This is a genomic window from Pseudomonas sp. KSR10 (assembly GCF_022355455.1).
Lineage (GTDB): Bacteria > Pseudomonadota > Gammaproteobacteria > Pseudomonadales > Pseudomonadaceae > Stutzerimonas > Stutzerimonas stutzeri_E.
Window position 1 is genome coordinate 121,281 of record NZ_JAKOEN010000023.1, and the last position, 57,315, is coordinate 178,595.

General features: G+C 61.1%; 49 protein-coding genes (2 of these 49 running past the window's edge). 32 read left to right on the forward strand and 17 right to left on the reverse strand.

The window, feature by feature from the left end; translation table 11 throughout:
* From MCB86_RS20215 to MCB86_RS20230, 4 genes are all read left to right on the forward strand, one after another.
* Nucleotides 1–557, forward strand: the 3' portion of a protein-coding gene (locus MCB86_RS20215) for a DsbA family protein (RefSeq protein ID WP_239611993.1). The gene continues 76 nt to the left of window position 1, outside the view; only the last 557 of its 633 coding nucleotides appear in the window; its start codon lies off the left edge, out of view; the stop codon is at nt 555–557.
* Nucleotides 541–2,331 carry an ABC transporter ATP-binding protein gene (locus MCB86_RS20220; RefSeq protein ID WP_196298647.1) on the forward strand — a complete coding sequence of 597 codons (1,791 nt, stop codon included), beginning with the start codon at nt 541–543 and terminating at the stop codon, nt 2,329–2,331. Before MCB86_RS20215 ends, MCB86_RS20220 begins: the two co-directional genes overlap by 17 nt.
* 160 nt (nt 2,332–2,491) lie before the next feature.
* Nucleotides 2,492–4,441, forward strand: a complete 1,950-nt coding sequence (locus MCB86_RS20225) for a methyl-accepting chemotaxis protein (protein WP_045161392.1) — start codon at nt 2,492–2,494, stop codon at nt 4,439–4,441.
* A gap of 182 nt (nt 4,442–4,623) precedes the next feature.
* On the forward strand, nt 4,624–5,940 hold the full coding sequence (locus MCB86_RS20230; RefSeq protein ID WP_239611994.1) for an APC family permease: 1,317 nt from the start codon (nt 4,624–4,626) through the stop codon (nt 5,938–5,940).
* Here MCB86_RS20230 and MCB86_RS20235 read toward each other — a convergent pair whose 3' ends face one another.
* Complete coding sequence (locus MCB86_RS20235) at nt 5,941–6,981, reverse strand: metal-dependent hydrolase (protein ID WP_239611995.1); 1,041 nt, start codon at nt 6,979–6,981, stop codon at nt 5,941–5,943.
* A gap of 135 nt (nt 6,982–7,116) precedes the next feature.
* On the opposite strand from MCB86_RS20235, the gene arfB reads away from it, so the two are divergent.
* Nucleotides 7,117–7,530 (forward strand): alternative ribosome rescue aminoacyl-tRNA hydrolase ArfB, encoded by a 414-nt coding sequence (arfB, locus tag MCB86_RS20240; RefSeq protein ID WP_045161394.1) that lies wholly within the window; start codon nt 7,117–7,119, stop codon nt 7,528–7,530.
* A 109-nt stretch (nt 7,531–7,639) separates the two neighbouring features.
* Here arfB and MCB86_RS20245 read toward each other — a convergent pair whose 3' ends face one another.
* Both MCB86_RS20245 and MCB86_RS20250 read right to left on the reverse strand, forming a co-directional pair.
* Nucleotides 7,640–8,950, reverse strand: a complete 1,311-nt coding sequence (locus MCB86_RS20245) for an MFS transporter (protein WP_239611996.1) — start codon at nt 8,948–8,950, stop codon at nt 7,640–7,642.
* 281 nt (nt 8,951–9,231) lie between these two features.
* A complete protein-coding gene (locus MCB86_RS20250; protein WP_239611997.1) occupies nt 9,232–10,122 on the reverse strand; it encodes a LysR family transcriptional regulator in 891 nt (296 codons plus the stop codon).
* Nucleotides 10,123–10,244: 122 nt separating this feature from the next.
* Between MCB86_RS20250 and MCB86_RS20255 the strand changes: the two genes are divergently transcribed.
* The 7 genes from MCB86_RS20255 (at nt 10,245) to MCB86_RS20285 (ending at nt 17,498) form a co-directional block, all read left to right on the forward strand.
* Nucleotides 10,245–11,066, forward strand: a complete 822-nt coding sequence (locus tag MCB86_RS20255; RefSeq protein WP_045161397.1) for a MaoC family dehydratase N-terminal domain-containing protein — start codon at nt 10,245–10,247, stop codon at nt 11,064–11,066.
* A gap of 132 nt (nt 11,067–11,198) precedes the next feature.
* On the forward strand, nt 11,199–12,362 hold the full coding sequence (locus MCB86_RS20260) for an acyl-CoA dehydrogenase family protein (RefSeq protein WP_239611998.1): 1,164 nt from the start codon (nt 11,199–11,201) through the stop codon (nt 12,360–12,362).
* Nucleotides 12,363–12,482: 120 nt separating this feature from the next.
* Nucleotides 12,483–12,899: a VOC family protein gene (locus MCB86_RS20265; protein ID WP_239611999.1), complete on the forward strand. Its 417-nt coding sequence runs from the start codon at nt 12,483–12,485 to the stop codon at nt 12,897–12,899.
* On the forward strand, nt 12,896–14,248 hold the full coding sequence (locus MCB86_RS20270; protein WP_239612000.1) for an MmgE/PrpD family protein: 1,353 nt from the start codon (nt 12,896–12,898) through the stop codon (nt 14,246–14,248). Before MCB86_RS20265 ends, MCB86_RS20270 begins: the two co-directional genes overlap by 4 nt.
* Nucleotides 14,249–14,373: 125 nt before the next feature.
* The gene (locus tag MCB86_RS20275) at nt 14,374–15,579 is read left to right on the forward strand and encodes a CaiB/BaiF CoA-transferase family protein (RefSeq protein ID WP_045161402.1); all 1,206 of its coding nucleotides are present in this window, start codon (nt 14,374–14,376) and stop codon (nt 15,577–15,579) included.
* Nucleotides 15,580–15,623: 44 nt separating this feature from the next.
* Nucleotides 15,624–16,451 carry a CoA ester lyase gene (locus tag MCB86_RS20280; protein WP_239612001.1) on the forward strand — a complete coding sequence of 276 codons (828 nt, stop codon included), beginning with the start codon at nt 15,624–15,626 and terminating at the stop codon, nt 16,449–16,451.
* Nucleotides 16,452–16,508: 57 nt separating this feature from the next.
* A complete protein-coding gene (locus MCB86_RS20285) occupies nt 16,509–17,498 on the forward strand; it encodes a TRAP transporter substrate-binding protein (RefSeq protein ID WP_045161404.1) in 990 nt (329 codons plus the stop codon).
* 119 nt (nt 17,499–17,617) lie between these two features.
* On the opposite strand, the gene MCB86_RS20290 is transcribed toward MCB86_RS20285, so the two are convergent.
* On the reverse strand, nt 17,618–18,025 hold the full coding sequence (locus MCB86_RS20290; protein WP_045161405.1) for a PA2817 family protein: 408 nt from the start codon (nt 18,023–18,025) through the stop codon (nt 17,618–17,620).
* A gap of 186 nt (nt 18,026–18,211) precedes the next feature.
* Nucleotides 18,212–20,659, reverse strand: a complete 2,448-nt coding sequence (locus MCB86_RS20295; RefSeq protein WP_239612002.1) for an acyl-CoA dehydrogenase — start codon at nt 20,657–20,659, stop codon at nt 18,212–18,214.
* Between the two features lie 273 nt (nt 20,660–20,932).
* Here MCB86_RS20295 and MCB86_RS20300 point away from each other — a divergent pair, with 273 nt between their 5' ends.
* The 3 genes from MCB86_RS20300 to queF all read left to right on the forward strand — a co-directional run bounded on the left by MCB86_RS20300 (nt 20,933) and on the right by queF (nt 23,585).
* Nucleotides 20,933–21,865: an ABC transporter ATP-binding protein gene (locus MCB86_RS20300; RefSeq protein WP_045161407.1), complete on the forward strand. Its 933-nt coding sequence runs from the start codon at nt 20,933–20,935 to the stop codon at nt 21,863–21,865.
* A complete protein-coding gene (locus MCB86_RS20305) occupies nt 21,862–22,641 on the forward strand; it encodes an ABC transporter permease (RefSeq protein WP_045161408.1) in 780 nt (259 codons plus the stop codon). The genes MCB86_RS20300 and MCB86_RS20305 overlap by 4 nt, the downstream gene beginning before the upstream one ends.
* A 113-nt stretch (nt 22,642–22,754) precedes the next feature.
* Nucleotides 22,755–23,585 carry an NADPH-dependent 7-cyano-7-deazaguanine reductase QueF gene (gene queF / locus MCB86_RS20310; RefSeq protein ID WP_239612003.1) on the forward strand — a complete coding sequence of 277 codons (831 nt, stop codon included), beginning with the start codon at nt 22,755–22,757 and terminating at the stop codon, nt 23,583–23,585.
* Nucleotides 23,586–23,653: 68 nt separating this feature from the next.
* Here queF and MCB86_RS20315 read toward each other — a convergent pair whose 3' ends face one another.
* A complete protein-coding gene (locus MCB86_RS20315; protein WP_045161410.1) occupies nt 23,654–23,920 on the reverse strand; it encodes a DUF4404 family protein in 267 nt (88 codons plus the stop codon).
* Between the two features lie 257 nt (nt 23,921–24,177).
* Between MCB86_RS20315 and MCB86_RS20320 the strand changes: the two genes are divergently transcribed.
* Nucleotides 24,178–24,840, forward strand: a complete 663-nt coding sequence (locus MCB86_RS20320) for a VacJ family lipoprotein (protein WP_239612130.1) — start codon at nt 24,178–24,180, stop codon at nt 24,838–24,840.
* A 79-nt stretch (nt 24,841–24,919) separates the two neighbouring features.
* On the opposite strand, the gene MCB86_RS20325 is transcribed toward MCB86_RS20320, so the two are convergent.
* Entirely contained in the window at nt 24,920–25,219 is a 300-nt protein-coding gene (locus MCB86_RS20325) for a PilZ domain-containing protein (protein ID WP_239612004.1), read from the reverse strand.
* A gap of 204 nt (nt 25,220–25,423) precedes the next feature.
* On the opposite strand from MCB86_RS20325, the gene rssB reads away from it, so the two are divergent.
* Together rssB and rssC are read left to right on the forward strand one after the other, a co-directional pair.
* Nucleotides 25,424–26,608 (forward strand): two-component system response regulator RssB, encoded by a 1,185-nt coding sequence (gene rssB / locus MCB86_RS20330; RefSeq protein ID WP_045161414.1) that lies wholly within the window; start codon nt 25,424–25,426, stop codon nt 26,606–26,608.
* On the forward strand, nt 26,605–27,087 hold the full coding sequence (gene rssC, locus MCB86_RS20335) for an anti-sigma factor antagonist RssC (RefSeq protein ID WP_025241276.1): 483 nt from the start codon (nt 26,605–26,607) through the stop codon (nt 27,085–27,087). Before rssB ends, rssC begins: the two co-directional genes overlap by 4 nt.
* Here rssC and tal read toward each other — a convergent pair whose 3' ends face one another.
* A complete protein-coding gene (tal, locus tag MCB86_RS20340; protein WP_239612005.1) occupies nt 27,088–28,014 on the reverse strand; it encodes a transaldolase in 927 nt (308 codons plus the stop codon).
* Nucleotides 28,015–28,138: 124 nt separating this feature from the next.
* Nucleotides 28,139–29,116, reverse strand: a complete 978-nt coding sequence (gene dusA / locus MCB86_RS20345; RefSeq protein WP_196298648.1) for a tRNA dihydrouridine(20/20a) synthase DusA — start codon at nt 29,114–29,116, stop codon at nt 28,139–28,141.
* A gap of 523 nt (nt 29,117–29,639) precedes the next feature.
* Between dusA and MCB86_RS20350 the strand changes: the two genes are divergently transcribed.
* Nucleotides 29,640–31,790: a bifunctional TVP38/TMEM64 family protein/FAD-dependent oxidoreductase gene (locus tag MCB86_RS20350; RefSeq protein WP_239612006.1), complete on the forward strand. Its 2,151-nt coding sequence runs from the start codon at nt 29,640–29,642 to the stop codon at nt 31,788–31,790.
* A gap of 216 nt (nt 31,791–32,006) precedes the next feature.
* On the opposite strand, the gene MCB86_RS20355 is transcribed toward MCB86_RS20350, so the two are convergent.
* The 3 genes from MCB86_RS20355 to imuA are packed head-to-tail and all read right to left on the reverse strand — an operon-like array spanning nt 32,007 to nt 37,124.
* Nucleotides 32,007–35,090, reverse strand: a complete 3,084-nt coding sequence (locus MCB86_RS20355) for an error-prone DNA polymerase (RefSeq protein WP_239612007.1) — start codon at nt 35,088–35,090, stop codon at nt 32,007–32,009.
* A complete protein-coding gene (locus tag MCB86_RS20360) occupies nt 35,087–36,499 on the reverse strand; it encodes a DNA polymerase Y family protein (protein WP_239612008.1) in 1,413 nt (470 codons plus the stop codon). Before MCB86_RS20360 ends, MCB86_RS20355 begins: the two co-directional genes overlap by 4 nt.
* A 7-nt stretch (nt 36,500–36,506) precedes the next feature.
* On the reverse strand, nt 36,507–37,124 hold the full coding sequence (imuA, locus tag MCB86_RS20365) for a translesion DNA synthesis-associated protein ImuA (protein ID WP_239612009.1): 618 nt from the start codon (nt 37,122–37,124) through the stop codon (nt 36,507–36,509).
* Between the two features lie 343 nt (nt 37,125–37,467).
* Here imuA and ccoN point away from each other — a divergent pair, with 343 nt between their 5' ends.
* The 11 genes from ccoN to rpsA all read left to right on the forward strand — a co-directional run bounded on the left by ccoN (nt 37,468) and on the right by rpsA (nt 52,910).
* The gene (ccoN, locus tag MCB86_RS20370; RefSeq protein ID WP_239612010.1) at nt 37,468–38,904 is read left to right on the forward strand and encodes a cytochrome-c oxidase, cbb3-type subunit I; all 1,437 of its coding nucleotides are present in this window, start codon (nt 37,468–37,470) and stop codon (nt 38,902–38,904) included.
* Nucleotides 38,905–39,045: 141 nt separating this feature from the next.
* Nucleotides 39,046–39,627: an alpha/beta hydrolase gene (locus MCB86_RS20375; protein ID WP_045161423.1), complete on the forward strand. Its 582-nt coding sequence runs from the start codon at nt 39,046–39,048 to the stop codon at nt 39,625–39,627.
* Nucleotides 39,628–39,695: 68 nt separating this feature from the next.
* Nucleotides 39,696–40,337: a peroxiredoxin gene (locus MCB86_RS20380; protein WP_045161424.1), complete on the forward strand. Its 642-nt coding sequence runs from the start codon at nt 39,696–39,698 to the stop codon at nt 40,335–40,337.
* Nucleotides 40,338–40,574: 237 nt separating this feature from the next.
* Nucleotides 40,575–41,651 (forward strand): S-methyl-5-thioribose-1-phosphate isomerase, encoded by a 1,077-nt coding sequence (gene mtnA, locus MCB86_RS20385; RefSeq protein WP_045161425.1) that lies wholly within the window; start codon nt 40,575–40,577, stop codon nt 41,649–41,651.
* A 123-nt stretch (nt 41,652–41,774) separates the two neighbouring features.
* Nucleotides 41,775–44,582, forward strand: a complete 2,808-nt coding sequence (gene gyrA, locus MCB86_RS20390; RefSeq protein WP_239612011.1) for a DNA gyrase subunit A — start codon at nt 41,775–41,777, stop codon at nt 44,580–44,582.
* A gap of 146 nt (nt 44,583–44,728) precedes the next feature.
* The gene (gene serC, locus MCB86_RS20395; RefSeq protein WP_239612012.1) at nt 44,729–45,814 is read left to right on the forward strand and encodes a 3-phosphoserine/phosphohydroxythreonine transaminase; all 1,086 of its coding nucleotides are present in this window, start codon (nt 44,729–44,731) and stop codon (nt 45,812–45,814) included.
* Nucleotides 45,814–46,911, forward strand: a complete 1,098-nt coding sequence (pheA, locus tag MCB86_RS20400; RefSeq protein ID WP_045161427.1) for a prephenate dehydratase — start codon at nt 45,814–45,816, stop codon at nt 46,909–46,911. The genes serC and pheA overlap by 1 nt, the downstream gene beginning before the upstream one ends.
* Before the next feature lie 104 nt (nt 46,912–47,015).
* Nucleotides 47,016–48,125 carry a histidinol-phosphate transaminase gene (gene hisC / locus MCB86_RS20405; protein WP_239612013.1) on the forward strand — a complete coding sequence of 370 codons (1,110 nt, stop codon included), beginning with the start codon at nt 47,016–47,018 and terminating at the stop codon, nt 48,123–48,125.
* A complete protein-coding gene (locus tag MCB86_RS20410) occupies nt 48,122–50,368 on the forward strand; it encodes a bifunctional prephenate dehydrogenase/3-phosphoshikimate 1-carboxyvinyltransferase (RefSeq protein WP_239612014.1) in 2,247 nt (748 codons plus the stop codon). The genes hisC and MCB86_RS20410 overlap by 4 nt, the downstream gene beginning before the upstream one ends.
* A complete protein-coding gene (gene cmk / locus MCB86_RS20415) occupies nt 50,365–51,051 on the forward strand; it encodes a (d)CMP kinase (protein ID WP_045161430.1) in 687 nt (228 codons plus the stop codon). Before MCB86_RS20410 ends, cmk begins: the two co-directional genes overlap by 4 nt.
* 173 nt (nt 51,052–51,224) lie before the next feature.
* On the forward strand, nt 51,225–52,910 hold the full coding sequence (gene rpsA / locus MCB86_RS20420) for a 30S ribosomal protein S1 (RefSeq protein ID WP_019339331.1): 1,686 nt from the start codon (nt 51,225–51,227) through the stop codon (nt 52,908–52,910).
* Nucleotides 52,911–53,061: 151 nt separating this feature from the next.
* On the opposite strand, the gene MCB86_RS20425 is transcribed toward rpsA, so the two are convergent.
* Nucleotides 53,062–53,505 (reverse strand): MarR family transcriptional regulator, encoded by a 444-nt coding sequence (locus tag MCB86_RS20425; RefSeq protein ID WP_239612015.1) that lies wholly within the window; start codon nt 53,503–53,505, stop codon nt 53,062–53,064.
* Nucleotides 53,506–53,584: 79 nt separating this feature from the next.
* Here MCB86_RS20425 and MCB86_RS20430 point away from each other — a divergent pair, with 79 nt between their 5' ends.
* Complete coding sequence (locus MCB86_RS20430) at nt 53,585–54,751, forward strand: PLP-dependent aminotransferase family protein (RefSeq protein ID WP_045161432.1); 1,167 nt, start codon at nt 53,585–53,587, stop codon at nt 54,749–54,751.
* Nucleotides 54,752–54,789: 38 nt separating this feature from the next.
* Nucleotides 54,790–55,392 carry a glutathione S-transferase family protein gene (locus tag MCB86_RS20435; RefSeq protein ID WP_045161434.1) on the forward strand — a complete coding sequence of 201 codons (603 nt, stop codon included), beginning with the start codon at nt 54,790–54,792 and terminating at the stop codon, nt 55,390–55,392.
* 45 nt (nt 55,393–55,437) lie between these two features.
* Here MCB86_RS20435 and folE read toward each other — a convergent pair whose 3' ends face one another.
* From folE to MCB86_RS20455, 4 genes are all read right to left on the reverse strand, one after another.
* Nucleotides 55,438–55,983: a GTP cyclohydrolase I FolE gene (gene folE / locus MCB86_RS20440; RefSeq protein ID WP_025241301.1), complete on the reverse strand. Its 546-nt coding sequence runs from the start codon at nt 55,981–55,983 to the stop codon at nt 55,438–55,440.
* 114 nt (nt 55,984–56,097) lie between these two features.
* Nucleotides 56,098–56,655, reverse strand: coding sequence for a Smr/MutS family protein (locus tag MCB86_RS20445; RefSeq protein WP_239612016.1), 558 nt, complete (start codon nt 56,653–56,655; stop codon nt 56,098–56,100).
* Nucleotides 56,656–56,747: 92 nt separating this feature from the next.
* Complete coding sequence (locus MCB86_RS20450; RefSeq protein ID WP_045161437.1) at nt 56,748–57,065, reverse strand: hypothetical protein; 318 nt, start codon at nt 57,063–57,065, stop codon at nt 56,748–56,750.
* Nucleotides 57,066–57,149: 84 nt separating this feature from the next.
* Nucleotides 57,150–57,315, reverse strand: partial view of a cysteine hydrolase family protein gene (locus tag MCB86_RS20455; protein WP_045161438.1) — the final stretch only. It continues 428 nt past the right edge of the window; only the last 166 of its 594 coding nucleotides appear in the window; its start codon lies beyond the right edge, outside the window — the gene reads right to left on this strand; the stop codon is at nt 57,150–57,152.

Consider the following 57,315-nt stretch of genomic DNA (forward strand, 5'->3'; position numbering starts at 1 on the left):
TGATTGCCCAGGCGCAGGCTCAGGGGGTCGGTGCCGATCTGGTGGTCGGCGGCCTGCGCCAGGAGCGCATCGCCATGGATCAGGCCGGCCGTGAACGCACCCTGTCCTATTGGCAGGCGGTGCACGAAGCGAGCGGGCAGCCGTTCAACTTCGATGCGGGGCTGCCGGACGGTCTGGTCTACGACACCGAGCCCGCCTGCCGAGCGCTTGTGGCGGCGCGCAGTCTCGATCCGCAGCTGGTCTGGCCACTCGTTGGGCTGATTCAACGGGCGTTTTATGTCGACGGGCGCAACGTCACGATGCCGCCGGAATTGGTTGATCTGGCTGAGGCGGCAGGCATACCCCGTATCGAGTTCGCCGACCGTTTCGACTCTCAGGCGGTGCGCGATGCCACGGCGGCTGACTTCGACTGGGCGCGGAACCTCGGCATCGCCGGCTTCCCGACCTTGCTTGCCGAGCACAACGGTCAGCTGGCGCTGTTGACCAATGGCTTCCAGCCGCTCGACGTGCTGTCACCTCTGCTGGCGCGTTGGCTGGACCATAACGCCCATGCCTGATCAGCTCAGTTGGGCGGAGATCCGCCGTCTCGCGCTGCATCATCGCAAGGCGCTGATCCTCGCCAATCTAGTTGCTGTGTTGGCAACGCTGTGCAGTGTGCCGATTCCCTTGCTGTTGCCGCTGCTGGTCGACGAGGTGCTGCTGGGGCAGGGCGATACGGCGCTGCAGATAATGGACAGGTTTCTGCCGACGGGCTGGCAGACGGCGATTGGCTATATCGGCCTGATGCTCTGCGCGACGCTGCTGCTGCGGGCCTCGGCGTTGATTTTCAACGTGCTGCAGGCGCGATTATTCGCGCGGCTGTCGAAGGACCTGGTCTACCGCATTCGGGTGCGGTTGATCGAACGGCTCAAACGTATCGCGCTGAGCGAGTATGAAAGCCTTGGCGGCGGGACGGTCGCCGCGCATCTGGTCACTGATCTGGAGACCATCGACAAATTCATCGGCGAGACCCTCAGCCGGCTGCTGGTAGCGCTGCTTTCAATTGCCGGTACGGCGGCGATCCTGCTCTGGATGCACTGGCAACTGGCGCTGCTGATCCTGCTGTTCAATCCGCTGGTGATCTACGCCACGGTGCAACTGGGTAAACGCGTCAAACACCTGAAGAAGCTGGAGAACGACAGCACCTCACTGTTTACCCAAGCGCTCACCGAAACCCTGGATGCAATCCAGGAAGTGCGGGCCGGTAATCGCCAGGGTTTCTTTCTTGGCCGGCTTGGGCTGCGCGCGCGTGAAGTGCGCGACTACGCCGTGGCCTCGCAATGGAAGACCGACGCCTCCAACCGCGCCAGTGGCCTGCTGTTCCAGTTCGGCATCGACATTTTCCGTGCCGCGGCGATGCTCACCGTGTTGTTTTCCGACCTGTCGATCGGCCAGATGCTGGCGGTGTTCAGCTACCTCTGGTTCATGATCGGGCCGGTGGAACAGTTGCTCAATCTGCAATACGCCTTCTATGCCGCCGGCGGCGCGCTCAGCCGCATCAATCAGCTGCTGGCACGTGCCGATGAACCCCAATATGTCGGCGGACAGGACCCGTTCGTGGGGCGGGACACCGTTGACATCGACGTTCGTGGGCTGCGCTTCTCCTATCAGGACGAACCGGTACTCGAAGGTCTGGACCTTTCGATCGCCGCGGGTGAAAAGGTCGCCATCGTCGGCGCCAGCGGTGGCGGAAAAAGCACCTTGGTGCAGCTGCTGCTGGGCCTGTATCAGCCGCAAGCGGGACAGATCTGTTTTGCTGGAATCGATATCAAGCACATCGGCCTGGGTACGGTACGCGACAATGTTGCGGTGGTGCTGCAGCACCCTGCGCTGTTCAACGACACGGTGCGCGCCAATCTGCTGATGGGGCGCGAACGCGACGATCAGGCTTGCTGGCAGGCGCTGGAGATCGCGCAACTGGCCGAAACCATCCGTCAGTTGCCGGCGGGGCTCGACAGCATTGTCGGTCGTTCCGGCGTGCGCCTGTCAGGTGGCCAGCGGCAACGGCTGGCGGTGGCACGGATGGTGTTGGCTGAGCCCAAAGTGGTGATTCTCGACGAGGCGACCTCCGCCCTGGATGCCGCCACCGAATATGCGCTGCATCAGGAGCTGAACCGTTTTCTGCAAGGGCGCACCACTTTGATCATCGCCCATCGCCTATCTGCGGTGAAGCAGGCCGACCGCGTCTTGGTGTTCGATGGTGGCCGCATCGCCGAGCAGGGCGACCATCTGCAGCTGATCGCCGACGGCGGGCTTTACGCCAAGCTTTATGGGCATCTGCAACAGCACTGAATGGGTGTTCCTGAAAACCACTGCACGTTCTGGCGATTAGATGGACTGATAGCTGGCTATTGGCTATCGACGCCTGGTTAAATCGCGCTGTTTTCGCGCTCAACTTTGGTCGATCACGGCCGACTTCATGACGTGCGCGTATTTTCAAGGGAATTCTCTGATGCAGTCTGTCGATATATTCACCAACCTTTCCGTGGGCAAAAAGTTGCTGTTCGGCTTTGCCATGGTGCTGCTGCTGACCCTGGGCGTCGCCGGTACCGGTTTCTTCGCCGTGGATTCGATTCTGATCCGCTCTTCTCAGACGAATCAGCTCGCCGCCATCAACGCCGCGATCCTCGCTGCGCGCGGTCAGGAGCGTGATTACGCCCTGACCCGCAGTGACGCATCCGCTGCGGCGCTGCGCGCCACGCTGGACCAGCTCAATCAACGGTTGGATGGGCTTTCCGCGATTTCTGATACTGACGAGCAGGCGTTGCTGCAGCGGATTCGAAGCGATGCAGCAGACTACGCTCAGCAATTCGACAACTATCGCGCGCTGATCGGCAAGGGCGTCGAGTTGCGCGGGAGCATGGGCGATGCCGCGCAGAAGAGTCGCGAGGAGTTCGAATACATCGAGCTGGACATGTACGACGCGGTCCGGGTGCTGCGCCTTGAAGGCGATCATCTGAAGGGCAGCGACCCGTTGACCCTTGCTGAAGCCGCTTCCGGCTTGACCAAGCGCATCCTCGATCTGCGCACATTCGAGAACGTTTTCCTCAGCAATAACGCCCAGGAGGCCGTCGATAGCTGGAACGAGACCTACGGCGATGTGACCAGGACCGGCGAAGGGCTGAAGACGTGGCTCAACGACGATCAGAAAGCCACCATGGATGGCGCACTCGCAGCGCTCGCCGCCTACGAACGGGCCTTTGCCGAGTTCCGTCGCAACCGCTCCGAGAGGATCGCCCTGGAAGGCACCATGGTCGCTCAGGCGCAGCGTGTGCTGGATACCGCCGACCAGGCTTTGGCGGGTGCCAACGAAGCGATGCAGGCTCAGCGCACCAGCGCTTACTTGCTGCTTGCAGTGATCACTGCCTTGGCCGTGATTCTCGGGCTGGGAGCGGCTATCGCCATCTCCCGCATGATCGTCCTGCCGCTACGCTACACCGTGCAGCTGGCGCAACGGGTCGCCGACGGCGATCTCACGCAGTCGGCTAAGGTCACGCGCCGCGATGAGCTTGGGCAGCTGCAGCAAACCATGTACGCCATGACGGAAAGTCTGCGTACCTTGATCGGCCGCATCGGCGGCAGCGTAGGGCAGATCGCCTCCGCCGCCGAGCAGCTGTCGGCGGTCACGGCGCAAACCAGTGTCGGTGTACAGAAGCAGCGTGAAGAGACGGATCAGGTCGCGACGGCGATGCATCAAATGGCCGCGACCGTGCAGGAAGTGGCACAAAATGCCGAGCAGGCGTCGTTGGCGGCACGTCAGGCTGATCAACAGGCTCGCCAGGGAGATCTGGTCGTCAAGGAAGCCATCGGCCAGATCGACAGCCTGTCCGGCGAAGTGGAGCATTCCGCGCATGCCATCGAAGAGTTGAACACCGAGAGTGGGCGCATCGGCAGTGTGCTCGAGGTGATTCGCGCGGTTGCCGAACAGACCAACTTGCTGGCGTTGAACGCGGCGATCGAAGCCGCCCGCGCAGGTGAGCAAGGCCGCGGCTTCGCCGTGGTGGCCGACGAGGTGCGCGCCTTGGCCCGTCGTACGCATGACTCCACCGAAGAGATCGAAGGCCTGATCGGCAATCTGCAGCGGGTCGCGCAGAAGGCCGTGGAGCAGATGCAGACCAGCCGTGAGCTGACCCAGCGTACTGTTGAATTGGCCAGCGAAGCCGGTATCGCACTCGGTCGTATCACCGACTCGGTGTCCACCATCGAGCAGATGAACCAGCAGATCGCCGCGGCGTCCGAGGAGCAGAGTGCGGTGGCCGAAAACATCACCGAGAGCGTAACCCGTGTGCGCGATATTGGTGAGCAGAGTGCCAGCGGTAGCGAGCAGACCGCTGGCGCCAGCGCCGAGCTGGCGCGTCTCGGTGTCGAACTGCAGGGAATGGTGGCGCGTTTCCGTACCTGATATCCGCGTCTTGTTGCAGCGAGGCCCCGATCATGTCGGGGCTTCGTCGTTTATGGCGCTGAACTCCTTCGAGGCTCCACCTATCTAGAACAGGAACGCGGCCCTGGTCGCACGCTGTGGAGATGCTCGATGAAGGTCGCGTCATTCCTCGCTGTCCGTTCCGGCGCCGGAGCGATCAGCCCATGAAAATCACTGCACGGGCCGCTGGCGAGTCTCGTCTGAAACAGGCGATCACCGGGCCGGCGCTGTTTCTGTTCATTCTCGGGGATGTCTTGGGCGCTGGCGTCTACGCGCTGGTGGGCAAGATTGCCGGCGAAGCGGGGGGCGCGGTCTGGGTGCCATTGCTGGTCGCCTTGGGGTTCGCGATGCTGACCGCGGCGTCTTACGCAGAACTGGTCAGCAAATACCCGAAAGCCGGTGGCGCAGCGGTGTTCGTGGAGCGCGCATTCGCCAAGCCGCTGCTGTCCTTTCTCGTGGGTTTCTGCATGCTCGCGGCTGGGGTGACCAGCGCCGCCGGGTTGTCTCTGGCGTTTGCTGGCGATTATCTGGGTGCCTTCGTCGATACACCGGCGGTGCCCACCGCACTGGCGTTCCTGGCCATCGTCGCGTTGCTCAATGCGCGTGGCATCAAGGAGTCGTTGGGGGCCAACGCGGTGATGACCGTCATCGAGGTGTCGGGCCTGTTGTTCGTCGTGGTACTGGCCGGCCGTTTCCTTTTGGGCGGGCAAGGTGAGCCGTCGCGCGTAGTGGAATTTACGCCCGGTGTTTCGCCTGCCATTGCCGTACTGGGGGCGGCGCTGATCGCGTTCTATTCGTTCGTCGGTTTCGAGGTGTCCGCCAATGTCGCCGAAGAGGTCAAAGACGTTCGGCGCAACTATCCTCGTGCCTTGTTCGGCGCGCTCCTGGCGGCCGGGCTGGTCTACATGGGCGTCGGCATGGCCGCGACGGCAGTGCTTTCCCCGGCAACGCTGGCCGATTCATCCGCGCCTTTGCTGGACGTGGTACGAGCCACCGGTTATGCCGTGCCGGATTGGCTCTTCGCGGCCGTGGCGCTGGTGGCCGTTGCCAACGGCGCGCTGCTGACCATGATCATGTCCAGCCGTTTGGCCTATGGTATGGCCGACGAAGGGCTGCTGCCTGCGCCGCTGACCCGCGTTCTGCCAAAGCGGCGCACGCCCTGGCTGGCGATAATGGGAACGACCTTGCTGGCCATGCTTCTCACCGTGACCGGTACGCTGACGGCACTCGCCGAGACCGTGGTGCTGTTGCTGCTGTTCGTCTTCATGAGCACCAATGTGGCGGTGCTGGTGCTGCGCAAGGACAAGATCGCCGAGCCGCATTTTCGCACCCCGACCGTCCTGCCCCTGTTGGCGATCCTTTCCTGTGTGCTGCTGTTGTCCCAGCAAAGCGCGGGTACCTGGCTGCGTGCTGGGCTGTTGATGGCGCTTGGCGCCTCGCTCTACGGGATCGGCCACTGGCAGAAGAGGCGTCGACGCTAGTCAATGCCGATTCAGTTCCGCGGCCCACTCGGCCAACGGCAGCGCGGGTTGCTGCTGCCATATACGTTGCCAGATCAGCTCGAGCCGGCTCATATCGCCGCGCTCGGCGGGCAGCCGCTCGACGAAGGGGATCAACTGCCAGTCTTCGCCGCTGCGCTCGGCGAGGGCGAAGCGAAAGGGGTGAAAGCCGGTCATGCCGAGCCGTAGATCGGTCACCAGCAACTGACCGTCGATCTCGTCGTAACGCAGTACGCCGCCAGTGAACCACTGCAGCCGGGCATGTTGCGGCGAATCGCGCAGGACGTCGGCGAGCCGCGCGTCACGGTCGATGCGCACCAGCTCTGGCGGCTGGTCGTCGAACCAGCTCACCAGCGCTTCGTAGTAGTCGTCATCCTGGATGATGATCACGCGCCAGAGCAGGCTGTTGAACGGCGTGGGCGCGCTGTACAGCTGGTTCGCCTGGAGACCGTGACTGGCCATCGTCTTTTCCAAGCGCTGCTCGGCCATCTGTTTGCCGGCTAGCGTGAAGGCCAGATACAGCGACGTCACGACCAAGGCCAGGACAGGCACGCGAGGGCTGTGGCCCTTCAAACCGACGATCGCCCCGGCCAGCACCGCCAGCAGCAGGGGCACGCTGTACATCGGATCGATGATGAACACGCTGGACCAGGCCACCGGCGGCGTGGTCAACGGCCAGAACAGCTGGGTGCCGTAGCTGGTGAAGGCATCGAGCAGGACATGGGTCACCAGCACCAGCCAGACCGTTAGAAACAGGCGCATGCCGCTGTAGCCCGGGTCGGGTCGTATTCGCCGGGCCAGCCAGGTTAATGCGACGGCGAGCAGGCTGAGAACGAACAGCGAGTGGCTGAAGCCCCGGTGATAGGTCATGTCGGCGACGGCATCACCGTAGTCGATCACCACGTCCAGGTCGGGCAGCGTGCCCAGTACTGCGCCATACAGCAGTGCCTTGCGGCCCTGCCAACGGCCAAGCAACGACGCTTGAACGGTGGCACCGAGAAGGGCCTGGGTAATCGAGTCCATGCGGGTTTCCATCGGCTGTGAGCACGCTACAGTAGCCGAACCGGCCCACTTGCAGCGGCTCAAAATCTTATAAAAACATGTCCGTGCGGCTTGGCTGATGGACAATACCCGCTCACCTCAACCAGCGATGGGCCGATGCTCGAGATATCCAACAGCGTGCAGCTAGCCGACAGCGAGATCGAACTGACCGCCATTCGCGCCCAAGGCGCGGGTGGGCAAAACGTCAACAAAGTCTCCAGCGCATTGCACCTGCGCTTCGATATCAACGCGTCCTCGTTGCCCGATTTCTATAAGGAACGCCTGCTGGCGTTGCGTGACAGCCGGATAACCGGGGACGGCGTCATCGTCATCAAGGCGCAGCAGTACCGCACCCAGGAGCAGAACCGCGCCGATGCCTTGGAGCGCCTCGCGGAACTGATCCGCAGCGTGGCGAAAGTCGAAAAGGCGCGGCGCCCGACGCGGCCGACGCTGGGCTCGAAAAAGCGCCGTCTCGAAGGCAAGAGCAAGCGCGGCGCGATCAAGGCCGGGCGCGGCAAGGTGGATTTCTAAAAGGAGCCGGCATTGTGGGCAGGCGCGGCGTGTGGGTACCTGCGGTTTGCCAGGATGGTGGCCTGGCGCTAACCGTCCGGGTACCGGCTGGCGCTGGCCTCGCCGTCATTCAATGGGTGCCGGTGCGTGGCTCGACGATGGTTTCCTCGGGCAGGTCGTCGTCGATGTCCGACTCGGTGGCTGCGGTCTCGGTGGTATCGCCGTCCGGAGTGTCCGGCATCAGCTCCAGCACCGTGTGGCTGGTACGCAGCATCGGTGTGAAGTGACCGTGCGGCTCGGTCACCAGATCGAACACCCGGCGTGAGCGGAAGTAGGAATAGATAGCCAGGAACGCCAGGGTCACGGCGAAGAATACCGGCAGCGCCTTGGGCCCGAAAACGCTCATCAAGCCACCAGCGACCACCGGACCGAAGGCGGCACCGAAGCCGTTGGCCAGCAGCAAGCCACTGGAGCCGGAGAGAATTTCGTCCGGGTGCAACTGGTCGACCATCTGCGCCACGGCAATGGAATAGATCGAAAAAGCCAGGCCGCCCCAGAGAAACATCATCCCCAACAGCAACGGGCCGGACGTCAGGGGTGTGATCAGGCCGCCGAGGATCGCGGCGATGGCCACGACCCAGAGCAGCACCAGGCGACGGTCATGTTTGTCGGAAAACAGCCCGATCGGCCATTGCAGCACGGCGCCCCCGAGGATGGTCACGCTCATCAGCAGGCCCACTCCGGATGCATCGAAACCGCTTTGCGATGCATAGACCGGTGCCAGTCCCCAGAAGCCGCCCAGGGTCAGTCCCGAGACCCCGGCAGCCATTAGGGGGAGTGGGGCGATTCGTGCCAGTTGCAGCAGGTCGGTAGCCGGCATGTCCGGTTGCGCGGGTTGCGCCTGGCGGGTCAGGGTGATCGGCATCAACGCAGCGCAAATGAGGATGGCCGCCAGCGCGAACAGGGTGAAATTCATCGGGCTGTCGAGGCTCAACAGCTGCTGGGCGGCAGCCAGCGCACCGAGGTTGACGGCCATGTACAAGGCGAATACCTGGCCGCGTTTTTCGCCACTGACCTGGGCGTTGAGCCAGCTCTCGATGACCATGTACAGCGTGACCAGGGCTACGCCATAGAGCAGGCGCAACACCAGCCACACCCAAGGATTGACGATCAGCACGTGCATCAGCACGGCGACCGATGCCAGGGCCGCGTAGAAGGCGAAGGTACGAATGTGGCCGACGCGGCGGATCAACGACGGTGCGAGCCAGGTGCCGACGAGGAAGCCGGCGAAGTACCCCGACATCAGCAGACCAATCATTCCGGTGGAATAACCCTCGGCGATGCCGCGCAGCGTTAGCAGCGTGTTCAGCAGTCCGTGGCCGAGCAGTAGTAATGCAACGCCGCCCAGCAGCGAGCTGATGGGGGCAAACAAGGACGTCATGGCAAACAACCCTAAGCAAAAAATCCGTGAGGGCAGGCGGCCCGGCCAGGGCAGCTTGCCGTTATAAGCTTCTGAAAAACCTCGGCTAATCCATCATTGATGGTTTCAACGCATGCAGCTTGGGCAGCGCTTTTGTCCGAGGATTCAACACGAGGCGCATTTTCCAGCGAAGCGCCTCAAACCGTTACGTCGATCGCGTCCAGCTTGCTGTCCCACGGTCGCAATTGCGGCTGGGTGCAGGTCCAGACTCGCCGTTGATGCGTAAAGCTTGGCTCAAACTTTCAGCTTTGTCCTGGTAGAAGCGTTGCGATTAGCGCACGAACGCTTCCCGGCAGGGCGTCTAGATCGCGAACCAGGATGCTGCGCTCGCGGATGGCCCAGGGTTCGTCGAGCTCGATCAGCGCCAGTTGCATGGTGCGGCTGTGACGGCGCGCGGACGATTCCGGAATGATACCGACACCGACTCCCGCCTCGATCATCCGGCACACAGCCTCGAAACTGGAGAGCTGGATGCGCAGTGAAAGGGTGCCGCCGAGCTTCTCTACCTGATCCCGAAGAAAGGCCAGTAATGTGCTGCCTTCATGAAGCCCAATGTGCTGATAGCTCAGCGTCTGTCGCAGCGTGACCCGTTTTTCCACCGCCAGCGGATGTCCGAGTGGCACCGCCAGCAGCAGACGGTCAGTGCTGAAATGCAGAATCTGTAAGCCTTCAGCCTGTACCGGCCCGGCAATGATGCCCATGTCCGTGCTGCCATCGAGCACGCCACGCACGATGTCACGGCTCAGCCGTTCCTGCAGGTCGACGGTTACACCGGGGCGCTGCGAGAGAAAACCGGCCAGTATCTCGGGTAGAAACTCGGTGACCGCCGTGGTATTGGCGAAGATACGGATATGCCCAGTCGAATCGGTGCTGTACTCGGTGAATTCGCTCTTGAGATACTCCACCTGGCGCATGATCAGCCGGGCGTGTTGCAGCAGCTTGTGTCCGGCTGGCGTCAGTTCGACGCCCCGGCTGTCGCGATAGAGCAGACGGCTTTCCAGCTGACCTTCCAACGCTTTGATACGCGCGCTGGCGGCCGCCGGTGACAGGTGTGCGCGCCGCGCGCCCTGAGTCAGGCTAGGCGACTCGGCGATATGGATAAACAGGCGAAGATCGGCCAGATCGAAGTGCATTTTGAGGGACTCGGCGAAAGTTCGGCGTTCAGCATAGCCGAACGGTGGTTTTGTTAAATGCAGATTCTCGGAACGCCAGCTGAGTTGCATGCTACGGCGAAACAAGACAGCCGGAGCCGGTAATGACCGATGTAAATGCCTGGGTAGGCCGTACCGAAGAAGTGCACGACCAACTCAGCCGCAATCTGCTGATGCGCATTGCCGCGACTCTGGGAGAGCCGACTCCGGCCCATGGCGAGCCGCTGCCGGCGCTGTGGCAATGGTGTTTTTTTCAGGAACCGGTTGTTGAAAGCGGCCTTGGCGAGGACGGTCATCCGGCAAGAGGGGGCTTCCTGCCGCCGGCTGACAACCGCAATCGCATGTGGGCCGGTGGCCGTGTCGAGTTCATCGAACCACTCGCGGCGGGTGCCGAAGCCACGCGTGTATCCACCATCAAACAGGTCGAGGAGAAGCAGGGTCGCACCGGCGCGCTGCTGTTCGTCACTGTGCAGCACGACTATCTACAGGACGGGCGGCTGGCAATCCGGGAAGAGCAGGACATCGTCTACCGCGAACCCAGTCCGCCGAAGACCCGCAGCGGCGAGCCGATGGTAGCCGGCGATTGGCGTGAGGCGGTGACGCCGACGCCGACGCTGCTGTTCCGCTATTCGGCCGTTACCTTCAACGGCCACCGCATTCATTACGACTGGCCTTATGTCACCGAAGCCGAAGGTTATTCGGGGCTGGTCGTGCATGGCCCGCTGATCGCCACACTGAGTTTGCGTGCGTTCTGTCGCGCTCATCCAGAGGCACGTCTCAAGCGCTTTTCCTATCGCGGTCTGCGTCCGTTGATCGCACCACATCCTTTCGAAGTGGGCGGGCGCATCGTCGCGCCGGGCAAGGCCGAACTCTGGGCCGGCGATCACAAGGGCCTGGCGCAAAAAGCCGACGTGGAATTCGACTGAGTAACGAATCGTAGGGTGGATCGGGACGCGCAGTCGTCGCTTTTTACATCCACCGAAGGCCCTGGGCAGTGGATCGGTAAAGCGTGATCCACCCTCCGTCTGCCGCGACAACCAGAAGTAGTGAGAACCGAGATGACGCCGAACAAGAGCGAAGAACTGAATTTCATCCGTGAAGGCGTACGCGCACTCTGCGCCGAGTTCACGGCTGAATACTGGCGCAAGATCGACGAGCAGAAGGGCTTCCCGGAAGCCTTCGTCAGCGCCCTGACCGAAGCAGGCTGGCTGTCGGCGATGATCCCGGAAGAATATGGTGGCTCGGGGCTTGGCCTGGCCGAAGCCTCGGTCATCCTTGAAGAAGTGAACCGTTGCGGCGGCAACTCCGGCACCGTGCATGGGCAGATGTACAACATGTTCACTCTGCTACGAAACGGCAGCGATGAGCAGAGGCGTTACTACCTGCCCAAGCTGGCCAGCGGCGAGCTGCGCCTGCAGTCGATGGGCGTCACCGAACCCACCACCGGTACCGACACCACCAAGATCAAGACCACCGCGGTGCGCCAAGGCGACAAGTACGTGATCAACGGCCAGAAGGTCTGGATCTCACGCGTACAGCATTCGGATCTGATGATCCTGCTGGCGCGCACTACGCCGCTGGCCGAGGTGAAGAAGAAATCCGAGGGCATGTCGATCTTCCTGGTCGATCTGCGCGAGGCCATCGGCAACGGCCTGACCGTCCAGCCGATCGCCAACATGGTCAACCATGAGACCAACGAGCTGTTCTTCGACAATCTGGAGATTCCCGCCAGCAGCCTGATTGGCGAAGAGGGCAAGGGCTTTCGCTATATCCTCGACGGGCTCAACGCCGAGCGCACCCTGATCGCCGCTGAGTGCATCGGTGACGGTCGTTGGTTCATCGAGAAATCCGCCGCTTACGCTCGCGATCGGGTGGTCTTCGGCCGGCCAATCGGGCAAAACCAGGGCGTGCAGTTCCCCATCGCCGAGGCGCATATCGAGATCGAGGCCGCTGACCTGATGCGCTGGCGCGCCTGCGAGGAATATGACGCCGGGCTCAACGCCGGAGCGGCGGCGAACATGGCCAAGTACCTGGCGGCGAAAGCCAGCTGGGAGGCGGCCAACGCCTGCCTGCAGACCCACGGTGGATTCGGCTTTGCCAATGAATACGACGTCGAGCGCAAGTTTCGCGAGACCCGGCTGTACCAGGTGGCGCCGATTTCCACCAATCTGATCCTGTCTTACGTGGCCGAGCATCTGCTCGAACTGCCACGCTCGTTTTAACCGAGCCGAACGTAGGGTGGAAAACGGCGAAGCCTTTTCCACGCGTTTCGAACAGGCGACACGGTGGCGGAAAAGGCCTTACGACCATTTCCGCCAGAGGGCACGCGAAGGAGTCATGCCATGCAAATCGACCACCTCGACCATCTGGTCCTCACCGTCGCCGATATCGATGCGATTGTGGACTTCTACAGCCGCGTGCTCGGTATGCAGGCGCTGACCTTCGGCGAAGGCCGCAAGGCGCTCGCTTTCGGCCAGCAGAAGATCAACCTTCACCAGGCCGGGCGCGAGTTCGAACCCAAGGCGGAACGGCCCACCCCTGGATCAGCGGATCTCTGTTTCATCGTCGCCACGCCGGTGGATGCAGTTGTTGCTCACCTCGAACGCCAGGGCGTAACGATCGTCGAGGGTCCGGTGCAGCGCACCGGCGCAACCGGGCCTATCCGCTCGGTATATGTGCGCGATCCCGATCTCAATCTCATCGAGCTATCCAACCGACTGGCCAATTCCTCGACCAACCCACTGGAGGCTGCGTCATGAGTCAGCATACCCAGGCGCTCACCGAATTCCTTGCCGGGCTGCGCTACGAGCAAATTCCCGATGCGGTGCTGGCGCGCACCGAAGACCTATTCCTCGACTGGTTCGGTTCAGCACTGGCCAGCGCGGGCTCGCATCCGATTCCGTTGTTCGAGCGTTATGCTGCCTGCATGGGCCCGGCTGATGGCCCGGCACGGATCTTCGTCAATCGCCGCGGCAGTTCTGCCTATTTCGCCGCACTGGTGAACGGGGCCAGCTCGCACCTCGTCGAGCAGGACGACCTGCACAACAGCTCGGTGCTGCACCCGGCAACGGTGGTGTTTCCCGCTGCACTGGCCGCCGCCCAGGATCTCGGCAAGTCCGGCCGCGAGCTGCTGCTGGCGTCGATCGCAGGCTACGAAGCCGGTATTCGCATCGGTGAGTTCCTCGGTCGCTCGCACTACCGGATCTTCCACACCACCGCGACCGTCGGCACCCTTGCGGCGGCCGTGGCAGTGGGCAAGCTGCTGAATTTCGATCAGCGACAGTTCAACCACCTGCTAGGAAGCGCCGGCACCCAGGCCGCCGGGCTCTGGGAGTTCCTCCGTGATGCTGCCGACTCCAAACAGCTGCATACGGCCAAGGCGGCCGCTGACGGTCTGCTGGCCGCCTACCTGACCGCCGACGGCCTGACGGGGGCGCAGGACATCCTCGAAGGCGAGCAGGGAATGGGGGCCGGAATGTCCAGCGATGCCGACCCGAGCAAGCTGTCGGACCGCCTCGGCACGCGCTGGGCGCTGGCGGAAACCTCCTTCAAATATCACGCCTCGTGCCGTCATACCCATCCGGCCGCCGATGCTTTGCTAGAGCTGATGCAGCGAGAAGGGCTCAAGGCAGAGGACATCGCCAGCGTCACCACCCGCGTGCATCAGGGTGCTATCGACGTGCTCGGCCGAGTGGTGGTGCCGCAGACGGTGCACCAGGCCAAGTTCAGCATGGGCACCGTGCTCGGATTGATTGCCCTGTACGGCAAGGCCGGGCTGACCGAATTCCATACTCACGCGCTCAGCGACACGCGTGTCGGCGAGTTTCGCGAGAAGGTTTCGATGCTGCTCGATCCCGAAGTCGATGGTGCCTATCCGTCGCGCTGGCTAGGCCGCGTGACGGTGCAGACCACGGACGGCCGCACCCTGAACGGGGCGATCGACGAACCCAAGGGCGATCCGGGAAACACCCTCAGCCGCGACGAGCTGGAAGACAAGTTTCGCCACCTGGTGCAGTTCTCCGGTGCGCGAAGCGATGACGAGGCGGGCGTGCTGATCGACAAGGTCTGGCGGCTGCGCGAGCTGCAGCGGCTGGACGCGCTGGCCTGAATCGTAGGGTGGGTGATGGCGAGGCCTCACCCACCAGTGCAGCGCCAGCTTCGCAGAGAATTGAACCGACGCGTGGAAAAGGCTTCGCCGTTTTCCACCCTACGCCGAATTTGCAGGAACCGAACATGAACGACACCCAAGCCAAACCCCGCCCACTCGATGGCATCACCGTGGTTAGCCTCGAGCACGCCATTGCCGCGCCGTTCTGTACGCGTCAATTGGCGGACCTGGGTGCTCGGGTGATCAAGATCGAGCGTCCAGGGGCTGGAGATTTCGCCCGTGGTTACGACGAACGCGTCGATGGCCTGGCCTCACATTTCGTCTGGACCAACCGCTCCAAGGAAAGCCTAACGCTCGATGTGAAACAGGATGCTGCCGGCGAGGTTCTCGAACAACTGTTGAACAATGCTGATGTGTTGGTGCAAAACCTCGCACCTGGCGCTGCGGCGCGCATGGGACTGTCGTTCGAATCCTTGCACGAGCGCTTTCCACGGCTGATCGTCTGCGACATCTCCGGCTACGGCGAAGGCGGCCCTTACGAACAGAAGAAGGCCTACGACCTGCTGATCCAGAGTGAGGGGGGATTTCTCTCGGTCACGGGTGGCCCAGGCGAGACCGAGATGGCCAAGGCCGGTTGTTCAATCGCCGACATCGCCGCCGGCATGTATGCCTACACCGGGGTGCTGTCGGCATTGATGCTGCGTGACAAGACGGGCGAGGGCAGCCGGGTGGATGTGAGCATGCTGGAAAGCCTGGTGGAATGGATGGGCTACCCCTTGTACTACGCCTACGACGGCGCACCGCCGCCACCGCGTGCCGGTGCCGCCCACGCCACCATCTATCCCTACGGACCGTTCCCCGCCGGGGATGGCGGTACCGTGATGCTTGGCCTGCAGAACGAGCGCGAATGGCAGATGTTCTGCGACAAGGTACTGCTGCGCCCTGAACTGGCCGTCGACGAGCGCTTTTCCGCCAATTTCAAGCGTTCGGAAAACCGCTCGGCGCTGCGCACGATCATTGTCGAGACGTTCTCGTCCTTGAGTGCCGAACAGGTGATCGAGCGCCTCGAGGCGGCTTCCATCGCCAACGCCCACGTCAATGACATGGCGAGCGTCTGGGCGCATCCGCAGCTCAAGGCCCGTCAGCGTTGGAGCGAGGTGGAAAGCCCGTCCGGGCGGTTGCCGGCGCTCCTGCCGCCGGGTCGCAATACCGCATTCACGCCGCGCATGGATCCGATTCCCGCGCTCGGCCAGCACACCGATGCACTGCTCGCCGAACTCGGCTATGCGCCAGCCGATATCCAGCGACTCCATGAGCAGGGTGCGGTGTAGCGCTGCGTATAGCCGTCAGAACTTTCAGACTACGAGACCTTTCCATGAACCCAGGCATCATCCGTTCCGCATTGTTCGTCCCGGCCACGCGCCCGGATCGAATCCCCAAGGCGCTGGCGACGGGGGCCGATGCGGTGATCGTCGATCTTGAGGACGCCGTCGCTGAAGGTCTGAAGGCTCAGGCGCGGGCCGATCTGGAGGCTTTTCTCGCGACCGATCCGTCTGCGCGGGTGCTGGTCCGCATCAACGCGCCGGGACATGCGCAGCAAGCCGAGGATCTGAAGCTGTGCGCCGCGCACCCAGGTGTTATCGGCATGCTCCTGCCCAAGGTAGAGAGCGCTGATCAGGTCGCGGCGGTTGCGGCCGCTGGTAAGCCGGTCTGGCCGATCGTCGAAAGTGCCCGTGGGCTGGCTGGGCTGGCTGAAATAGCGGCGGCCGCCGGTGTCGAGCGTTTGTCTTTCGGGGCGCTGGATCTGGCGCTGGACCTTGGTCTTGCCAGCGGCACGCCGGCCGCTGAGCGCATCCTCGATCAGGCGCGCTATGCGCTGCTGCTGCATTCACGTCTGGCGAATCTGGCGCCACCGCTGGACAGCGTATTTCCGGATATCAAGAACCTGCACGGCCTCGCCCAGGCTGTCGCCGACGCCCGCGACATGGGCTTCGGCGGGCTGCTGTGCATCCACCCCAGCCAGGTGGCTGTGGTGCACGACACGCTGATGCCCGGCGCCGACGAACTGGCCTGGGCTCAACGCGTCCTCGCGGCCGGTGCGTCCGACGGCGGGGTCTTCGTGGTGGACGGGCAGATGGTCGATGCTCCGGTGGTCGGCCGTGCCCGCTGCCTGCTGCAACGTGCCGGGCGGGCGGTTCCCTGACCGTCGCCATCGCCTGCAAACGTACCAACCGACAAAAACAAAAGGGGTACTCGCAAAATGTTGAAAATCAGTCTCAAGGCGCTCGTATGCGCGCTTTCCGTCTCTTTCGTCGGCCTTGTTCAGGCGGAGCCGATCACCATCAAGTTTTCTCATGTCGTAGCGGACAATACGCCCAAGGGGCAGGGCGCCCTGCTGTTCAAGAAGCTCGCCGAAGAACGCCTGCCGGGCCAGGTCAAGGTCGAGGTCTACCCCAACTCGTCGCTGTTCGGCGACGGCAAGGAGATGGAGGCGTTGCTGCTCGGCGACGTGCACATGCTGGCGCCGTCGCTGGCCAAGTTCGAGCATTACGCCAAGGCAATCCAGATCTTCGATCTGCCGTTCCTGTTCGATGACCTGGCCGCTGCCGACCGCTTCCAGAGCAGTCCGCAGGGCCGGGCGCTGCTGACCGCGATGGAGGACAAGAACATCACGGGCCTGGCCTATTGGCATAACGGAACCAAACAGATGTCGGCGAACAAACCGCTGCGCGAACCGAGCGATGCACGCGGACTCAAATTCCGCGTGCAGGCGTCGCAGGTGCTGGAGGAGCAGTTCAAGGCGGTTCGCGCCAACCCGCGCAAGATGAGCTTCGCTGAGGTGTATCAAGGCTTGCAGACAGGGGTCGTGAATGGCACTGAGAACACCTGGTCGAACTACGAGAGCCAGAAGGTGCATGAAGTACAGAAGTACATCACCGAGTCCGATCACGGCCTGATCGATTACATGGTCATTACCAATACGCAGTTCTGGAAAGGTCTACCGGATGACGTGCGCAGCGAACTGGAGCAGGTCATGGTCGAGGTTACCGCCGAGGTGAATCGTCAGGCGGATGAACTCAACCAGAAGGCCAAACGCACCATTGCCGCATCAGGCAAGAGCGAAATCATCCAACTGACCCCTGAAGAGCGCGGCCAGTGGCGCGAGGCGATGCGACCGGTGTGGAAGAAGTTCGAAAACGAAATCGGTGCCGATTTGATCAAGGCAGCCGAGGCGGCCAACCAGCCGTAAATCGAATCGGAGCCGCATGCTGAGACATGCGGCTCCGATTCGGGTCGACAGATGGCTTGACGTTCGTGCGGTCCGCCCAATGTGCGTCGAGGTCGCGCCGAGCGGCGATGGCGGATAACTCAGTGCCGTGGACTCTCTTCCGGCATGCTCAGCAGCTGTTTTTCCATGTTCCAGTCGAACGGCTCGTCGTTCTGCTCGGCGTCGTAACGGCGCTCTTCCAGCTTCTGGAAGATTTCGATCTCCTCGTCCGGCATGAAGTGCAGGCAATCGCCGCCGAAGTACCACAGCAGATCGCGTGGGACCAGATGGGCGATCTGTGGGTAACGGTGGAACACCTGGCAGATCATGTCCTGGCCCATGTGCCGTTCTTCCGGCACGTTCTGTAGGTTCATGATCAGCTCGTCGAAGCGCTCGAGGAACAGCGCATGGCTTTCTTCCGATACCTGCTCGGTTTCACCCATGGCAAGCAAAATGCCACGCAGATGGGCCAGCAGTGCCAGGTTGTGATCGTGATAGGGGTTGGCCATGGTTCACCTGTGTCGGGTTGGGCGCGGGATTATAAGGCGCCGCGCGAGTTATTGGGGGCCTGTCCAATTGACTCGACAGCATCGGCTGGGTTCGGTGCAGGCGATGGAATGGCTGCCTTGCAAGGTGTCTACGGTGGGGTCCGCTGCGGTGTTACGGGGAGATTAGGCTCCCCGTGCGGTGACGGCTCAGCGGATTTTTCCGGGGCTCGGCTCCAGCTCCTCCTTGGCGAAGTCGTCGACGCTGATGACCTTGCGCCGCGCCGCTTCGGCGCGGGTCAGTAGCTTTGTTTCCTGCTCGTCGAGCACTCCGGCTGCCAGGGCCGCGCTGATCGGGTCTTGTCCGGCGGTGGGCTTGAATTCGCCTTTCTTGAGCGCCGCATGCAGCTTCTTCTGCAGCGGTTGCGCGCTAGCCAGTGTGTCAAAGGCGTCCCGCAGCGCGCCGAGGGCCTGATCGGTGCCTTGCGGGCGGTAGACCCCTTCGAGGATCTGCTCGAGAGCCGGGTCGCCTTCGGGACGTCCGAGGATAGCCGCCACCTCGGCTGCCAGCGCATCGGAAGGGCCTTTGTGCCGCGCGCCGAACGGGAAGATCAGGACCTGCAGCACACCGCCGAGCAAACGGTTGGGGAAGTTGGCCAATGTGCCGGCCAACGCCTGCTCCGCTTTGCACAAGCAATCCTCCAATGCCCAACGCAGCAGCGGTGCTTGCTCGGATGGATGGCCTAGGTCGTGATAGCGCTTGAGCGCGGCGGAGGCCAGATACAGATGGCTGAGCACGTCGCCGAGTCGTGCCGACAGGCGTTCGCGGCGCTTGAGTTCACCGCCCAGGAGCATCATGGAAAGGTCGGCGAGCATGGCGAAAGCGGCTGCAATACGGTCCAGCGCGCGGAAATACGGCCGGGTCAGGTCGGTGCCCGGTGCTTTGCCGAACAGGCCGAAGGTCAGCCCGAGCACCAACGTGCTGGCCGTGTTACTGACAGCGAAGCCGATGTGTTGCATCAGCAGGCTGTCGAATTTCTTCACCGCGGCGTCACGATCGGGTTCGTGAACCAGCTCCATCTCGCGCAGCACGAAGGGATGGCAGCGGATCGCGCCCTGGCCGAAGATCATCAGGTTGCGCGATAGGATGTTCGCGCCTTCGACGGTGATGGAGATCGGTGCCGAAAGCCACAGGCGGCCGAGGTAGTTGCTCGGTCCCATGATGATGCCCTTGCCGCCGTGAATATCCATGGCGTCGGTGACGCACTCGCGGCCACGTTCGGTCAGGTGGTATTTGAGGATGGCCGAGAGCACTGACGGCTTTTCGCCCAGGTCGACCGCATTGGCCGTCAGGATCCGGGCGCTGTCCATCAGCCAGGCGTTGCCGCCAATGCGGGCGAGGGGTTCCTGAATACCTTCGAATGCCGCCAGGGGCACGTTGAACTGCTCGCGAATCTGCGCATAGCGGCCACAGACGTAACTGCACGTCTTGGCGGCACTGGCACCGGTCGCCGGCAGCGAGATGGAACGACCGACGGACAGGCAGTTCATCAGCATCATCCAGCCTTTGCCGATCATGTCGCGTCCACCGATGATGGCTTCCAGCGGTACGAATACGTCCTTGCCCCAGTTCGGCCCGTTCATGAAGGCCGCGCCCAGCGGGAGATGACGGCGGCCGATCTCGACGCCGCCGGTGTCGGTTGGGATCAACGCCAGGCTGATGCCGAGTTCTTCCTCATCGCCGAGTAGATGCTCGGGATCGTAGGTCTTGAAGGCGACGCCCAGCAGCGTCGCGACCGGGCCGAGGGTGATGTAGCGTTTTTCCCAATTCAGGCGCAGGCCGATGACTTCTTCACCTTGCCATAGGCCTTTGCAGATCACGCCGCTGTCGTTCATCGCTCCGGCATCTGAACCGGCATAGGGGCCAGTCAGCGCGAAACAGGGGATGTCCGTGCCGTTGGCCAGGCGCGGCAGGTAATGGTTGCGCTGCTCCTCGGTACCGTAGTGCAGCAGCAGCTCGGCCGGGCCGAGCGAATTGGGCACCATCACGGTACTGGCGAGATCGCCGCTGCGGGTGGCCAGCTTCATCACGACCTGTGAGTGGGCAAAGGCTGAAAAGCCCTTGCCACCGTATTCCTTGGGAATGATCAGGGCGAAGAAGCCTTCGGCCTTGATGTAGTCCCAGGCTTCTTGCGGAAGGTCCAGACGCTGGCCGATGTCCCAGTCATTGACCATGGCGCACAGCGTTTCCGTGGGCCCGTCGATGAAGGCCTGTTCTTCCTCGGTGAGCGTCGCCTTGGGATAGCCGAGCAGGGTGTCCCAGTTGGGCCGACCGCTGAATAGCTCACCGTCCCACCAAACGCTACCGGCGTCGATGGCATCGCGTTCGGTGTCGGAAATCGGCGGTAGGACCTTCTTGAACCAGTCGAACATCGGACCGCTGAAATATTTGATGCGCAGGTCGGTGACCAGCAGCGGCACCGCGACGGCGATCAGCATGAGCCAGAGGATCAACATCAGCCAGGCCGGGGTTTCGTCGGCTGCGCCCATGAGCACCAAATACGCCGCAACGATGGCCAACGCGGGGACGGGTGAGACACGCAGATGGGCGATCACGGCGATGCCGAGCAGTAACACGAGCAACCAGAGCAGGGTCATGTGGTTTCCTTGTTCAGCGAATGGCGTCTTACTTGAGCATAGGCTCTGGATGTAACCCGGAAAAGAGACCGGTTGACGCGATGGGTTTCAGATAATGACCGGAGCGGACAAGGCGAGTTCGGAATGACTGGAGTGGGGCACGGCGATCAGGTTATCAGCCTCTGTGCTGGCGGTGGGTGCTCTCGTTCGTTCTGGTTGGAGTGATCCATCGGTTGCAATTGCGCCGCGGTGCCCTTATCTAATCTGAATCTCTCCGCGTTGTGTGCATTTTTTATGAGTACTGCTCTGTCCATTCGGCAGTTGACCAAGATTTACGGAAATGGCTTCGAGGCCCTCAAGGGTATCGACCTGGATGTGGCTGAAGGCGATTTCTTTGCATTGTTGGGCCCCAATGGCGCCGGAAAGTCCACCACCATCGGCATCCTTTCCACGCTGGTGAACAAGACGGGCGGAACGGTCAACGTGTTTGGCCATGATCTGGATCGCGATCCCTCCGGGCTCAAGCGTTGCCTGGGCGTGGTGCCGCAGGAATTCAATTTCAACCAGTTCGAAAAGGCGTTCGACATCCTCGTCACGCAGGCCGGCTACTACGGCATTCCATCCAAGGTGGCCAAGGAGCGTGCCGAGCAATACCTCAACCAGCTGGGCCTGTGGGACAAGCGCGATGTGTCTTCGCGCATGCTATCCGGTGGTATGAAGCGGCGTTTGATGATCGCCCGTGCGCTGATTCACCGGCCGCGTCTGCTGATCCTCGACGAGCCCACCGCTGGCGTGGATATTGAGTTGCGCCGTTCGATGTGGTCGTTCCTCACCGAGCTCAACCGCGAAGGCATCACCATCATTCTCACCACGCATTATCTGGAAGAGGCCGAGCAGCTGTGCCGCAATATCGGCATCATCGACCACGGCCAGATCGTCAAGAACACCAGCATGCGCGAGCTGCTCAAGCAGCTGCACGTCGAGACCTTCCTGCTGGACCTCAAGGAGTCGCAGCTCGTGCCGCCGGAGCTGGGCCATTACCCGGCGAGGTTGGTCGATCACCATACGCTTGAGGTACAGGTGGATAAAAGCCAAGGCGTCACCGACCTGTTTCGAATGCTCTCGGCCCAGGGCATCGAGGTGCTGAGCTTGCGCAACAAGACCAATCGGCTGGAGGAGTTGTTCGTTTCGATGGTGGAAAACAACCTGCCCAAGGTGGCCAAATGAACGCGGAATTTCGGCCCAATCTGGTTGCTCTGCAAACCATCGTCCATCGCGAGATTCGTCGTTACACGCGCATCTGGCCGCAGACCTTGCTGCCTCCCGCGATCACCATGGTGTTGTACTTCGTCATCTTCGGAAATCTGATCGGCGAACGGATCGGTGAGATGGGCGGTTTCACCTACATGGAATATATCGTGCCGGGGCTGATCATGATGTCGGTGATCACCAATTCCTACAGCAACGTGGTGTCGAGCTTTTTCAGCAGTAAATTCCAACGCTCTATCGAAGAACTGCTGGTTTCGCCGGTGTCGCCGCATGTGATTCTCATCGGTTTTGCGCTGGGCGGGATCACCCGCGGGCTAGCGGTTGCGTTGATCGTCACGTTGCTATCGATGTTCTTCACTGACCTGCAGGTCCATCATCTGGGCGTGACGCTGCTGGTGATCACGCTGACCTCGACGATCTTCGCTCTGGGCGGTTTCATCAACGCGGTGTTTGCTCGCAATTTCGATGACATCTCGATCATTCCGACCTTTGTGCTGACGCCCTTGACCTACCTGGGTGGTGTCTTCTATTCGATCACGCTGCTGTCGCCGTTCTGGCAGACCTTGTCGCTGGCCAACCCCATCCTGCATATGGTCAATGCGTTCCGCTACGGCATTCTCGGGGTATCGGACATCCGCATTGGGATCGCGATCAGCTTTATGGCGGTGGCTGCGGTAGTGATGTACCTGTGGTGCATCCGCTTGCTCAACAGCGGCCGTGGAATGCGTCAATAACTTATGAGGCTGGGCTCCCGCCTGGCCCGTGACGATGCCAGCGGGGGATTGCGCGGTGATAAACGTGGCGGGAACCGATACACTTGCGGTCATTTTTCGTACAGGTTCCTTTCATGCAGCACCCCGCCGAACTCTCGCCGCTGGGCAAGTCCAGCGCTTATGTCGCGACCTACAGCCCGGAGCAGCTATTTCCGATTCCCCGCGCGCCCAAGTGGGCTGAATTGGGGCTGACAGCCGACACCTTGCCCTATCGCGGCGTGGACATCTGGAATTGCTACGAGCTGTCCTGGCTGCTGCCGTCCGGCAAGCCCGTGGTCGCCATCGGTGAGTTCAGCATTCCATCGGACTCGCCGAATATCATCGAATCCAAGTCGTTCAAGCTCTATCTGAATTCACTGAACCAGTCGGTGTTCGACAGCCGAGAGGCCCTTGTGGAGGTCATGACGAGGGATCTGTCGGCCGCGGCCGGCAAGCCGGTCGGCGTGCGCTTGCGGACGTTGGAGGAGGTTGCCCGGGAGGGGATTGCATCGCCGGCGGGGCGCTGCATCGATGAGTTGGATATCGCCATCGAACATTACGACTCGCCACGAGCCGATCTGTTGAGCTGTGACCCGGGCCGCCGGGTCGAGGAGTGCGTCTTCAGCCATTTGTTGAAATCCAACTGCCCTGTTACCGGTCAGCCAGATTGGGGGACGGTGGTCATCCAGTACCGTGGCGCGGCGCTGGATCACGGCAGTTTGCTTGCGTATCTGGTGAGCTTCCGCCAACACGCGGACTTTCATGAACAATGCGTGGAGCGCATCTTCCTCGACTTGCAGCGGTTGCTGACGCCGGAACAGCTGAGCGTCCATGCCCGCTATGTCCGCCGCGGTGGGCTGGATATCAACCCCTACCGCAGCACCGATTTCGACGCGCCGAGCAATGGACGGCTGGTCCGGCAATAACAGGCGAACGCTTGAGCGTGGTTCTCCACGCTCCTCGATGGCTTCGGGGTGGTTGGCTGCGTTTCCGCTCAGATTCCCATATTGGCCAACGTCTGCATGATGTTGCGCAATGTCATGGCGGTATTGGGATGGCTGACCTCGAAACGCTCCACCGCCAGGTTGACGCCATCGACCAGCGAGTCGTTCTGGTCCACCACGCCCTGGTTCGCCAGGCGAAGCTCGATGTCGTGGGCGATCGCCTGTAGCGATGCGCGCTCGTCTTCGGTCAGCGGTGTGTCCTGGGCCAGCTGACTACGCAACTCGGCAAGCTGCGACTGCAGATCATGTTCCGGCATATTGCATCCCTCTGTGGTTTCGGGGCGACGAGTCGCCAGCAATCGATAAATGAAGGGTAAACCAGCGGTTTGGCATTGTCTTTTCTTTGATGACACACAAAGCCGTGAAGTTCGTTGCCGTTCCGCATGTCCGGGCGCTGCCGGAAACGGATGGAAAGGATTTATACTGCTGCGCTTTGACGGGCAGACGCCACCATTCGAATAAGGGGAAGGCCGTGATGCGACTGATCGATAAGGACTGGATCGGATATTTCAGAATGACCCTCGTTGCGGCGCTGACGCTGGTTGGCGCTTCGTCTCTCCAGGCCGCTGAGGAAGATCCCTGGGAGGGCGTCAACCGTGTGGTGTTCAGGTTCAACGACACGCTCGACACCTATACCCTCAAGCCGCTTGCGCAGGGCTACCAGAAGGTCACGCCGAACTTTCTCGAAGACGGTATCGGCAACGTGTTCAGCAACCTTGGCGACGTGGTGGTGCTGACCAACGGTTTGCTGCAAGGCAAAGTCCGTGATGCCGGCATCGACACGAGCCGCATCCTGTTCAATAGCACCTTCGGCGTGCTGGGCTTCTTTGACGTCGCGACCCGCATGGGCCTGCAGAAGAACGACGAGGACTTCGGCCAGACCCTGGGCGCCTGGGGGCTGGGCAGCGGCCCCTACGTCGTGCTGCCACTGCTTGGGCCGAGCACTGTGCGCGACGCGGCGGGGCGTGTACCCGATTCTTTCCTGCAGCCCTATCCCTACATGGATCACATCCCGACCCGCAACGTGACGCGCGCGGTGAACGTGGTTGACCTGCGCGCCGGTCTGCTCTCGGCCGAGAAGATGATTACTGGCGACAAATACGTCTTCGTCCGCAATGCTTATTTGCAGAACCGTGAATTCCGCACAATGGACGGCCAGGTCGAAGACGACTTCTGATCGAGGCGGGCATCCTGGCCCGCTCTGTCAGCCCACGCATTGGGCCGTGGGGCCTGGAAATCATACATTCGTGACCCGCTTAGCTCATCGAAAGGATGGCCAGCCCCAGGCTCTGCCGCCCGTCTTCGTGGGTGTCGACCCGTACCACCTCGGTTTCCGCCTCCAGACCCTTCAGCTCCTTGTGTTCGGAAGGGATATGCACCTGAACCTTATCGCCGATTTGCAGGTGTGTCGCTGCAAGCACCTGCATGCCGGTGCTTGAAAGATCCTGGCCGATCGCGTCGTAGTGCTGCCCGTTATGGGTGAGGGTGATCGCGGTCTCGATCTGCATGCGGATGAAATCGCGTTTTTCGCTGTAGTCCCGATCACTCTGGGTCATTGTTTCGTCCTCTGAGTTCTGCTTGCGCTCGTTCTTATAACGCCCGCCAATTCGGCCTGTAAAGCACAGACGGAGCGGCGGTGCTCGGCTTGAAACGCAGTTCGTATGGGAGTACCGTCTGCGCCTTGAAAAGATCCCTTGCCCAGCGCCCGCGCGGGGCCGATGCTTTCGCCAATCATCCTGGCGATACCGCCTGGTAGGAACATGCACAACCCAAGCGCGACCCTGCTGATCATAGATGACGACGATGTGGTACGAGCCAGTTTGGCCGCCTATCTGGATGACAGTGGTTTCAAGGTCCTGCAGGCGCCCAATGGGCGGCGGGGCATGGAGCTGTTTGACGCCGAGCGTCCTGACTTGGTGATCTGCGATCTGCGTATGCCGCAGATGGATGGCCTGGAGCTGATCCGGCTGATCAGCGAGCGTCAGGTCGACCTTCCGGTTATCGTCGTGTCCGGCGCCGGTGTGATGAGCGATGCGGTGGAAGCCCTGCGTCTGGGTGCGGCCGATTACCTGATCAAGCCTCTCGAAGACCTGGCGATGCTGGAACATTCGGTTCGCCGGGCGCTCGATCGCTCACGCTTGCGCCTGGAGAACCGACGCTATCGTGAGCAGCTGGAAACGGCCAATCGCGATCTGCAGGCCAGCTTGCACCTGTTACAGGAAGATCAGGATGCTGGTCGCCAGGTACAGATGAACATGCTGCCGGTGACGCCGTGCAGCCTCGACGATTTCAACTTCGCCCATCAGATCATTCCGTCGCTTTACCTTTCCGGTGATTTCGTCGACTACTTTCGCGTCGACGAGCACCGCATCGGCTTCTATCTGGCCGACGTTTCTGGCCATGGAGCCTCTTCGGCATTCGTCACGGTCCTGCTGAAGTTCATGACCACGCGCTTGCTGTACGAGTCTCGGCGGGGCGGAACTCTGCGTGCGTTCAAGCCGTCCGAGGTGCTCGATCACATCAACCGTGGGCTGATCAACTGCAAGCTTGGCAAGCACGTGACGATGCTGGGTGGAGTGATCGACCAAGAGCGCAACGTGTTGCATTACAGCATCGGTGGGCACCTTCCGATGCCGGTGCTCTACACCGGCGAAAAGGCTAAATATCTCGAAGGGCGGGGCTTGCCGGTTGGCCTGTTCGTCGAGGCGACCTACGATAATTATGAAATCGAACTCCCGGAGTCGTTCAGCCTGACGCTGCTTTCCGATGGCATCCTGGACCTTTTGCCGGGCGACGCCCTCAAAGATAAGGAAGCAGGATTGCCCGGCCTGATTTGCGAAGCAGGCGGTACGCTGGAAGGACTTCAGCGAGTATTTGGCTTGGCCGATCTAGAGGATATGCCTGATGACATCGCGTTGCTGGTATTGAGCAGGAACCTTGCATGAGCACTGGTAAAATCCAGTTCGCTGAGCAGGACGGTACGTTCGTTCTCAAGTTCGTCGGCGAAATCCGCCTGACACTCTGCTCGGCGTTGGATGCAACGATCGAGAAGATTTTTTCGTCGCTGGATTTCTCATCGATTGTTATCGATCTCACCGAGAGCCGTAGCATCGACAGCACGACGCTTGGACTGCTGGCCAAACTCTCGATTCTCTCGCGACAGAAGGTCGGCATGTTGCCGACGCTGGTAACCACGCACGCCGACATCACCCGTCTGTTGCAGTCGATGGGCTTCGATCAGGTATTCAATATCGTCGACCAGCCGCTGCCATCGCCTGAACAGCTCGCTGATCTGCCGAGCCAGGACCAGTCGGAAGAAGTGGTGAAGAACAAGGTACTTGAGGCTCACCGCATCCTGATGAGCCTCAATGAATCCAATCGCGAGGCGTTTCGCGACCTCGTGACGGCGCTGGAACGCTCCTGATCAGCGCTTTGCCTTCAGCAGCGCCTCGAGCTTCTCCTGATCGCGCGCGAACTGGCGAATACCCTCGGCCAGTTTCTCTGTCGCCATCGGATCCTCATTCAATCCCCAGCGGAAGCCGTTTTCATCCAATGCGATGCGCGGCTCCGATGCGCGACCCGGCGAGAGCTTGCGCTCCAGCGGCCCTTCGTCCTGAGCCAGCTGGCTGAGCAGTTCGGGGCTGATCGTCAGGCGGTCGCAGCCCGCCAAGGCTTCGATTTGACCGGTATTACGGAAGCTCGCCCCCATCACCACGGTCTTGTAGCCGTGCGCCTTGTAATAGTCGTAGATACGGCTGACTGACTGCACGCCTGGGTCTTCATTGCCTGTGTAGTCTCGACCTTCGTTCTTCTTGTACCAGTCGTAGATGCGACCCACGAACGGCGAGATGAGAAACACACCAGCTTCGGCGCAGGCCACGGCCTGGGTAAAGCAGAACAGCAGGGTCAGATTGGTCTGGATGCCGGACTTTTCCAGGTGCTCGGCGGCACGGATACCTTCCCAGGTAGAGGCCAGCTTGATCAGTACGCGATCACGGGATACGCCGGCCTGCTCATACAGACCGATCAGGCGCTCGCCGCGCTGGACCATCGCTTCGGTATCGAAGGAAAGCCGTGCATCGACCTCGGTGGAAATGCGCCCGGGAATCAGCTTGAGCACTTCCTGGCCGACCGCAACGGCAAACAGGTCGCAGCCCAGACCGATATCGCCAGCGCAGCGCGACATTGCTGAGTGCAGATGTTCGGCGTAGCGGGGCAGGGCAGCGGCCTTGAGCAGCAGCGATGGGTTGGTGGTGGCGTCTACCGGTTGCAGACGGGCAATGGCATCGAGATCGCCAGTGTCGGCGACAACGGTGGTGAACTGCTTGAGGTGTTCCAGCTTGGATGTCATGGGGGCGCTCTATCCTCTGAGTTGGCATGACCTTAACCCGAGGCCACCGAGCCGCTCAATAAGCGGATGGTTCGGGCGGACTGCACTTGGATTGAAAATGTACCCGGGTGTTCCTTGAATATTATCAGTGGCCTTCGAGCAGGCTGGTCGCCTGATCCAGCAGGGCCAAAGGCTCTTTGGCTTTGTGGATATCGACTGAGAGCAGTTGGCGAAAACGCCGTGCGCCGGGGAAGCCTTGGCCGAGGCCCAATACATGACGAGTGATGTGATGCATCGAACCGCCAGCATCTAGATGCCGCTGAATATAGGGTCGCATCCGCCGCAGCGCATCGGCGCGGCTGATGACAGGTTCCTGGCTGTTGAATAACCGGGCGTCCACCTGCGCCAGCAGATAGGGGTTGTGATATGCCTCGCGGCCGAGCATCACGCCATCGAAGCGTTGCAGATGCGCTTCGCATTCATCCAGTGTTTTGATCCCGCCGTTGAGGATGATTTCCAGATCCGGGAAATCCTCTTTGAGCTGGCCCGCGACGTCATAACGCAGGGGCGGGACTTCGCGATTTTCCTTTGGCGACAGCCCTTCGAGAATGGCAATTCGCGCATGCACGGTAAAGCTGCGGCAGCCAGCCTCGCGTACCTGACCAACGAAATCGCAGAGCTCGGCATAGCTGTCGCGTCCGTTGATGCCGATTCGGTGCTTGACCGTTACCTCGATCCCGACGGCATCTCGCATCGCCTTTACGCAGTCGGCGACCAATGCCGGATGCCCCATGAGGCAGGCACCGATCAGATTGTTTTGCACGCGGTCACTGGGGCAGCCGACGTTGAGGTTCACTTCGTCGTAATTCGCCGCTTCGGCCATTTTCGCGCAGGCCGCCAGTTCCGCCGGTACACTCCCGCCGAGCTGTAGCGCGAGGGGGTACTCCACCTCGTCGTGACGCAGAAAGCGCTCGGCATCGCCATTGATCAGCGCGCCGGTGGTAACCATTTCGGTGTAGAGCAGGGCATTGCGGGAAAGCTGCCTCAGAAAATACCGGCAATGTCTGTCTGTCCAATCCATCATCGGTGCCACGGAGAAGCGACGGGACGGTGAGGGGCGCATGATTGCCAGGTTTGGTGCAGATGTCAGCAGCATAGTCGATGTCTTTAGTCGGCCTGTCGGCCTGTTTCGCCCGTTGTTGCCTCTCGTGCACTGTGGTGCGGCTGTGTCGCAACGGAGCTGTGATGGGGACCCATGACGGCACGGCCGCTTAAAGGCGGCGGTATCGGATACATCGCGCCGATCAGGTCAAGCGCGAGGGTCGGCTAGTTTATCAAGAAAGTCTCATTGCATTGGCAGACGTCGCTCTGGCCGCCAACGACCAGACGGCCGGCAATGCGGCATCGGGATCTCGCAGCGCATTTGATCAAGGCATGCAACTCCGGCTGGCACTGTCTCGCCAGGACCGCATCGTCTGTTAGGCCGTTGTGCTCGCATGCTGACCCCTATCGGAACGTCTAGGCGCGTCAAAGCTCCAATGCGTGAGCCATGAGAGCGCTTCATCGATGCATTTCTTCAGCAGTACCGCCAGTCTCCATTACGCCCTGTCTCAATTCGCGTCTGCTCCGTCGAGGGCCGGGCGCGGATGAAAGTCAGTCGACTCATAATCCTGGCCATGCTCATCGCGGCGGTGGCGTGCTTTTTCATCTTCGATCTCGGCGAATACCTCACCCTCGAATCGATCAAATCGCACAGCGGTGCATTGCATGGGCAGGTGCAGGCCCATCCGTGGTGGGCCCGTGGGACGTTCTTCGCTGTCTACGTCGCGCTGACTGCACTGTCGTTTCCAGGCACGGTAGTGCTGACGTTGCTCGCCGGTGCCCTGTTCGGGCTGTTGGAAGGCACGCTGCTGGTGTCCTTCGCGTCGAATGTCGGTGCGGTAATGGCGATGCTGATCAGCCGCTTCATGCTGCGCGACTGGATACAGAAACGCTTCGGCTCGCAGATCACTGGAATCAACAAGGGGCTGGCGCGTGAGGGCACCTTCTATCTGGTCTCGCTGCGGCTGATTCCCCTGGTGCCTTTTGTGCTGTTGAACCCGGCGCTAGGCCTGACCCGGGTAAGCATCTGGACGTTCTGGTGGACCACCCAGCTGGGTATGTTGCCGGGCAATGCCATCTACGTGAACGCCGGGCAGCAGTTGGTCCGGCTGCAATCGCTGTCCGGCATTCTGTCGCCGAGCATGATCGGTACGCTCGTGCTGCTGGCTGTGTTTCCGTTGCTGGCCACTCGGCTGCTGACGCTGTACAAGGCGCGCCAGGCGTACCGCGGCTGGCACAAGCCGAAATGCTTCGAGCGCAATCTGGTCGTGATCGGTGGCGGTACCGGCGGGCTGGCGACGGCGCGGATCGCCGCTTCCATGAAAGCGCGAGTGAGTCTGTTCGAGCGGCAGCGTCTGGGTGGCGTGGCGGTGCACGAAGGCAGCGTGCCGGCCAGGGCGTTGAGTCGCTCGGCAAATCTCACCCACGCGCTACGCCAAGGTCAGCGGCAGGAGAGCGGACAACGAGTCGAGGCGGCGGATTTCGCTGAGGTAATGGGTCGGGTGAGGCGGCTCGCCGATAAGGCGATGGGATGCCCTTCGGCCGAACATTACACTCGCCTGGGAGTGGAAGTTGTCATGGCCGAGGCCAGGTTGAGCTCGCCATGGGCGGTCGACGTGGAAGGCCGCACCCTGACCAGCCGCGCCATTGTCATCGCCACCGGCAGCCGGCCGTGGATCCCGCCGATTCCCGGCCTTGACGCGGTGGAGCCGCTGACCTGCGATACTCTCTGGAGTCTGCACGAGCGCCCCGAGAGGCTGCTGATACTGGGCAACGGGGCTGGCGCCTGCGAGTTCGCCCAGGCTTTCCAGCGGCTAGGTTGCCAGGTCACTTTGGCCAGCGAGCGCGAGGCTTTGCTCGAGCAGGAAGATGCGGAAGCGGCACAGGCCGTGACCGCCGCATTGAATGCCGATGGTGTCGAATTGCGGCTCGGCTTGTCGCCGCTGCGCGTCGAGGTGGTCGAGGGCGAGCGCCGCCTGATCTGCGGTGCGAGAGACGAGGGCGAGCTGGCGCTGCCGTTCGATCGCGTGTTGCTGGCGCTGGGGCAAAGCGCCGATGTCGAGGGGCTAGGGCTGGACGCGTTGGGTCTGCGCTGCGGAGATGATGGCAGTCTCGAGGTCGATGAATACCTGGCGACCCGCTATCCGAACATCTATGCGGTAGGCAGCGTTGCTGGGCCGTATGGCGCGCCTCATGTGGCTGAGCATCAGGCCTGGTACGCCGCGGTCAATGCTTTGTTCGGCGGACTCAGGCGGTTCGCGGTTAGCGAGCGGGTCATACCGCATGCTGTCTTCACCGCCCCTGAGATTGCGTCGGTGGGGCTGACCGAGGCCGAGGCCCGAACGCTTGGGATAGAGTTCGACGTGATCCGGCTGAACCTGGGATCGCTGGCTGGTGCAGTCGCCGAAGGCACCGGTGAAGGCTTCGTCAAGGTGCTCACCGAACCGGGCGAGGATCGCATCCTTGGGGTCACCATCGTTGGCGAGCAGGCCAGCGAGACTCTGGCCGGATTCGTCGTGGCGATGAAGCACAAGCTCGGGCTGAACAAGCTTGCCGAGACCGTACAGCTCGGGGCCACGTTGGGTGAGGCCAGCCGGGTAGTGGCCGAAGCCTGGCGGCAGCAGCGCCGGCCAGCACGTACACTCGGCTGGGCCGAGCGTTTTAATCGATGGCGACTCGGAGGCAGTCGGCGTTGAACGGCGCCAGCTTAATGAGAACACCAGATCTGTCGTTTGCTCAGGGGCTCATGGGCTGAGCCGTGAATCACTTCGCCGTCGAGTTGGAAATCGAGCCATGGCAGGGGGACAGTCCCAGGTGCGGTCGGCATTGTTCCAGGTCACGGTACAGCCCATGTGCGTGCAGGCCGCGGATACGCCGTGCAGCCTTATCGGCGGGTGTCGAGAAACGTCGGATTATTGGAAATCCCGACTGCGTACATCCAGGCCGGTCAGCAGTGGCGTGAGGTCGCTCAGGCGCCCAGCGATGACGTGGCGTACGCCGCTCGCCGACTCCAGATGACCGTCGATTCGCAGCAGCTGCGAATGGATCAGGGCTCGCCGTTGGCGCTCGGCCAGATCGTGCCAAACCACCACGTTGATCATGCCGAACTCGTCTTCCAGGGTGACGAAGATCACGCCGCTGGCGGTTTGCGGACGTTGACGGCCTATCACCAGACCGGCCACGCTGACCAAACGGCCATGCTCAATGTCTGCCAGCTCGCGTGAACTGCGACAGCGCCGGCTTCGGAGCTGTTCGCGTAGCAAGGCCAGCGGGTGCGGGCCGAGCGTGGTGCCGAGGGTGGCGTAGTCGGTCAGCAGGTCCTCGCCGACCGTAGGCAATGGGAGGGGGATCGGCGCTTCCTGTTGCGCGCACTGGCCAGCGAACAGTGGCAGCTGTGTCTCGACCCCGGCTACTGCCCAGCGTGCCCGGTGGCGATGTCCAGCGAGGCCGCGCAGGGCGCCGGCATCGGCCAGTCGTTCGCGGGCGCGGGCATCCAGCTCGGCGCGCAGACACAGGTCATCGACATCGGCGAATGGTTCAACCTGTCGTGCTGCCTCGATACGCCGCGCATCCGCTTCACGAAAGCCGCGCACCAGTCGCAGGCCCAGGCGGATCGCCGGTTGCTCGTTGGCAGTCGGTTCGAGGCTGCAATCCCAGCCACTGTGCTGGACGTCAACCGGGAAAATTTCCAGGCCGTGACGGCGGGCGTCCTGCAGTATCTGGTCGGGATTGTAGAAGCCCATCGGCCAACTATTGATCAAGGCGCAGGCGTAGGCGGCCGGTTCGTGGCATTTGAGCCAACAGCTAGCGTAGGTGAGCAGGGCGAAGCTAGCGGCATGGGATTCGGGAAAGCCATAGCTGCCGAACCCTTTGATCTGTTCGAAGATGCGTGCGATGAAGTCCGCCTCGTAGCCCTTGGCGAGCATGCGTTCGGTCAGTCGCTGGCGATGGGGCTCCAGGCCGCCATGACGCTTCCAGGCGGCCATGGATCGGCGCAACTCGTCGGCTTCGCCGGGCGTATATTCGGCGGCAACGATTGCCAGCTCCATCACCTGTTCCTGGAACAGCGGCACACCGAGTGTGCGCTCGAAGACCGGTTTCAATTCATCGGAAGGGTATTTCACCTCTTCTTCATCATTACGTCGACGCAGGTAGGGATGAACCATATCGCCCTGAATCGGCCCTGGGCGCACAATGGCGACCTGGATTACCAGATCGTAGAACTCCCTGGGGCGCAGGCGCGGAAGCATGGCCATCTGGGCCCGTGATTCGATCTGGAACACGCCGACAGTATCGGCACGGCTAATCATGTCGTAGGTCGCACGGTCTTCCTGCGGCAGGCTGGCAATCGTCCAGCACGTGCCGCGATAGCGTTCGATCAGATTGAAACAGCGGCGCAGCGCACTGAGCATGCCGAGGGCGAGGACATCGACCTTGAGCAGACCTACGGCATCCAGATCGTCTTTGTCCCACTGAATCACGGTGCGCTCGGCCATGCTGGCATTTTCCACCGGCACCAAGGTTTCCAGCGCGTGCTCGGAAATGACGAACCCTCCCGGGTGCTGTGAAAGGTGGCGGGGGAAACCGATCAATTCGCCAGTCAGCACCAATACCCGGTGCAGCACCGGACTGCGCGGGTCGAAGCCTGCTTCACGCAAACGCGCGTCGTCAGGAATCCGGTCGCTCCAGCGTCCGCAGCAATCGGCCAGCGCGTTGATCTGATCCGGCGGCAGGCAGAGCGCCTTGGCAACGTCGCGCAAGGCGCCGGTGGCGTGGTAGGTGCTGACGACGGCGGTGAGCGCGGCCCGCTCACGGCCATAGCGGCGAAATACATACTGAATGACTTCCTCGCGGCGTTCGTGCTCGAAATCGACGTCGATGTCCGGTGGCTCCTTGCGCTCACGAGATAGGAAGCGTTCAAACAGTAGCCGGCTGCCTGCGCGTGCGGGGTCGAGTTCGGTGATGCCCAACGCGAAGCACACAGTGGAATTGGCTGCCGAGCCACGGCCTTGGCAGAGGATTCCTTGTTTACGGGCCCACCGGACGAGGTCATGCACGGTTAAGAAGTAATTTTCGTACTTCAGTTCGGCGATCAGTTTCAGCTCATGCTCGATTTGCGCACGGTTCTTCGGCGTTACGCCATCTGGCCAGCGCCAGCGCGCGCCATCTTCGACCAGTTTGCGCAGCCAGGAAGTAGCGTTATGGCTCGCAGGCACCAGCTCATGTGGGTATCGGTATTCCAATTGGCTGAGATCGAACTGACAGCGCTCAGCGATGCGCAACGTTTCTGTGAGCAGCTCTGGCGGATACAGCTCAAGCAGTTCCTCGTATCGGCGTAGATGGCGTTCGCCGTTAGGGAACAAGTAGCGGCCGGCCTCAACTACCGGCAAGTGATGACGGATCGCGGTCATGCAGTCCTGCAGCGCACGGCGTCCTCGGGCATGCATATGCACGTCGCCGCAGGCTACCGCAGGCAGGTTCAGGCGGGTGGCCAGTGCCTTCCATTGGCGCAGGCGTAGCATGTCGTCTGGCCCACGGTGCAGTCCGATGCCCAGCCAGAGGCGCTCCGGAAATCGTTCGCGTAGCCAGCGGCCCTCGAGATCAGCCTCGGGTTGACCGGCAATCCAGATGGCCAGTAGTCCATCCAGTGGCTCGCTCAGGTCTTCGGCTAGAAGCCGGTAGCGACCTTTTTCGGCGCGACGGCGGGCGCGGGTGATCAAGCGGCACAAGGCCTGATAACCGGTGATGTTTTCTACCAGCAAAACCAGCTTGGGCCCGTCTTCGATCTGAATCTCACTGCCTATGATCAATGGCAGGCCGATATCCTTCGAAGCCTGCCAGGCCCGTACGATGCCGGCCAGGGTGCATTCGTCGGTGATGGCCAACGCTCGATAGCCGAGGCGGGCGGCGCGCTCGAAGAGTTCGCGGGCACTGGAGGCACCTCGCTGGAAGCTGAAGTTGGATAGGCAATGCAGCTCGGCGTAAGCGGTCATCATGCGAACCAGCCGTGCAACAGCAACGGCCCTCCATCCGTTGAGCGGAAGGCCCAGCCGCGCTGGCCGGTGCGGGTTTCCACCAGGTAATAGTCGCGGCGCACATCGCCACCATCCCACCAGCCCGACTCGATGCGTTCGGGGCCGGCGAGAAGACGCAGGGATGCCTCATACAATGGCTTCGGTTCGGCCAATAGCCAGCTGGGGCGCGGGCCGATGTCTGATGGCAACTCATTCCGAGTGGTGTGTTGCGGTTGCCAGGCGCATTCGGGGCGATGGTCGGCACGCGTGCAGAGCCCTTGCACGGCGTCGTCTCCCAGGCGGGCCCGCAGGCGCTCGCGTAGCTGCTCCCAAGGCAGCGACTGCTGCGGTCGTTCTTCGAATAACTGGCGGTGCTCAGGGACGAACGCTGGCAATTCATGTGCGACCAGGCGTATCGCCAACGTCGGCGCCGGCAGTTGCATATGTTCCAGCCGACCACGCGTCAACTCGAAAAGCATGGCCGGATCGCGCTCGGCACTGAGCAGGCCAACCGGTATCTGGCTATCGGTCAGACTGCGGTGCTCCAGATGCAGGGTGAAGCGTTGCACTCCACTGTCGCGACCGGCTAGGTAGGCGGCAAGATCGGCGGTCAGGCGACGCAGCGGGAATAGCAATGCCTGGTGGGACTCGACTTCGAAGTTCAACTCGATCCGGACATCGAAGCGGTCTGGCGGCCGGTAGAAGTCCAGCGCCAAGGGACGATGATCGAGCAGGGTATCGAGGTGCTTCAGTACTTCTGCCGGAAAGCGTCGCGCCAGACCCGCTCGTGGTAGCGCGAGCACCTGCCTCAGAGTCCGCAGGCCCATGCGCGCAAAGGCGGTCGTCACTTCGCGCGGCAGACCGATACGCTCGACCGGCAATGGGGCCAGCACGCTCTGCAGCGTCTCGGTATCCGTCACGGCCAGGCCATCATGTGCGTTGGCCAGTACCCGCGCAGCGGCGGGGTTCGGTGCCAGCGTAATACGGTGCTGAAAGCCCAAGGCATGCAGTTCCTCGCGCAGGCGCGCTTCCAGACGCGGCCAGGGACCGAACAAAGCAAGGCTGGAATGCACTTCCAGGAGCAGACAGCGCGGATAATGCAGGCTCACCTGGGAGCTGAAGCCGTAGGCCCAGGCAGCGAGGAATTGCTGCCAGCGCTCGATCGAAGCCAGGTCATATTCAGCCGTGGTGAAGTCGCGGGTCAGCGCCTGGGCGGCAATCAGCGATTGACCCGGTTTGAGGCCGAGCGACCGCGCCATCGGATTGACTGCCTGCAGCACTCGACGCTGCGGCGTTCCGCTCAACAGGGCCAGCGGTGCGTCGGCATCGCTACGGTTGCGTAGCACGCCATCCATGGCCAGTTGCGGCAACAATATGCAGGCCCAGAGCATGACCATTTCAATGCCACGCTGTGGCAGGAATCGGGCGTGCCGGAGCCAGACCGCCACGGCACTTGAGTATCCGTAACTGCGCTGGCTGAGCCTCGACCGCCAAGCGCAGTGCCGCTGGCGAGGGGTTGATCGCCTCGCGCAGTGGACGGTAGGCGAAAGCCAGTGTCTGACCGGTCTCGGCGGCCACCTGCAGGCGACGCAGGGCGCGGTCTTCGGCCTGTTGCGGCCAACACAATACTGCGCCGCAGCTACCCGAACGCAGGCATTGCTCGGTAGCCCATAAGGCGTCACGGCCTTGAGTATTGACGATCGTCAGCTGGCGCAGGTCGACACCGGCTGCCATCCAGGCCTGGGGATAGGGCACATATGGGGGCGCCACCAGCACCACGCGTTCACCGGCCATGGTCAATCGCGCCAGGGTCGGCCAGAGCAGGCGCAATTCGCCGATACCGCTCGTGGCAATCAACAGCTCGCTCAGTGCCGATTCCGGCCAGCCGCCGCCGGGCAGGGCGGCATCCAGCGCGGCATGTCCGGTCGGCTGACTGCTGGTCGAGACGAAGCTGGACTGGCCGCGCCATAGGCGGCGCGCATCGAGCAGATGATTGAGGGCAACCACAGATGCCATGACGATGGGATCTTCCAAATACTGTATATGGATACAGTATTTGGGTTCGCCAAATGCCGGTCAAGTTGCGGGCGATGAAAAGCGCAGCGCCAGGCATCGGCGTCTGTTGTCAGTGTCGAGGTTGCATCAATGGCCAGAGAAACGACGTGGATCGCGCAAGACGAATGCGCGGCTTGGTGTGCGCGACACGTGCTTCTATTTGTATAAATATAAATGCACTTAACGATGATGAATATTCGTTATAAGTATTTAAATCGATGCGACACACTGTTTGTCGCTCGCTCTGGCCGGCGACGCCCGCCGCTGATGGACGAGCTTTATTCATCTGTCTCCAGGAAATGTCATGGCTGATGCTGCAGTGCTCGATACACCCGATTACAACTACGAAGTCGTCCGTCGCTTCACCTTGATGACCCTGTTCTGGGGTGTGGTTGGAATGGGGATGGGTGCGTTCATCGCCGCCCAATTGGTCTGGCCAGAACTCAATTTCGGGTTGCCTTGGACCACTTTCGGGCGCCTGCGCCCGGTGCACACCAATCTAGTGATCTTCGCGTTCGGCGGCGGCGCGCTGTTCGCGACCTCCTTCTATGTGGTGCAGCGGACCTGCAAGGTGCGACTGATCTCCGACGGGCTGGCCAACTTCGTGTTCTGGGGGTGGCAGGCGGCGATCATGGCAATGCTGGTCAGCTATCCGTTGGGTATTACCTCTTCGAAGGAATACGCTGAGATGGAATGGCCGATTGCGATCTGGGTGACGCTGGTCTGGGTGGCCTATGCCTATCTGTTCATCGGCACGATCGCGCGGCGGCGAACCCAGCACATCTATGTTGCCAATTGGTTCTATGGCGCCTTCATCGTCGTGACGGCGATGGTCCATGTGATCAACCACATTGCCATCCCGGTGACCCTGTTCAAATCCTACTCGGCCTACTCCGGTGCCACGGATGCCATGATCCAGTGGTGGTACGGGCATAGCGTGGTGGGCTTCATCCTCTCGGTGGGCTTTCTCGGGATGATGTACTACTTCGTGCCGAAGCAGGCCGAGCGGCCGGTGTATTCCTATCGGCTGTCCATCGTGCATTTCTGGGCGATCATCAGCCTGTACATCTGGGCCGGCCCGCACCATCTGCACTACACTGCATTGCCGGATTGGGCGCAGAGCCTCGGTATGGCGATGTCGGTGGTGCTGCTGGCGCCCAGCTGGGGCGGCATGATCAACGGCATGATGACGCTCTCCGGTGCCTGGCATAAATTGCGCACTGATCCGATCCTGCGCTTTCTGGTGGTTTCCCTGGCGTTCTACGGCATGTCGACCTTCGAGGGGCCGATGATGGCCATCAAGACGGTCAACGCATTGTCGCACTATACGGACTGGACCATCGGCCACGTGCATGCCGGTGCGCTGGGCTGGGTCGCGATGATCTCCATCGGCACGCTCTACCACATGATTCCAAAACTCTGGGGCCGCGAGCAGATGCACAGCGTCGGGCTGATCAATGCGCACTTCTGGCTGGCCACCATCGGCACCGTGCTCTACATCGCCTCGATGTGGGTCAATGGCATCACTCAGGGTCTGATGTGGCGTGCGATCAATGAAGACGGCACGCTGACGTATTCCTTCGTCGAGGCGCTGGAGGCCAGCCATCCCGGCTATGTGGTGCGACTGATTGGCGGCGGCACCTTCGTTCTGGGCATGCTGCTGATGGCCTATAACGCCTGGCGCACCGTGCGCGTAGCGGACCGGCGTGCAGTCGAGGTAACTGTCATGCAGGTCGTCTAATGGGCAGCTTCTTCTGTTGATCGATCATTGATGTTGCTTGAGAAGAAATTTAATTAGGTTATAAATAAATAATTTCTTATTCTTTTATGTGAGCTGCGCGAGTGGCTAGACTGGCTTCCATCATTTCGGAGGCACACCTCGATGCGCAGCGAATCGATCCGTTATCTGATAGTGCCGGGCTGGAAAGGCTCGCCTGCCGCTCACTGGCAAAGCCATTGGCAACGCAGCCTTCCAAACAGCGCCAGGGTGGAGCAGTCCGATTGGCTACACCCTCGCCGCGAAGACTGGATCGCCGAGCTGGATCGCAGCGTGGCAATGAGCACGCAGCCGATCATCCTCATCGCGCATAGTCTGGGTTGCGTTACCGTCGCCCACTGGGCCGCACAAGCTTCGATGGATACATTGCAGCGGGTTCGTGGCGCGTTGCTGGTCGCGCCAGCGGATGTGCAGCGTGAGGGATGCCCCGACGCCCTGCGCGATTTCGCGCCGATTTCCCGTCAAGCATTGCCATTTCCCAGCCTGCTGGTCGGCTCCGACAGCGATGCCGCAGCGACAGCCGACCGAGCCATCGAGCTGGGCCAGAATTGGGCAAGTGATACCGTCATTCTCCGTGGCGTCGGGCACATCAATACGCAATCGGGCCATACCCATTGGACGTCGGGTTTCGCCTACCTGTACCGCCTGCAAAATCGAATCGCTCAGCAGGCCCGCAAAACGGCCTGACGCTGGTAGCAGGAACCCGGTCGCCCATTGCGACCGCCATCAGTAGCATGCATACGAGGAAAAAAGACATGAGCATCCGTCTCGGCGACATCGCCCCCGACTTCGAACAGGATTCCAGCGAAGGCCGCATTCGCTTTCATGAATGGCTTGGCAGCAGCTGGGGCGTGCTGTTTTCTCATCCGGCCGACTTTACGCCAGTCTGCACCACCGAGCTGGGTTTCACCGCCAAGCTTAAAGACGAGTTCGCCAAGCGCAACGTCAAAGCCATTGCGCTTTCAGTGGATCCGGTCGATTCGCATGTGAAGTGGATCGATGACATCAACGAAACCCAGAACACGCGAGTCAACTTTCCGATCCTGGCTGATGCCGACCGCAAGGTGTCCGAGCTGTACGACCTGATTCACCCCAATGCCAACGACACGTTGACGGTTCGTTCGCTGTTCGTCATCGATCCGAATAAAAAGGTGCGATTGACCATTACCTACCCGGCTAGCACTGGGCGCAACTTCAACGAAATTCTTCGTGTGATTGATTCCCTACAGCTGACTGATAACCACAAGGTCGCGACGCCGGCCAACTGGCAGGACGGCGACGAGGTGGTCATCGTGCCTTCGCTGCAGGACGAGGAAGAGCTCAAGCAGCGCTTCCCGAAGGGCTACCGCGCGGTGAAGCCTTATCTACGTCTCACCCCACAACCGAATCGCGAATAGGTACGCCACATCACAGCAATCGGCTGCCTCGGTCGGCCTTTGCTTGTGCTGGAAAAATCAGTCGATTAGGATTCGCGCCCGGGTATGGGGCGTGAGTGTCATATCACTCCGCATGACCCTTTCGAATGTTGAAGCCCGGTTCGGAGACGACCGGGCTTTTTTGTGCCGGCCCGCAATCTGTACGGACCGGTTCCGCCTCTGAATGTCAGGGGATCAGTGAACAATGAGGGGATTGCCATGCGCGAACGCTTGCTGGCCGCGGAAAAAGTGAAGGCTATCGAGTGGCAGAACGGGCAGTTACGTTTGCTCGACCAGCGCAAGTTGCCGCTGGAAGAGATATGGCATTCCTACGATTGCGCTGCTGCTGTAGCCACGGCCATCCGCGAGATGGTCGTGCGGGGCGCTCCGGCGATCGGCATCAGCGCGGCGTATGGCTTGGTAATGGGGCTCAAGGCTCGGCTCACCGAAGGCGGCGACTGGCGTACGGCGTTGGAAGCGGACTTTGAAGTGCTTGCCGATTCGCGTCCGACTGCTGTCAATCTATTCTGGGCGCTGAATCAGATGCGCGAGCGACTCGACCGTTTGAAGCCGGGCGAGGATCCGCTGACAGCTGCCGAGGCACAAGCCGTCTCCATTCACGACAGCGATCGCGAAGCCAATCTGACCATGGCGCAATTCGGTGTCGATCTGATCCGCAAGCATCAGGGCAATCCGCAAAACCTACTCACTCACTGCAATACCGGTGCACTGGCTACTGGTGGCTTCGGAACCGCGCTCGGTGTGATCCGTGCGGCGCATCTGGAGGGGCTTGTCGAGTGCGTTTATGCCGATGAAACCCGTCCCTGGTTGCAAGGCTCGCGTCTGACCGCCTGGGAGCTTGCTGGAGAGGGCGTGCCGGTCACATTGAATGCCGACTCGGCCGCTGCGCATCTTATGAAGACGCGTGGCATTACCTGGGTAATCGTGGGGGCCGACCGAATCACGGCCAACGGCGACGTTGCCAACAAGATCGGCACCTATCAGCTCGCCGTGCTCGCCATGCATCATGGCGTGCGGTTCATGGTGGTGGCGCCCAGTTCGACCATTGACATGGAGCTGGAAGCCGGCGACGACATTCCCATCGAGGAACGTGCCGGCAGCGAGTTGCTGGAAGTCAACGGCCAGCGGTTCGCGGCGGAAGTCGATGCGTTCAATCCGGTTTTCGATGTGACGCCGGCGGATCTCATCGACGCCATCGTGACCGAAAAGGGCGTGGTCGAACGACCGAATGCGGCCAAGCTCGCCGCTTTGATGAGCCGCAAACGACTCCATTGATTACTTTAGGCAAACCCGGGGATCTCTTCTCGGGTGTGCATCCTGGAGCCTCTGGCTCGCCAGCTGTGATACCATCCCGCGCTTAATCGCAGGACCCTGCTGACTACAAGGAACCAGGCTTCCATGGGCGAACTGGCCAAAGAAATCCTCCCGGTCAATATCGAAGACGAACTCAAGCAGTCCTATCTCGACTACGCCATGAGCGTAATCGTCGGACGGGCGCTGCCGGATGCGCGCGACGGATTGAAGCCCGTACATCGCCGTGTGCTTTTTGCCATGAGCGAACTGGGTAACGACTGGAACAAGCCATACAAGAAATCCGCCCGTGTGGTCGGTGATGTGATCGGTAAATACCATCCTCACGGCGACTCGGCGGTATACGACACCATCGTGCGGATGGCGCAGCCTTTCTCGTTGCGCTACATGCTGGTCGATGGCCAAGGCAACTTCGGTTCGGTGGACGGCGATAATGCCGCCGCCATGCGTTACACCGAAGTGCGGATGGCCAAGCTGGCGCACGAACTGCTGGCCGATCTGGACAAGGAAACCGTCGATTGGGTGCCCAACTACGACGGCACCGAGCAGATTCCGGCGGTCATGCCGACCAAGATCCCGAACCTGCTGGTTAACGGTTCCAGCGGTATCGCCGTGGGTATGGCGACCAATATTCCGCCGCATAACCTCGGCGAAGTCATCGATGGCTGCCTAGCGCTGATCGAGAACGCCGACATCACCATCGACGAACTGATGCAGTTCATCCCGGGTCCTGACTTCCCCACCGCCGGCATCATCAACGGCCGCGCCGGTATCGTCGAGGCCTACCGCACCGGTCGCGGACGCATCTACATGCGGGCGCGCTCGATCATCGAAGACATCGACAAGGTCGGTGGGCGTCAGCAGATCGTCATCACCGAGCTGCCTTATCAGCTGAACAAGGCGCGTCTGATCGAGAAGATCGCCGAGCTGGTTAAAGAGAAGAAGCTCGAAGGCATCACCGAGTTGCGCGACGAGTCCGACAAAGACGGCATGCGCGTGGTGATCGAGCTGCGTCGCGGTGAAGTGCCTGAGGTCATTCTCAACAATCTCTACGCCCAGACCCAGCTGCAGAGCGTGTTCGGCATCAACGTGGTGGCACTGATCGACGGCCAGCCGCGCACGCTGAACCTCAAGGAACTGCTCGAGGCCTTCGTTCGCCATCGCCGCGAAGTGGTCACCCGCCGGACCGTCTACGAGCTGCGCAAGGCGCGCGAGCGTGGGCATATCCTCGAAGGTCAGGCGGTCGCGCTGTCCAACATCGACCCGGTGATCGCCCTGATCAAGGCCTCGCCGACCCCGGCCGAGGCGAAGGAAGCGTTGATTGCCGAGGCCTGGGAATCGAGCGCCGTCGAGTCGATGGTCGAGCGTGCTGGTGCCGACTCCTGCCGCCCAGAGGGGCTTGATCCGCAGTACGGTCTGCGTGATGGCAAGTACTACCTGTCGCCGGAACAGGCTCAGGCCATTCTTGATCTGCGCCTGCACCGTCTGACGGGGCTGGAGCACGAGAAGCTGCTCAGCGAGTATCAGGAGATCCTGACCCAGATTGGTGAGCTGATCCGTATCCTTACCGATCCCGTGCGCCTGATGGAGGTCATCCGCGAGGAGCTCGAAGGCGTCAAGCGCGATTTCGGCGATGCGCGTCGCACCGAAATTCTCGAGGCGCGACTGGATCTGACCCTGGCCGACCTGATCACCGAGGAAGAGCGCGTCGTCACCATTTCCCACGGCGGCTATGCCAAGTCCCAGCCGCTGGCCGCCTATCAGGCGCAGCGCCGCGGCGGACGCGGCAAGGCGGCGACCGGCGTCAAGGAAGAGGATTACGTCGAGCATCTGTTGGTTGCCAACAGCCACACGACCCTGCTGCTGTTTTCCAGCAAGGGCAAGGTCTATTGGCTCAAGACCTATGAGATTCCGGAAGCCTCGCGCACCTCGCGCGGACGTCCGCTGGTCAACCTGCTGCCGCTTTCCGAAGGCGAGCACATCACCGCTATGCTCCAAGTCGACATTGAGGCTGCACGTCAGCAGCAGCTGAATGGCGAGGACGATGTCGAGGATGCGGAAATCATCAGCGAAGCCGATGAGGCGGAAGAGTCGCTCGACGGCGAAGAATCCGACGAGTCGATAGACGAGCCGACCGGCACCTACATCTTCATGGCGACAGCCAAGGGCACAGTGAAGAAGACTCCGCTTTCCCAGTTCAGCCGTCCGCGCAGTGTCGGTCTGATCGCGCTCGGCCTGGAGGAGGGCGATACCCTCATCGCTGCTGCGGTTACCGACGGGGCGCGTGAAGTCATGCTGTTCTCCGATGGCGGAAAGGTGATTCGCTTCAAGGAGAAGCATGTCCGCACCATGGGCCGTACTGCTCGTGGCGTTCGAGGCATGCGTCTGCCTGAAGGGCAGCGTCTGATCTCCATGCTAATCCCTGAGCCTAATGCGCAAATTCTCACCGCCAGCCTCAACGGCTACGGCAAGCGCACTGTGATCGATGAGTTCCCGCGCCGCGGTCGTGGTGGTCAGGGCGTAATCGCCATGGTGACCAACGAGCGCAACGGCCCGCTGGTCGGCGCCGTTCAGGTGCAGCAGGGCGAGGAGATCATGCTGATTTCCGACCAGGGCACGCTGGTGCGTACCCGTGTCGATGAGGTGTCGTCGCTGGGCCGTAATACCCAGGGCGTGACGCTGATCAAACTGGGCAAGAACGAGCATCTGGTTGGCCTCGAAAGGGTTCAGGAGCCCTCCGAGGAAGACGTACTGGAAGACATCGAGGCGGTTCTCGATGACGAGGCGCTGGACAAGGAAATGCCTGTCGTCAGCACCGAGCCCAGCGAAGACGAGCTGCTTGGCGGAGGCGGAGACGTACCGCCGGACGTGGTGCCTACCGACGACGAAAACTGATTCGGACGACATGCGAAGCCTTCGGTCTTCGCATGTCGGTATCGAACGGAAACCCGCTGCGGGTGAAGGGATTGCAAGCGCTGTACCTGAGCGCCTTGGCGACGGGCGGAGCGAGCATGGTATCGACCGTTTTTGAGAGTACGAAGATGAGCAAACGCGCCTTTAACTTCTGCGCAGGTCCCGCCGCGCTCCCTGAGGTCGTGCTGCAGCGCGCCCAGGCCGAACTCCTGGATTGGCAGGGGCGGGGCCTGTCTGTGATGGAAATGAGCCATCGCAGCGATGAATACACGGCGATTGCCGAAAAGGCCGAGCAGGACCTGCGCGACCTGCTGAGCATTCCGTCGAATTACAAGGTGCTGTTCCTCCAGGGCGGTGCCAGCCAGCAGTTCGCCGAGATCCCGCTGAATCTGCTACCTGAAGACGGCGTTGCAGATTACATCGATACGGGCATCTGGTCGCGCAAGAGTATCGAAGAGGCCAAGCGCTTCGGGCATATCAATGTGGCTGCCAGCGCCAGATCCTACGAGTACTTCGCCATCCCCGGGCAGAACGAGTGGAATCTGCGCGCCGATGCGGCCTATGTGCACTACGCCAGCAACGAAACCATCGGTGGGCTGCAGTTCGACTGGATACCGGAACTTGGCGACACTCCGCTGGTGGTCGACATGTCTTCGGACATCCTTTCGCGTCCGCTGGACGTGTCGCGATTCGGTCTGATCTACGCTGGCGCGCAGAAGAATATCGGCCCGTCGGGGTTGGTGGTGGTCATCGTTCGCGAGGACTTGCTGGGTCGTGCGCGTTCCAGCTGCCCGACCATGCTCGATTACAAGATCGCCGCCGACAACGGCTCCATGTACAACACGCCGGCAACCTTCTCTTGGTACCTCTCTGGGCTGGTGTTCGAGTGGCTGAAGGAGCAGGGCGGTGTCGAGGCGATGGAGCGGATCAATCGCGCCAAGAAAGACCTGCTCTATGGTGCTATCGACGCCAGTGATTTCTATTCCAACCCGATCGCCACGAATGCCCGCTCGTGGATGAATGTGCCGTTCAGGCTGGCCGATGAGCAGTTAGACAAGGTTTTCCTGGCCGGTGCCGATGCCCGTGGACTGCTCAACCTGAAAGGCCATCGCTCGGTGGGCGGCATGCGTGCTTCGATCTATAACGCGGTTGGCCTGGATGCCGTCGAGGCGCTGGTGGCCTACATGCGTGAGTTCGAGAAGGAGCACGGCTGATGAGCGATGCCGACCGACTGAAGGCGCTGCGTGTACGCATCGACAGTCTCGACGAGAAAATTCTCGAGCTGATCAGCGAGCGTGCCCGCTGCGCTCAGGACGTGGCTCGGGTCAAGACTGCCTCCCTGGCCGAAGGCGAGGAGGCAGTGTTCTATCGTCCCGAGCGTGAAGCCTGGGTGCTCAAGCACATCATGGAGCTGAACAAGGGACCGCTGGACAACGAGGAGATGGCGCGCCTTTTTCGCGAAATCATGTCGTCCTGCCTGGCGCTGGAGCAGCCGCTGCGGGTCGCTTATCTCGGCCCGGAAGGCACCTTTTCGCAAGCGGCAGCGCTCAAGCACTTCGGGCATTCGGTGATCAGCAAACCGATGGCGGCGATCGACGAGGTCTTTCGTGAAGTGGTGGCCGGTGCGGTCAATTTCGGCGTGGTGCCGGTGGAAAACTCCACCGAGGGCGCCGTCAACCACACCCTCGACAGCTTCCTCGAGCATGACATCGTCATCTGCGGTGAAGTCGAGCTGCGAATCCATCATCACCTGCTGGTGGGTGAGACGACCAAGACCGACCGCATCACTCGCATCTACTCGCACGCCCAGTCGCTGGCGCAGTGCCGCAAATGGCTGGATGCGCATTATCCGAACGTCGAGCGTGTCGCGGTTTCCAGCAATGCCGATGCCGCCAAGCGCGTCAAGAGCGAGTGGAACTCCGCTGCGATCGCGGGGGACATGGCCGCTCAGCTTTACGGCTTGAGCAAGATTGCCGAGAAGATCGAGGACCGCCCGGATAACTCCACGCGTTTCCTGATCATTGGCAACCAGGAAGTGCCGCCCACCGGCGACGACAAGACTTCGATCATCGTTTCCATGCGCAACAAACCGGGTGCGCTGCATGAGCTGCTGATGCCGTTCCATTCCAATGGCATCGATCTCACGCGGATCGAAACTCGCCCTTCACGCAGCGGCAAATGGACCTATGTATTCTTCATTGACTGCATCGGTCATCACCAGGATCCGCTGATCAAGGATGTGCTGGAGAAGATCGGGCGCGAAGCGGTGGCATTGAAGGTGCTGGGCTCTTATCCGAAGGCGGTACTTTAAAAAGCAGCTGGAAGCCGGATGCCGAAAGCTGGAAGCCGTGAGCAACGCCGAGTGCTTCAGGTTTCGAGTTCAGGCTCAGGCTTTCAGCTCCAGCGGAGCTGAACATGTCCTGTGATTTCCTCGCCCTGGCTCAGCCAGGTGTACAAAAGCTGTCGCCTTACGTGCCGGGCAAGCCGGTGGACGAACTGGCGCGCGAGCTCGATCTTGATCCTGCAACGATCGTCAAGCTGGCCAGCAACGAAAACCCGCTGGGCCCCAGCCCCAAGGTCATCGAGGCGATCAAGGCGCAGCTCGGCGAGCTGACCCGCTATCCCGACGGCAACGGCTTCGTACTGAAGCAAAAGCTGGCCGAGCGATATGGCGTCGGCATCGAGCAGGTGACGCTCGGCAACGGTTCCAATGACATTCTCGAGCTGGTCGCGCGCGCCTATCTGGCGCCTGGCCTCAATGCGGTCTTCAGTGAACATGCGTTTGCGGTCTATCCGATTGCTACACAGGCCGTGGGTGCACGAGCGAAGGCTGTTCCGGCCCGTCAATGGGGACACGATCTCGAGGCCATGCTGGCGGCTATCGACGAAAATACAGGTGTCGTATTCATCGCCAACCCCAACAACCCCACCGGTACCTGGTTCGACGCGGATGCGTTGGGTAGCTTTCTTGCCTGCGTTCCCGAGCGCGTTCTGGTCGTGCTGGACGAGGCGTATATCGAGTACGCCGACGGCGGTGAACTGCCGGATGGATTGACGTTTTTGGCCTCGCATCCCAACTTGCTGGTTTCACGAACCTTCTCAAAGGCCTTTGGGTTGGCGGCGCTGCGGGTAGGCTATGCGATCTGTTCGGCGCGGATCGCCGATGTGCTCAATCGCGTGCGTCAGCCGTTCAATGTCAACAGCCTGGCGCTTGCGGCCGCCTGTGCCGCGCTCGACGATGATCGCTATCTGGCCCAGAGCAGGGCTTGCAACACGGCTGGCATGCTCCAGCTCGAAGCGGGCTTCAGGCAGCTGGGGCTGGACTGGATTCCCTCGAAAGGCAATTTCATCGCGGTCGATTTCGGACGCGATGCAGCGCCGATCAACCAGGCTTTGTTGCGCGACGGCGTCATCGTGCGGCCGGTTGCAAGCTACGGAATGCCGACATTTCTGCGGGTTTCCATCGGCACCGAAGCGGAAAATACCCGTTTTCTAGATGCCCTGCGCAAGGCGCTCGGACGTTGAGCCGAAATGTCGAGCGGCTCTCCGATGCGCCAAAGGTACGGCGTCTGGTCGTGATCGGGTTGGGGCTGATCGGAGGCTCGTTCGCCAAGGGGCTACGTGAAGCCGGCCACTGCGCTGAAGTGGTTGGCTTCGATCTCGATCCCCGCTCCCGGGCGTTGGCTGTCGAGCTCGGTGTGGTGGATCGCTGTGCAGCCAACCTCGTTGATGCCTGCCAGGGGGCGGACGTCATTCAGCTCGCAGTCCCGATCCTGGCAATGGAACGTCTACTCACGGAGCTTGCGGCGCTCGATCTCGGAGATGCAGTGCTGACCGACGTCGGCAGCGCCAAGGGTAATGTGGTGCGCTGTGCCCGCGAGCAGTTCGGACGGATGCCGCCGCGCTTCGTGCCGGGCCATCCGATAGCCGGCTCGGAACAGAGCGGTGTTACGGCTGCCCAAAGCACGCTTTTTCGACGTCACAAGGTGATCCTGACACCTGTGGCGGAAACCGATCCAGCTGCGCTGAAACTTGTCGACAGTCTGTGGCGTGCACTGGGGGCTGATGTCGAACACATGGAGGTTCGACATCACGATGAAGTTTTGGCGGCTACCAGCCATCTGCCGCACCTGCTGGCATTTGGGCTGGTGGATTCGCTGGCGAAACGCAACGAGAATCTCGAAATATTCCGCTACGCGGCGGGTGGATTTCGTGATTTCACCCGAATAGCGGGTAGTGATCCGGTGATGTGGCATGACATCTTTCTCGCCAATCGTGAGGCGGTGCTGCATACGCTGGACGATTTTCGTGCCGACCTCGATGCGCTGCGCGCTGCGGTCGATGAAGGAGACGGGCATACCTTGTTGGGCGTGTTTACGCGCGCCAGGGCAGCCCGAGAACATTTCAGCAAAATACTGGCTCGCAGAGCCTATGTGGACGTTATGCATTCCAAAGATCTGATCTTCCTTGCCAACCCTGGCGGCAGCCTCAGCGGTCAACTGCGTGTGCCGGGCGACAAATCCATATCCCACCGTTCGATCATGCTCGGCTCGCTTGCTGAAGGCACCACCGAGGTAGAGGGGTTTCTCGAGGGTGAAGATGCCCTCGCAACCATCCAGGCATTCCGCGACATGGGCGTGGTCATCGAAGGGCCGAATCAGGGGCGCGTGACGGTCCATGGCGTTGGCCTGCATGGTTTGAAGCCGCCGCCAGGCCCGATCTACCTCGGCAATTCGGGGACCTCAATGCGTCTGCTGTCCGGCTTGCTCGCCGCCCAGTCGTTCGACACCACGCTGACCGGTGACGCTTCGCTATCCAAGCGACCAATGAATCGTGTGGCCAAGCCGCTGCGCGAAATGGGCGCGGTGATCGAGACCGCAGCCGAGGGGCGCCCACCGGTGACCATCCGTGGCGGCCAGAAACTTTCCGGAATGCAGTACGTAATGCCGATGGCCAGCGCTCAGGTCAAATCCTGCCTGCTCCTGGCAGGTTTGTATGCGGCAGAAAAAACCTCGGTCACCGAGCCAGCACCGACGCGGGACCATACCGAGCGGATGTTGCGAGGTTTCGGTTATCCGGTACAGGTAGAAGGCAATACCGCTACGGTCGAATCGGGTCATACGTTGCGTTCGACTCATATCGAGGTGCCAGCCGATATTTCCTCCTCGGCCTTTTTCATGGTGGCAGCCAGCATCGCGCCGGGTTCGGACATTACCCTGGAACATGTCGGGATCAACCCGACGCGTACCGGCGTTATCGATATTCTCAAGCTGATGGGTGCCAGCATCGAGCTGACCAATCTGCGTGAAGTGGGCGGTGAGCCGGTTGCCGATATCCGTGTGCGTGCGGCGCAGCTCAAGGGTATCGACATTCCGGAAAGTCTCGTCCCGCTGGCGATTGACGAATTCCCGGTGCTGTTCGTAGCTGCCGCCTGCGCAGAGGGTCGGACCACCTTGCGGGGTGCCGAAGAGTTGCGGGTCAAGGAGTCCGACCGTATTCAGGTAATGGCCGATGGTCTGCAGGCGCTGGGCGTGAAGGCCACACCGACGCCGGATGGGATTATCATTGAGGGCGGCGGCCCCATCGCGGGTGGCGAAGTCTGGGCGCACGGTGATCATCGGATAGCAATGTCCTTCAGCGTTGCTGCGCTTCGGGCCAGCGCACCGATCCGCATTCATGACTGCGCTAACGTGGCGACTTCGTTCCCGAACTTCCTTGCGCTGGCCGAGCGGGCCGGAATGCGGGTGGGTGTGGAGGGTAATTCATGATCAGCCAGATCCCAGTCATCACCATCGACGGCCCGAGCGGGTCCGGCAAGGGTACGGTTGCGGCGTTGTTGGCGGCGAAACTGGGGTGGAACTTTCTCGATTCCGGTGCGCTTTACCGTTTGCTGGCTTTTGCTGCCCGTAATCATGGTGTCGACCTGACCAACGAGGAGGCGCTCAAGCTGCTGGCAGCTCACCTGGATGTGCAGTTCGGTGCAGCCAAAAGCGGCCACGGCATGCAGATCATTCTCGAGGGCGAAGACGTCACCCTCGCGATTCGCAACGAGCAGGTCGGCGCCGGAGCCTCGCAGGTCGCTGCATTACCGGTGGTGCGTGAGGCGCTGTTGCAGCGCCAGAAGGCGTTCCGCGAACCGCCCGGGCTGGTCGCGGATGGCCGAGACATGGGGACCGTGGTTTTTCCTGACGCACCCTTGAAGATATTTCTCACTGCCAGTGCGGAGGAAAGAGCTCGTCGCCGTTTCCTGCAGTTGAAGGACAAGGGTGATGATGTTAATCTCGCGAGTCTTCTTGATGAGATACGGGTTCGCGATGAGCGCGACACCCAGCGTGAAGTGGCTCCGCTGAAGCCAGCAGACGATGCGGTACAGCTGGATTCCACGGATCTTTCCATCGAGCAGGTGTTAGGACAGATTCTGAGCGAAGTCGCCAAGCGCGATTTCGCCTGATGATCGGCCGCCGCGAGGCGGCCATGACGGTTCCTGAGGTTCAGGGCTGTTAACAAGGAGGCATGTGGGAGACCAGATCTAGTCCCGCAGGCCTTTTTTTATATGAATGAACCCACTTCTATCTGGGATGTGGAGATTGGGCGGATCCTCGCCCGAAAACAGCAGGAATAAACATGAGCGAAAGCTTTGCAGAACTTTTTGAAGAAAGCCTAAAAACCCTCGACATGCAGCCGGGTGCGATCATCACCGGCATCGTGGTCGACATCGATGGTGACTGGGTCACTGTCCATGCCGGTCTGAAGTCAGAGGGCGTCATCCCGGTCGAGCAGTTCTACAACGAGCAGGGCGAGCTGACCATCAGCGTGGGTGACGAAGTTCACGTTGCGCTGGACGCGGTTGAAGATGGCTTTGGCGAAACCAAGCTGTCCCGCGAAAAAGCCAAGCGTGCAGAGTGCTGGATTGTTCTGGAAGCGGCTTTCGCAGCTGAGGAAGTGGTCAAGGGCGTTATCAACGGTAAGGTTAAGGGCGGCTTCACTGTCGACGTTAACGGCATCCGTGCGTTCCTGCCAGGTTCCCTGGTTGATGTTCGTCCAGTGCGTGATACCACCCACCTGGAAGGCAAGGAACTCGAGTTCAAGGTCATCAAGCTCGACCAGAAGCGCAACAACGTTGTCGTTTCCCGTCGTAGCGTCCTGGAAGCCGAGAACAGCGCCGAGCGCGAAGCGCTGCTGGAATCGCTGCAGGAAGGCCAGCAGGTCAAGGGTATCGTCAAGAACCTCACGGATTACGGCGCATTCGTCGATCTGGGCGGCGTCGATGGCCTGCTGCACATCACCGACATGGCCTGGAAGCGCATCAAGCATCCGTCGGAAATCGTCAATGTTGGCGATGAGATCGACGTCAAGGTGCTGAAGTTCGACCGCGAGCGTAACCGCGTATCGCTGGGTCTGAAGCAGCTGGGCGAAGACCCATGGGTTGCCATCAAGGCCCGTTACCCGGAAAACACCCGTGTCATGGCCCGCGTTACCAACCTCACCGACTACGGCTGCTTCGCCGAGCTGGAAGAGGGTGTCGAAGGCCTGGTACACGTTTCCGAAATGGACTGGACCAACAAGAACATTCACCCGTCGAAGGTCGTACAGGTCGGCGACGAAGTGGAAGTCATGGTTCTGGACATCGACGAAGAGCGTCGTCGTATCTCCCTGGGCATCAAGCAGTGCAAGTCCAACCCGTGGGAAGACTTCTCTGGCCAGTTCAACAAGGGCGACCGCATCTCCGGCACCATCAAGTCGATCACCGATTTCGGTATCTTCATTGGTCTGGACGGCGGCATCGACGGTCTGGTTCATCTGTCCGACATCTCTTGGAACGAAGCTGGCGAAGAAGCCGTGCGTCGCTTCAAGAAGGGCGACGAGCTGGACACCGTCATCCTGTCGGTCGATCCGGAGCGTGAGCGCATCTCCCTGGGCATCAAGCAGCTGGAAGACGATCCGTTCTCCAACTACGCCGCTGTCAATGACAAGGGCAGCATCGTTCGCGGTACTGTGAAAGAAGTTGACGCCAAAGGCGCCATCATCGACCTGGGCAACGATATCGAAGCGACCCTGAAAGCCTCTGAAATCAGCCGTGACCGCGTTGAAGATGCGCGCAACGTCCTGAAAGAAGGTGAAGAAGTCGAAGCCAAGATCATCAGCATCGACCGTAAGAGCCGCGTCATCAGCCTGTCCATCAAGTCGAAAGACGTTGAGGACGAGAAGGATGCGATGAAGGAGCTGCGTACCAAGCAGGACGTAGAGCCGGCTGCCGGTCCGACCACCATCGGTGATCTGATCCGCGCGCAAATGGAAAATCAGAACTAAGTTAGTTCTGTGATCCATTGAAAAAGGGCGACTTCGGTCGCCCTTTTTTGTAGGCGCTTTTCGTGTCGATCAGCTCTTCGCTTCGTTGCATCCTGCCGCTAAAGCGTTCGGAGGCGACTGGTTGTACGTCCAGCCGGGCGCGCTGTGCGGTTCAGTCTCGAACAGTGCTGGCCGCTAGCGCCTGATTCACCGCCAACCAACCGGCTACCGCTTCTTCACCCATTTGCTTGAACGTCCGCTCGAGCAGGCGCACCTGTTCCCGCCGGAGCGCCTGTTCCAACTTGGCCCCTTCGGCAGTGAAGCGCAGCATGCGCTTGCGTTTGTCCTCCTCCGCGGTTCTGCTTTCGACCAAATGCATCTCGATAAGCTGTCGCAGCGGAATGTTCAGTGCCTGCTTGCTTACGCCCAGATAGCCGAGCAGCTCCTTGACGCTGAGGTCAGGGTAGCTGGCGATGAAGAACAGAATGCGGTGGTGCACCCGGGACAGCCCGCGGCGTGCGAGCATTTCGTCCGGCTTGGTGGTGAAAGCCTGATAGCCGAGAAAGAAACTTTCCATGATTTGGCGTTGAATCGTGCTTTTTTTTAGGTCAGTCATATTGACGTATTCACGACCGTAGGCGTAATTTTGGTCAAGTAGTTTGACTTATTTTATTACTTCCTGCATCTGGTGCCCCATGGCTTTCTCCGAACGTGTCGACCGCCTGAAAAGCTCGCTGATCCGTGAAATTCTTGCTGCTGCTCAGCGCCCCGAGGTGATGTCGTTTGCCGGAGGGCTGCCTGCCGAGTCGATGTTGCCCAAGGTCGAATGGGCGCAGATGCCGGCGAGCATGGGGCAGTACGGCATGAGCGAGGGTGAGCCGGCGTTACGCGAAGCGATCGCCGCCGAAGCGCGCGAGCTCGGTGTCGATTGCTCCGCCAGCCAAGTCCTTATCGTCAGTGGTTCTCAGCAAACGTTGGATCTCGCATCAAAGCTGTTCATCGACGTCGGCACCGAGGTGCTGCTCGAAGCCCCGACCTATCTGGCGGCGCTTCAAATCTTTCAATTGTTCGGTGCCGACTGTCTGGCGGTGCCGCAGGAGGCCGACGGTCCATCGTTGGTCGCGTTGCGCCAACGGCTGGAGCAGCACAAGCCAGCGTTCGCCTACCTGATCCCGACTTTTCAAAACCCCTCCGCGGTGCGTTACAGCGAAGAAAAACGCGATGCGGTTGCGGCTCTACTCGACGAGTTCAATGTAGTCCTGATCGAGGATGAGCCTTATCGCGAACTGGTTTTCGACGAAAGCAGCGCCAGGCCCATCGTCAGCCGCATGCGCAAGGCAAGCTGGATATACACCGGTACGGTCTCCAAGACTTTGCTGCCAGGGCTGCGGGTGGGTTACCTGATCGCAACGCCCGATCTTTTCCCTTACTTGCTGCGGCTCAAGCAGTCGGCTGACCTGCACACCAACCGCATTGGTCAGTGGCAGGCGCTGCAGTGGCTTGGAAGCGAGCAATATCGTACGCACCTAAGGGAGCTACGCCGCTTCTATCGTCTGCGCCGTGATGCAATGCAGGCCGCGCTAACGGAGCACTTTGGCGACCTGGCCGACTGGCAGATCCCGCAGGGCGGTCTGTTCTTCTGGTTGCGGCTGAAATGTCCTGTGGATACGCGAACGCTGCTCAATCCTGCCCTCGAACAGGATGTGGTATTCATGCCGGGCGAGCCATTCTTCATCGATCCCGAGCAAAACCTGGGGTATCTGAGGTTGAATTTCAGCCATGTTGCCCCGGACCGGCTGGATGAAGGCGTGTGCCGGCTAGCGAAGGTGATTCGCGGGTGCGAGATAGCCGATGCGGCCTAATCAAGGTATTGATGCTTGCGTTGCCCAGGAGGGAGGAGATGTACAAGGTTTACGGCGATTATCGTTCAGGCAACTGCTACAAAGTGAGATTGATGCTGCATCTGCTCGGTCGAGATTATGAGTGGGTACCGGTGGATATTCTTCGTGGCGAGAGCCGCGAGGAAGCGTTTCTGAAGAAGAACCCCAACGGCAAGATTCCCGTACTGGAGTTAGAGGACGGCACCTGCTTGTGGGAGTCGAATGCGATCCTCAATTTCCTCGCGGATGGATCCGAGCTGTTGCCCACGGATCCGCGTCTGCGCACTCAGGTTCTACAGTGGCAGTTCTTCGAGCAGTACAGTCATGAGCCGTTTATCGCCGTAGCGCGATTCATCAAGGTTTATCTGGGCCTGCCCGATGATCGCCTCGATGAGTATGCGGCCAAGCAACTGGATGGTTATCGAGCGCTGGATGTCATGGAGCAGCAGCTGCAGCGCACGCCGTTTCTGGTTGGCGATCGCTACTCGATTGCGGATGTAGCGCTATATGCCTATACGCACGTGGCTGAAGAGGGTGGCTTTTGGCTGGCCAGGTACCCTGCGATCTGTGCCTGGCTGCAGCGCGTTGCAAGCCATCCGCGGCATGTGGGCATGTACGAATAAAAGAAGACGAGAGGAGGTCTGGAGGCTGGCGAGCCTCCAGCTGGACTACTTCACCAGGCCGAGGAACTCGCTGCGGGTGGCCGCGTTCTCGCGGAATTGGCCGAGCATGACCGAGGTGACCATCGAAGAATTCTGCTTCTCGACGCCACGCATCATCATGCACATGTGCTGGGCCTCAATGACGACTGCCACGCCCCAGGCGCCCGTGACCGTTTGAATCGCTTCGGCGATTTCACGCGTGAGATTTTCCTGAATCTGCAGTCGGCGAGCGTACATGTCGACGATGCGCGCGACCTTCGAGAGTCCGAGCACCTTGCCGTTGGGCAGATAGGCAACGTGAGCCTTGCCAATGAACGGGAGCATATGGTGCTCGCACAACGAGTACAGTTCGATGTTCTTCACCAGAACCATTTCGCTGTTGTCGGAGCTGAACAGCGCACCGTTGGTGACTTCCTCGAGTGTCTGCTGATAGCCCTTGCACAGGTACTGCATGGCTTTGGCTGCGCGCTTGGGCGTATCGAGCAGGCCCTCGCGGTTGACGTCCTCACCCAGCTGGCCAAGGATCGCGGTGTAATGTGTTTCCAGGGACATATGACTACCTGTCAGGCGTGCAAGAAAGCGCGAATGCGAAGGTTAGGGGGTCGGCCGCTGGGCTGCAAGCGGCACGCGGCACCAATGAGCGGATCGAGAAGCCTGACGCTATGCTTACTCGTCGCGTCCTTCGAGCATGGTTCGTTTGAGAATCACATAAACGGCGCCGGTACCGCCATGCCTTGGCAGACATGAGGTGAAGCCGAGCACTTGGGGATGCTGGCGTAGCCAAGTGTTGACGTGGCTCTTGATCAGGGGGCGCTTGCCGTCGATTCGCGCCGCCTTGCCGTGGGTGACCCGCACGCAGCGGATCTCGAACTTGCACGCTTCGGCGAGAAAATCCCAGAGCAGCTCGCGGGCTTTCTCGACGCTCAGTCCATGCAGATCCAGGCTGCCTTCGAAGGGGATCTGACCAGCCTTGAGCTTGCGCATCTGGCTGTCCTGAACACCGTCGCGCGCCCAGTAGAGCTCATCCTCTGCGGCGACATCGATGACGAATTGGTCGGAAAGCACGTCGATTCTGATTTCGCTGCCGCTGATCACTGCATTAGCTCGCCGAGTGGCCATCTGCGCTTTGTTGCCGCGTGGTTTGCCGGTGTCCGCGCGGTCGTGTTCGATCGGCTTGACGCCGCGAACCGCCGACTTAAATAAAGAAAAATCATCTTCTTGCATGGGGCCTCCGCATTTGCGGGCGATTTTACCCCAAAGTTTTTGTCATCACCGCTTCTCCGGCGCAGGCGGGTCCGGGCGATGCGGCTGCGCAATCAGCGCCTGTTCTTCAGTTTGGGGGACAGGCTCAGACCGCCGGGTTCATTCAAGCGTCGACGAACGCGGCGCCGGATGAACATGCCGAGCATGAGTAGGATCAGGCCGAGGATGATCAGTGTCACGGCCGCTTCGCGATCCAGCGCCAAGTTGGCTAGTGCCTCGTTGTCGCTGAACAGGGGTATTGCGCCGGAGCCGGTCATGAGCAAGCCGAAAACGATCAGCAACAGGCCGAGCGCTGCTCCGAGGCGTGCGCCCCAGCTACGCTGTTGGCGAGGCCGGAGGCGGCGTGCATCGAATCCATCGGTTCGTTTCATTCCGGTTACCTCGTCAGAGCTGGCTATGACCGGGACTGTCCGGTCAGGTTCATCATGTCGGGTAACGCTTTGCGGCTCGAAGGCTTAAGTCAGTGCTCCAGCATCGGTCACGCAAACGGCGAAGTTGTCCGCGAGGATGGTCATTTCCATGCGATGCACCTGTGCCGCGTCGATCGCACCGTCTCCCATCGGCAGATCACGGGTGGCGCAGGCCTTGTCGACCAGGGTGCAGCGATAGCCATAGTCTTTC

Excerpts from the sequence above, each read along its gene's own strand:
- MCB86_RS20225 (WP_045161392.1), top strand. The coding sequence starts at position 2,492 with ATGCAGTCTGTCGATATATTCACCAACCTTTCCGTGGGCAAAAAGTTG.
- MCB86_RS20230 (WP_239611994.1), top strand. The coding sequence starts at position 4,624 with ATGAAAATCACTGCACGGGCCGCTGGCGAGTCTCGTCTGAAACAGGCG.
- MCB86_RS20235 (WP_239611995.1), bottom strand. The coding sequence starts at position 6,981 with ATGGACTCGATTACCCAGGCCCTTCTCGGTGCCACCGTTCAAGCGTCG.
- arfB (WP_045161394.1), top strand. The coding sequence starts at position 7,117 with ATGCTCGAGATATCCAACAGCGTGCAGCTAGCCGACAGCGAGATCGAA.
- MCB86_RS20245 (WP_239611996.1), bottom strand. The coding sequence starts at position 8,950 with ATGACGTCCTTGTTTGCCCCCATCAGCTCGCTGCTGGGCGGCGTTGCA.
- MCB86_RS20250 (WP_239611997.1), bottom strand. The coding sequence starts at position 10,122 with ATGCACTTCGATCTGGCCGATCTTCGCCTGTTTATCCATATCGCCGAG.
- MCB86_RS20255 (WP_045161397.1), top strand. The coding sequence starts at position 10,245 with ATGACCGATGTAAATGCCTGGGTAGGCCGTACCGAAGAAGTGCACGAC.
- MCB86_RS20260 (WP_239611998.1), top strand. The coding sequence starts at position 11,199 with ATGACGCCGAACAAGAGCGAAGAACTGAATTTCATCCGTGAAGGCGTA.
- MCB86_RS20265 (WP_239611999.1), top strand. The coding sequence starts at position 12,483 with ATGCAAATCGACCACCTCGACCATCTGGTCCTCACCGTCGCCGATATC.
- MCB86_RS20270 (WP_239612000.1), top strand. The coding sequence starts at position 12,896 with ATGAGTCAGCATACCCAGGCGCTCACCGAATTCCTTGCCGGGCTGCGC.
- MCB86_RS20275 (WP_045161402.1), top strand. The coding sequence starts at position 14,374 with ATGAACGACACCCAAGCCAAACCCCGCCCACTCGATGGCATCACCGTG.
- MCB86_RS20280 (WP_239612001.1), top strand. The coding sequence starts at position 15,624 with ATGAACCCAGGCATCATCCGTTCCGCATTGTTCGTCCCGGCCACGCGC.
- MCB86_RS20285 (WP_045161404.1), top strand. The coding sequence starts at position 16,509 with ATGTTGAAAATCAGTCTCAAGGCGCTCGTATGCGCGCTTTCCGTCTCT.
- MCB86_RS20290 (WP_045161405.1), bottom strand. The coding sequence starts at position 18,025 with ATGGCCAACCCCTATCACGATCACAACCTGGCACTGCTGGCCCATCTG.
- MCB86_RS20295 (WP_239612002.1), bottom strand. The coding sequence starts at position 20,659 with ATGACCCTGCTCTGGTTGCTCGTGTTACTGCTCGGCATCGCCGTGATC.
- MCB86_RS20300 (WP_045161407.1), top strand. The coding sequence starts at position 20,933 with ATGAGTACTGCTCTGTCCATTCGGCAGTTGACCAAGATTTACGGAAAT.
- MCB86_RS20305 (WP_045161408.1), top strand. The coding sequence starts at position 21,862 with ATGAACGCGGAATTTCGGCCCAATCTGGTTGCTCTGCAAACCATCGTC.
- queF (WP_239612003.1), top strand. The coding sequence starts at position 22,755 with ATGCAGCACCCCGCCGAACTCTCGCCGCTGGGCAAGTCCAGCGCTTAT.
- MCB86_RS20315 (WP_045161410.1), bottom strand. The coding sequence starts at position 23,920 with ATGCCGGAACATGATCTGCAGTCGCAGCTTGCCGAGTTGCGTAGTCAG.
- MCB86_RS20320 (WP_239612130.1), top strand. The coding sequence starts at position 24,178 with ATGACCCTCGTTGCGGCGCTGACGCTGGTTGGCGCTTCGTCTCTCCAG.
- MCB86_RS20325 (WP_239612004.1), bottom strand. The coding sequence starts at position 25,219 with ATGACCCAGAGTGATCGGGACTACAGCGAAAAACGCGATTTCATCCGC.
- rssB (WP_045161414.1), top strand. The coding sequence starts at position 25,424 with ATGCACAACCCAAGCGCGACCCTGCTGATCATAGATGACGACGATGTG.
- rssC (WP_025241276.1), top strand. The coding sequence starts at position 26,605 with ATGAGCACTGGTAAAATCCAGTTCGCTGAGCAGGACGGTACGTTCGTT.
- tal (WP_239612005.1), bottom strand. The coding sequence starts at position 28,014 with ATGACATCCAAGCTGGAACACCTCAAGCAGTTCACCACCGTTGTCGCC.
- dusA (WP_196298648.1), bottom strand. The coding sequence starts at position 29,116 with ATGCGCCCCTCACCGTCCCGTCGCTTCTCCGTGGCACCGATGATGGAT.
- MCB86_RS20350 (WP_239612006.1), top strand. The coding sequence starts at position 29,640 with ATGAAAGTCAGTCGACTCATAATCCTGGCCATGCTCATCGCGGCGGTG.
- MCB86_RS20355 (WP_239612007.1), bottom strand. The coding sequence starts at position 35,090 with ATGATGACCGCTTACGCCGAGCTGCATTGCCTATCCAACTTCAGCTTC.
- MCB86_RS20360 (WP_239612008.1), bottom strand. The coding sequence starts at position 36,499 with ATGCTCTGGGCCTGCATATTGTTGCCGCAACTGGCCATGGATGGCGTG.
- imuA (WP_239612009.1), bottom strand. The coding sequence starts at position 37,124 with ATGGCATCTGTGGTTGCCCTCAATCATCTGCTCGATGCGCGCCGCCTA.
- ccoN (WP_239612010.1), top strand. The coding sequence starts at position 37,468 with ATGGCTGATGCTGCAGTGCTCGATACACCCGATTACAACTACGAAGTC.
- MCB86_RS20375 (WP_045161423.1), top strand. The coding sequence starts at position 39,046 with ATGCGCAGCGAATCGATCCGTTATCTGATAGTGCCGGGCTGGAAAGGC.
- MCB86_RS20380 (WP_045161424.1), top strand. The coding sequence starts at position 39,696 with ATGAGCATCCGTCTCGGCGACATCGCCCCCGACTTCGAACAGGATTCC.
- mtnA (WP_045161425.1), top strand. The coding sequence starts at position 40,575 with ATGCGCGAACGCTTGCTGGCCGCGGAAAAAGTGAAGGCTATCGAGTGG.
- gyrA (WP_239612011.1), top strand. The coding sequence starts at position 41,775 with ATGGGCGAACTGGCCAAAGAAATCCTCCCGGTCAATATCGAAGACGAA.
- serC (WP_239612012.1), top strand. The coding sequence starts at position 44,729 with ATGAGCAAACGCGCCTTTAACTTCTGCGCAGGTCCCGCCGCGCTCCCT.
- pheA (WP_045161427.1), top strand. The coding sequence starts at position 45,814 with ATGAGCGATGCCGACCGACTGAAGGCGCTGCGTGTACGCATCGACAGT.
- hisC (WP_239612013.1), top strand. The coding sequence starts at position 47,016 with ATGTCCTGTGATTTCCTCGCCCTGGCTCAGCCAGGTGTACAAAAGCTG.
- cmk (WP_045161430.1), top strand. The coding sequence starts at position 50,365 with ATGATCAGCCAGATCCCAGTCATCACCATCGACGGCCCGAGCGGGTCC.
- rpsA (WP_019339331.1), top strand. The coding sequence starts at position 51,225 with ATGAGCGAAAGCTTTGCAGAACTTTTTGAAGAAAGCCTAAAAACCCTC.
- MCB86_RS20425 (WP_239612015.1), bottom strand. The coding sequence starts at position 53,505 with ATGACTGACCTAAAAAAAAGCACGATTCAACGCCAAATCATGGAAAGT.
- MCB86_RS20430 (WP_045161432.1), top strand. The coding sequence starts at position 53,585 with ATGGCTTTCTCCGAACGTGTCGACCGCCTGAAAAGCTCGCTGATCCGT.
- MCB86_RS20435 (WP_045161434.1), top strand. The coding sequence starts at position 54,790 with ATGTACAAGGTTTACGGCGATTATCGTTCAGGCAACTGCTACAAAGTG.
- folE (WP_025241301.1), bottom strand. The coding sequence starts at position 55,983 with ATGTCCCTGGAAACACATTACACCGCGATCCTTGGCCAGCTGGGTGAG.
- MCB86_RS20445 (WP_239612016.1), bottom strand. The coding sequence starts at position 56,655 with ATGCAAGAAGATGATTTTTCTTTATTTAAGTCGGCGGTTCGCGGCGTC.
- MCB86_RS20450 (WP_045161437.1), bottom strand. The coding sequence starts at position 57,065 with ATGAAACGAACCGATGGATTCGATGCACGCCGCCTCCGGCCTCGCCAA.